Here is a 56,027-nt window from a genome sequence, read left to right as displayed (position 1 = left end):
AGGCGGAGTTCCACGCGCAGCGGGCGCAGGGCGATATCGAGCCCCTGTAACCTGTCCGTTCCGGTGACAATCGCGGGGTTTTCCGGTATTCTGAAACAGCTTTGCTCAGAGTTGTTTTTGTGACCCGGAGTACTTTTGATGTTCCGCTTTTTCCTCGGCGCAGTCATTTTTTGCGCATCCCCCGCCATTGCAGACGTCTGGACCTTTGAAACTCCATCCGAAAACATTCAGTGTTCGGTGGGCGAAAGCGCCGAGTCCTCGGACATTCGGTGTACGATCATAGAAAGGCACGGCCCACCGGCGTTGCCGCGCCCCGCGAACTGTCAATCTGACTGGGGGCATGACTTTCAGATGTTCGACACCGGTCCCGTGCAAATGCTGTGCCAGCCACTGAATCGGAACCGGGACGGATTTGACCGTGCGGAATACGGTGTCACCGGCCGGTTCGGAGGATTTACCTGCAGTTCATCCACCAAAGGTCTGGAATGCCGCAACCTGGATGGCCACGGCTTTTTTCTGTCTCGGGCCGTGCAGCAGGTGTTCTGATCCCGAAACCGCGAAGTGAATAAGGATGTCTTGTTCATTTCGGTGGATATGTTGTCGTGATGCCTTGCAGTCGGGGGAACCTCGGGCCATTCTGACCGGCACAGGTTAGGCGACGAGGTTGAAACCGGGCGATCCGCGCCCCACCTTTATCGTCGAATGAAGGAGATGGCCAAGGGCTGCCTGCGACAGGGGTCAGCGCCATCTTGCCAATGATAAGGATAGAGCATGCAAGAGCCTCTTAATTCCTCATACCCCGTCCTGCCGCTGCGCGACATCGTTGTGTTTCCGCACATGATCGTGCCGCTGTTCGTGGGCCGTGAAAAATCGGTGCGCGCGCTGGAAGAGGTGATGCAGGACGACAAGCAGATTCTGCTGTCCAGCCAGATCGACCCGGCGGTCGACGATCCGGATACGGACGGCATCTATCGCACCGGCGTGCTGGCCAATGTGCTGCAACTGCTGAAGCTGCCCGACGGGACCGTGAAGGTTCTGGTCGAAGGTCAGGCGCGCGTACGGATCACCGAATTCGTCGACAACGCCGAGTTCTTCGAGGCCCGCGCCGAGTATCTCAATGAAATCCCCGGCGACGTGACCACGACACAGGCGCTGGTGCGCACGGTTGCGGATGAATTCGAGCGTTACGCCAAGGTGCGCAAGAACATCCCCGAAGAGGCGTTGACCGCGGTCAGCGACACCACCGATCCGGCCAAGCTGGCCGATCTGGTCGCGGGGCATCTGGGCATCGAGGTCGAACAGAAGCAGGACCTGCTGGAGACGCTCAGCGTCAGCGAGCGGCTGGAAAAGGTCTATGGCCTGATGCAGGGCGAGATGTCGGTTCTTCAGGTCGAGAAGAAGATCAAGACCCGCGTCAAGTCGCAGATGGAGAAGACCCAGCGCGAATACTACCTGAATGAGCAGATGAAGGCCATTCAGAAGGAGTTGGGCGACGGCGAGGACGGCGCGAACGAGATCGCCGAACTGGAAGCCAAGATCGCCGAGACCAAGCTGTCGAAGGAAGCCCGCGAAAAGGCCGAGGCCGAGCTGAAGAAGCTGCGCAACATGAGCCCGATGTCAGCCGAAGCGACGGTGGTGCGGAACTATCTCGACTGGTTGCTGTCGCTGCCGTGGGGCACCAAGTCGCGGGTCAAGAAAGACCTCGGCCGCGCGCAGGAGATCCTGGACGCCGATCACTATGGCCTGGAAAAGGTCAAGGAGCGGATCGTCGAGTATCTGGCCGTGCAGCAGCGCTCGAAAAAGCTGAAAGGCCCGATCATGTGCCTTGTCGGCCCGCCGGGCGTGGGCAAGACCTCGCTGGGCAAATCGGTCGCCAAGGCCACGGGGCGCGAGTTCATCCGCATCTCGCTGGGCGGCGTGCGCGATGAATCCGAGATCAGGGGCCACCGCCGGACCTATATCGGCTCGATGCCCGGCAAGATCATCCAGGCGCTGAAAAAGGCGAAAACCACGAACCCGCTCATCCTGCTCGATGAAATCGACAAGATGGGGCAGGACTTCCGTGGTGATCCGGCCTCGGCCATGCTCGAGGTGCTGGACCCGGAACAGAACAGCACGTTCATGGACCACTACCTTGAGGTGGAATACGACCTGTCGAACGTGATGTTCCTGACCACGTCGAACAGCTACAACATGCCCGGGCCGCTGCTGGACCGGATGGAGATCATTCCGCTGGCCGGCTATACCGAGGACGAAAAGCGCGAGATCGCCAAGCGGCACCTGATCCCCAAGCAGGTCAAGAACCACGGCCTGAAGGCCAAGGAGTTCGAACTGACCGACGAGGCGCTGACCGCGATCATCCGGTTCTATACCCGCGAGGCGGGCGTGCGGAACCTGGAGCGCGAAATCGCCAAGGTGGCGCGCAAGGCGCTGACCCGGATCATCAAGAAGGAATCCGAGTCGGTGACCGTGACCGCCGAGAACCTGCACGAATTCCTGGGCGTGCCCAAGTACCGCTATGGTCTGGCCGAACAGGACGATCAGGTGGGCGTGGTGACCGGTCTGGCCTGGACCTCGGTCGGCGGCGATCTGCTGCATATCGAGGCGCTGAAGCTGCCGGGCAAGGGCCGCATGAAGACCACGGGCAAGCTGGGCGATGTAATGAAGGAATCCATCGACGCCGCTTCGTCCTATGTCCGTTCGATCGCGCCCGAGATCGGTGTGAAGCCGCCGCAGTTCGACAAGATCGACATCCATGTGCACGTGCCTGACGGCGCGACGCCCAAGGATGGCCCCAGCGCCGGCTTGGCGATGGTGACCTCGATCGTGTCGGTCCTGACCGGTATCCCGGTCCGCAAGGACATCGCCATGACGGGCGAGGTTTCCCTGCGCGGCAACGCCATGCTGATCGGCGGGTTGAAGGAGAAACTGCTCGCGGCTCTGCGGGGTGGCATCAAGACGGTGCTGATTCCGGAAGAGAACGAGAAGGACCTGGCCGACATCCCGGACAACGTGAAGGAAGGGTTGGAGATCATCCCGGTCAAGCACGTGTCCGAGGTTCTGGAGCGCGCGCTGGTGCGCAAACCCGAGCCGATCGAATGGGACGAGGCCGCCGAGGAGGCCGCTGCAGCCGCAGCCAAGGCCGCCGAGGGCGGCAATCCGGTCGCCACGGCGCACTGACCGAACAGCACAAGCAATCGTGAAAGGGCGGGTTTCATCCCGCCCTTTTTTCATGCCGCTCACCAGCGGCAGTGCCGACCCATTGTGGTGCATGCCGGCCGGAAGCGCTCGGGCAGATGGTCGCACAAAAAGAGAGAGAATGGTGGGTGATAAGAGATTCGAACTCCTGACATCTTCGATGTGAACGAAGCGCTCTACCACTGAGCTAATCACCCGTCAGCCGGGCTATTACAGTGGTTCTGCGCGGTCTGCAAGGGGTGTCCCGGCAAAAATGAAGGGGCGGGTGAATTTTCGATTCTGTCGTGGCTCGGGCCGGGATCTGGAGCGCTTGCAAGGTCCAAGTCTGTGCGCCGATTTCGGTCAGCTTTCAGGCGCCGGGGTGCCGGAACTGTCGGCCGGGCTGCCGCCAGAACCCGAGTCGCGCCTGGGTTGCCGACGCCCCGGAGCCGTCTCGGAAGGCGTTGCGTCTGTCTCAAGGTCGGGCGTGCAGCGCCTGGTGGCAGCAAAGGTCGCCGTTGGCGTCACCCCGAGCCTGCAGGCGCGGAAGGAGACCGTGGCACAAGGGGTAAAACGGCCATTCGGCGGGGGTGGTTCGAGCCGCGTCACAAAAAATCTCGCGATCTTCGAAAAAACTTCAAAACCCCGCTTGACGATGCCGAGGCAGGGCCATAATACACCCCAACGTTCAGCAATGAACGGGCAGCGGGCGGTTGTAGCTCAGTTGGTTAGAGTACCGGCCTGTCACGCCGGGGGTCGCGGGTTCGAGCCCCGTCAACCGCGCCATCGCTGCCAGCCTTTGATCCGGGCAAAGGGATCGACATAGACCCTAATGCGCGGTTGTAGCTCAGTTGGTTAGAGTACCGGCCTGTCACGCCGGGGGTCGCGGGTTCGAGCCCCGTCAACCGCGCCATTTCCTCAAGTGCAGCCACAGGTCTTTGTTCAAAAGCGCAAGCGGTTGTGCGGTTTGTCCTTATGGTATTGCTGCGGATGTCGGAGAAAAGTCGCGCGTTCACACTTTGTTCTAATTTTTCAGTTGGAGACTCGGCGTCGCTCGCCTATCTCTAGGGCACTTGTGTGTTGGGGGCCTGAATGGCTGAGCTGAAGAATATCGAGGTGCGCGGCGCGCGCGAGCACAACCTGAAAAACATCGACGTGGACATTCCGCGCGATCAGCTGGTTGTCATCACGGGGCTGTCGGGGTCGGGCAAGTCTTCCTTGGCGTTCGACACGATCTATGCCGAAGGCCAGCGCCGCTATGTCGAAAGCCTGTCGGCCTATGCGCGCCAGTTCCTGGACATGATGGAAAAGCCCGATGTTGATCACATCAGCGGGCTGTCCCCGGCGATCTCGATCGAGCAGAAGACCACGTCGAAGAACCCGCGCTCGACCGTGGGAACGGTGACCGAGATCTATGATTATCTGCGCCTGTTATTTGCACGGGCTGGAACGCCCTACAGCCCCGCCACCGGGTTGCCGATCGAGGCCCAGCAGGTGCAGGACATGGTCGACCGGATCATGGCGATGGAGGAGGGCACCCGCGGCTATCTTCTGGCGCCCATCGTTCGCGACCGAAAGGGTGAGTACAAGAAAGAGTTTCTGGAACTGCGCAAGCAGGGGTTCCAGCGCGTCAAGGTCGATGGCCAGTTCCATGAACTGGACGAGCCGCCGACTCTGGACAAGAAGTTCCGCCATGACATCGACGTGGTCGTTGACCGGATCGTCGTGCGCGAGGGGATGGAGACCCGTCTGGCCGACAGCTTGCGCACCGCGCTGGACCTGGCCGACGGCATCGCGATTCTGGAGACCGCCCCGCGCGAGGGCGAGCCCGAGCGCATCACGTTCTCCGAGAACTTTGCCTGTCCGGTCAGCGGGTTCACCATCCCCGAGATCGAACCGCGCCTGTTTTCGTTCAACGCGCCCTTCGGGGCCTGCCCGGATTGCGACGGGCTGGGCGTCGAGCTGTTTTTCGATGAACGGCTTGTGGTGCCCGATCAGACGCTGAAACTGTATGACGGCGCACTGGCCCCGTGGCGCAAGGGCAAGTCGCCCTATTTCCTGCAGACGATCGAGGCGATCGCGCGCCACTATGAGTTCGACAAGAATACGCCGTGGAAAGACCTTCCGGCGCATGTGCAGCAAGTGTTTCTGTACGGCTCGGGCGATGATGAAATCCAGTTCCGCTATGACGAGGGCGGGCGGGTCTATCAGGTGACCCGCAGCTTTGAGGGCGTGATCCCGAACATGGAGCGCCGCTATCGCGAAACCGACAGCGCGTGGATCCGCGAGGAATTCGAGCGCTATCAAAACAACCGTCCCTGCAACACCTGCGAGGGCTATCGCCTGCGCCCCGAGGCGCTGGCCGTCAAGATCGCAGGGCTGCATGTTGGCCAGGTGGTCGAAATGTCGATCAAAGAGGCTCTGGCCTGGGTCGAGGACGCGCCGAACCATCTGAGTGCCCAGAAAAACGAGATTGCCCGCGCGATTCTGAAAGAGATCCGCGAGCGGCTGGGATTCTTGAATAACGTTGGTTTGGAATATCTTACGCTGTCTCGTTCAAGTGGCACCCTGTCCGGCGGCGAAAGCCAGCGCATCCGGCTGGCCAGCCAGATCGGCTCGGGCCTGACCGGGGTGCTTTACGTGCTGGACGAACCCTCGATCGGGTTGCATCAGCGCGACAATGACCGCCTTTTGGGCACGCTGAAGAACCTGCGCGATCAGGGCAATACCGTGATCGTCGTCGAGCATGACGAGGAAGCCATCCGCGAAGCGGACTATGTGTTCGACATCGGGCCTGGTGCCGGTGTGCATGGCGGGCAGGTGGTCAGCCACGGCACGCCCGAGCAGATCGCGGCGGATGCGGCCTCGATCACCGGGCAGTATCTGTCGGGGGTGCGGGAAATTCCGGTGCCCGCCGAGCGGCGCAAGGGGAACAAGAAAAAGGTAACGGTCGTAAAGGCTTCGGGCAACAACCTCAAAGACGTGACGGCCGAGTTTCCGCTGGGCAAGTTCGTCTGCGTGACCGGGGTGTCGGGCGGCGGCAAGTCAACCCTGACGATCGAGACGCTGTTCAAAACCGCGTCGATGCGTCTGAACGGCGCGCGTCAGACGCCTGCGCCCTGCGAAACGATCAAGGGGCTCGAACATCTGGACAAGGTGATCGACATCGACCAGCGGCCCATCGGGCGCACGCCGCGGTCGAACCCGGCCACCTATACCGGCGCCTTCACCCCGATCCGCGACTGGTTCGCCGGTCTGCCCGAGGCCAAGGCGCGGGGCTACAAGCCCGGGCGGTTCAGCTTCAACGTTAAGGGCGGGCGCTGCGAGGCCTGCCAGGGCGACGGGGTCATCAAGATCGAGATGCACTTCCTGCCCGACGTCTATGTCACTTGCGAGACCTGCAAGGGCGCGCGCTACAACCGCGAGACGCTCGAGATCAAGTTCAAGGGCAAGTCCATCGCCGACGTGCTGGACATGACGGTCGAAGACGCGCAGGAGTTCTTCAAGGCCGTGCCCTCGATCCGCGACAAGATGGATGCGCTGGCCCGGGTCGGGCTGGGCTATATCAAGGTCGGCCAGCAGGCCACGACCCTGTCAGGCGGCGAGGCGCAGCGGGTCAAGCTGTCGAAAGAATTGGCAAAACGTTCGACCGGCCGGACCCTGTACATCCTGGACGAGCCCACAACCGGCCTGCATTTTGAAGACGTGCGCAAGCTGTTGGAAGTTCTGCATGAACTGGTCGATCAGGGCAATACTGTCGTCGTGATCGAACACAATCTGGACGTTGTGAAAACCGCCGACTGGATCATCGACATCGGCCCGGAGGGTGGCGATGGCGGCGGCGAGATCGTGGCCGTGGGAACCCCGGAAGAGGTCGCCGAATGCGAGCGCAGCCACACCGGGCGATACCTCAAACCGATGTTGAACCCCGAACGCGTGGCGGCCGAATAGGCTGGCTGCGCGTCAGTACAGAATATCCGCCACCGCGCCGATCAGGTTCAGCACTTTGCGCGTATCGGAGTCGATGCTGTAGACGTAGTCGCCCGCGCGAACGTAGTTGCCGCCGCGTTTCAGACCATAGCGATACGGATCGTCGATCCAGACATAGTCGCGGTTGATCCGGTCACCGACCTTGTACCAGTTCTTGACCTGGCCGGGCGGGACGCAGGGCACGGCCTTCTTGGCCTACCCGGGCGGGCAATTGGCAACGGATTTTGCGCCCTTCTGCGGGGCCACGCGCTCGACCGAGAACGTGCTCTTGGTCTTTCCCTTGCCTTTGCCGATGTCAGCCAGCGTCGCGACCGGGGTCAGTGACAGGCCGGCAAGCAGTGCAATATGCAACAGTGTCTTCATGGGCGGTTCCCCTCGGTTCGTCGCGCCGTCATGCCGCGTTTCCCGATATTTTGGAATGCCCGCCAGACGTGCAAGCCCTGGGCGGCGAAATGCCGCCCAAGCTCAGCTGCGGCCGCGCTTTTCGAAACGGGGCAGCATGGCCGAGAAATCCATGCCCTTGCCGTCTTCGGCTTCGACGAACTGTTCGTACAGCGCAGTGGCGATCTGGCCCATCGGCGTGTCGGCGTCGGCGCTTTCGGCGGCCTGCTGGCTGAGCCGCAGGTCCTTGAGCATCAGCTCGGCGGCGAAACCGGGCTTGTAGCCGTTGTCGGCGGGCGACTGCGGTCCGACACCGGGGGCGGGGCAATAGGCGTTCATGCTCCAGCTGTAGCCCGACGAGGTGCTGACCACGTCGAACATCTTCTGCCTGTCCAGGCCCAGCTTGTCGGCCAGGGCAAAGGCCTCGCAGGTGGCGATCATGGTGACGCCCAGGATCATGTTGTTGCAGATCTTGGCGGCCTGACCGGCGCCCGCCGCACCGCAATGCACCGCCTTCTGGCCCATGATGTCAAACAGCGGGGCCGCCTCGGCAAAGGCCGCGTCCGAGCCGCCGGCCATGAAGGTCAGCGTGCCGGCGGCCGCGCCACCTATTCCGCCCGAAACGGGCGCGTCCACGGCCAGAAGCCCGGCCTGCTCGGCCTGATCGGCCATGGCGCGGGCGCTGTCCACATCGACGGTCGAGCAGTCGATGAATACCGCGCCTTTCTCCATGTGCGGAATGATCTGATCGGCCACCGCGCGCAGGATGTCGCCATTGGGCAGCATGGTGATGACCGCCTCGGCCCCACCGACCGCATCAGTGGCCGTTTCGGCCTTGGTCACGCCCTCGACCGACACGCCCGCGGTGTCAAACCCGGTCACGTCGTGACCGGCCTTGGCCAGATTGGCCGCCATCGGCGCGCCCATGTTGCCCAGGCCAATGAATCCGATCTTCATGTTTCACTCCTCCTCGAATGTCAGCGTGTCCGCACCTAGCGGCATCAGCATCCTTGATACCGCGGTGGCCGGCACGTTCATGTCCGCAAACTGCCATTTCGGGTTGCGGTCCTTGTCGATGATCTGCGCCCGGATACCTTCCAGAAAATCGCCGTGCTCCATCGACCGGAAGGTAAAGCGGTATTCCAGCTCCAGCGCCTTGCGCATGGTTAGGGCGGGGCCGCGCAGGCGGTGCAGCATCTCGATCGTGCAGGCCATGGACAGCGGCGAATTGCGGCCCATCGCCTCGAGCGCGCCGCGGGTGAATTCGGTGTCTCCATTGCGCAGGTCGGTCAGCACGTCGCCCAGGGTTTCACCACCGAAGAAACGGTCGATGTCGTCCTGCGGCAAGGTGCGGTCCGGGGCAGGGGCGGCATGTTCGGCCAGCAGGTCGGCCTGGCCCGAGGCCTCGAGCATCTCGATCATGTCGGGCCATTGGTCCTGCGGGATGAAGTGGTCGGCGAACCCGGCATAGATCGCGTCGCCCGGACCCATGCGCGCGCCGGTGACGCCCAGATATTCGCCCAGCCGCCCCGGCGCCAGCGCCAGCAGCAGCGACCCACCCACATCCGGCACCAGCCCGATCGAGCATTCGGGCATTGCGATCTTCGAGCTTTCGCCGACGATCCGGTGTGTGCCGTGGCAGCCGATGCCTACGCCGCCGCCCATGGTAAAGCCCTGCAGGAAGCTGACCACGGGCTTGGGATACTCGAAGATCATCGCGTTCAGGCGGTATTCATCGCGCCAGAACTTCTGCCCATAGGCATAGTCGCCCTTGGTGCCCGTTGTGTACAACTCGGCGATGTCTCCGCCCGCGCAAAAGGCCTTTTCGCCCTCGGCGTCCAGGATGACCAGATCGACCTCGTCATCCTCGCGCCAATTGCGCAGCGCGGTGTCGATGGCGATGCACATCTCGTAGCTCAGCGCATTCAGGGCCTTGGGCCGGGTCAGGGTGATCCGGCCGGCGCGGCCCGTGGTGCGGATGTCGATATCGGACATGGAATCCTCAGCGATGGGCGAGCAGTTGGCGGGCGACGATCACGCGCATGATCTCGTTCGTGCCTTCCAGAATTTGATGCACCCGCAGATCGCGCACAAGCTTTTCGATGCCGTAATCGGCCAGATAGCCGTAACCGCCATGCAGCTGCAGGCACTGATCGACCACTTTCGATCCGGTCTCGGTCACGAATTTCTTGGCCATCGCGCAGAATTTGGTGGCGTCGGGCGCGCCCTGATCCAGCTTCCAAGCCGCCTGACGCAGGAAGGTGCGGGCGGCCTGCAACTCGATCTCCATGTCGGCCAGCCGGAACTGCAGGGCCTGGAACTGGTCGATGGTCTGGCCGAAAGCCTTGCGCTCGGACATGTACTGCAGCGTCATGTCCAGCCCCGCCTGTGCCGCGCCCAGCGAGCACGAGGCGATGTTCAGGCGCCCGCCGTCCAAGCCCATCATCGCGTATTTGAACCCGTCGCCCTCGGTCCCGACAAGGTTTTCTGCCGGGATCTTGCAGTCGTCGAACTGGACCTGCGCGGTGGGCTGGCTTTTCCAGCCCATCTTCTGTTCCAGCGCCCCGAAGCTGAGGCCCGGCGTGCCGTCCTCGACATAGACGGTCGAGATCCCCTTGGGTCCGTCGCCGCCGGTGCGGACCATGCAGACATAGGCATCGGAATAGCCGCCGCCCGAAATGAAGGCCTTGGTGCCGTTCAGCGTGTAGCCGTCGTTGGTGCGCTCGGCCCGCGTCTTGAGCGCCGCTGCGTCCGACCCCGAACCCGGTTCGGTCAGACAATAGCTGAGTACCGTGTTCAGGCTCAGAACGTCGGGCATGATGCGCGATTTCAGTTCGTCGCTGGCGAAGCTGTCCAGCATCTTGGCGCACATGTTGTGGATCGACAGAAAAGCCGCGACCGAGGGGCAGGCCATCGACAGCGCCTCGAACACCAGCGTGGCGTCCAGACGGGTCAGGCCCGAGCCGCCGCTTTCTTCGGACACGTAGAGCCCGCCAAAGCCCAGTTCGCCGACTTTGGGCCACAGATCCTTGGGGATGGTGCCCTCGGCCTCCCACTGGCGGGCAAAAGGTGCGATCTGTTCTTGCCCGAACGCGTAGGCCATATCGAAAATGGCCGTCTGTTCCTCGGTCAGCGCGAAATCCATGGCCGGTCTCCCCCTTTGTGGCGACGTGAATTGAACGACTGTTTATTTATTGCGCAATCCTTACAGAAATTTTTCACGCGGGGCAAACCCCGTGACGCGTCCGGGCGCCGATTTGGGCCAAACGCCGAGGGCTGGTATGATGGGGTCTTTCATTCAGGAATTGATCGGAGCGTATTATGCCGAACTACAAGATGGCCGTCGTCGTCATTCACGGCATGGGCAGCCAGTACCGCAAGCCGCATCCACCGTCCTCGGTGCCGACCTTTTCGAAGGACCTGCACCGTCGGGTGGCGCGGCGGGTCGGCGCGGACATGAACAAGGTGGCCTGGCACGAGGTGGTCTGGGCCCAGATCCTGCAGGAGCGACAGAAAGAGTATCTGCGCAAGATCAAGCGCAGCACCGGCTATGATCAACTGCGCGAGTTCGTGGTGTGCAACCTGTCGGACGCGGCCTCGTACCGGCAGACGCCGGATGCCAGCGACAAAACCTATGACGAGATCCACAAGAAGGTGGAACTGGTGATGCGGGTTCTGCGCCACCAGATCAGCGACCGGGCGCCGGTTCTGATCCTGGCGCATTCGCTGGGCGGTCACATCATGTCGAACTACATTTATGACGCGCAGCGGTACCTGCGCAGTGGCGGGCCGCCCAAACATGCGACCCCGATCGAAAACATGGAAACCGTGGCCGGGTTGATCACTTTCGGCTGCAGCATTCCGATCTTTCTGTTCGCCTATCCCGAGGCGGGCATTTTCCCGATCCAGCCGCCCAATCGGGCCCTGCCTGCCGCGCTGCGTTTCCGTACCTGGTGGCACAATTATTTCGACAAGCACGATGTTCTCGGGTTTCCGCTGGGCAAGATCGCGCCCAGCTATGCCCAGCTGGTGCAGTCCGAGGCCATACGCGACCTGCCGATCAACGCGGGCAAGATCTTCACCTCGTGGAACCCGCTGTCGCACAACGGCTATTGGAAAGATCGCGATCTGTACGAGCCGGTCGCCGCCCGCATCCAGAAGGTTCTGGCGGCGGTCTGACGGTCAGAGATCGGCGTGGAATTCCTCGATCAGGTGACGCACGACCGCCTGGCCAGGATCATCGCCCCTGGCCTGCGCTTCGGCGTGTACGCGCCGTTGACGCGTGGCGGACGTGCCCGTTTCGGCAATCTGGCGCAACTGCGCCAACTCGGCCATCGTTCCGAGGGCCTCGGCGTCTTCGGCCAGCATGCCCATCAGCTCGCCCATCAGCTCGGGCATCGGCTTGATCGACCGGTCGCCGAAATCGATCAGACCTTCGCCCACGCCGTAGCGCTGCGCACGCCATCGGTTCTCGCCGATCAGGAACCGGTCATAGACCCGCCAGCGCAGGTTGCGGTCCTTCAGTCGGCACAGCATCCGGGTCAGCGCCTGCACCAGCGCCGCAAGTGACAGGGCGTGTTCCAACCGCGGCTGCACGTCCATGATCCGCGTTTCCAGAGTCGGATAGCTGTGCGAAGGGCGCAGGTCCCACCAGATTTTCGAGGTGTCCTCGATCACCCCCAGCTCGACCAGCACCCCGGTGGTGCGTTCATATTCGGCCCAACTGCCGAACACGGGCGGCAGGCCGGTGCGGGGCAGGTTGTCGAACACCGTCAACCGGTACGAGGACAGCCCGGTGTCGCGCCCGCTCCAATAGGGGGACGAGGCGGACAGGGCCAGCAAGTGCGGCAGGAAATAGCTGAGCTGCGGCATCAGGTCGGCCCGCTGCGCCTTGTCCTCGACGCCCACATGCACATGCATGCCGCAAATCAGCATCCGTCGTGCCACGCCGCCCAGGGCGTGTTGCAGGTTGTCATAGCGTTCCTTGCGCGTGTGGTGCTGATCCTTCCAATCCGCGAACGGGTGGCAGGATACGGCGATCGGCGCCATGTTGTGTTCGGCGGCGCGCCGGGCCACGCAGGACCGCAGGCGTTTCAGATCCTCGCGCGCCGATTTGATCGTGGCATGGGGGCGGGTGCCGACCTCGATCTGGCATTGCAGGAATTCCGGGCTGACCTGGCCTTCGAAATCGGCCTGACAGGCCTCCATCAGCGCGGCGGGTGCCTCGGTCAGTTGCAGGCTGTCGCGGTCGACCAGCAGGTATTCCTCTTCGATGCCGACGGTGAAATCCTGCTGCATGCGGGGCCTCCCTGTTCCCATTCGGGATCAGTGAATACGAAATTTCCCAATTTGCCAAGGGTTTGAGGCGATCCGCCTTGCACTGACACCGCGTGCGGCGGTAAGCAACCTGCAGCCAATTGCCAAGCCGGAGTCGCCACCGTGAAACCCAGAAAATTTCCCAAGTTGAACTCCATTCTGGACCGTTTTGGCGTCAAGCTGATCGACAAGGCGCCGGAACGCGATGAGCGCGCGCGGCTTGAGGCTTTTGAGCAAGCCGGCGGGCTGGAGCGTCCGGCTTATGCCCTGTCGCCGGGGATGCAGGATTTCGACATAAGCACCTTGGTTGCCGAATACGCCGCGCACAAGGATGCGCTGGCGGCCCTGAAGGACCCGGCCCGCAACCAGACCGGATACCGCATCGGCAACGGATACTATGACAGCCCGGACGCCGAGGCGCTGTACCTTATGATCCGGCGGTTTCGCCCCAAGCGGGTGATCGAGGTCGGTTGTGGCAACTCGACCCGCGTGACCCGGCAGGCGATCATCGATGGTGGGCTGGCCACGACACTCACGGCCATCGACCCCTATCCCCGCGCCGACATCGCCCATGTTGTCGACCGGTTCGAGCAGAAGCGGCTGGAGGAGGTGGACCCGGCGCTGTTCGCCGAGTTGAATGCGGGCGATGTGTTGTTCATCGACTCCAGCCATGTCGTGCGGATGAGCAACGACGTGGCGCACCTGTTCTGCCGGATCATTCCGGCCCTCAAACCGGGGGTGGTGATCCATGTGCACGATGTTTTTCTGCCCTACGAATATCCCAAGCGGTTCTTCTATGACTGCCCCGGATGGGGCGAGCAGTACATGCTGCACGCGCTGCTGCAATCGGGTGCGTTTTCAATGCTTTGGCCCGGGTATTACCTTCAACGCGCCCGCCCCGACGCGGTCGAGGCGCTTCCGTTTCTGAAAGGCGGCAGGGCGCAGAGTATCTGGGTGCAACGGGCCGGGGCCTGAATTTTTTCGTGATCCGGTTTCGCGACCGCGCCGTACCCCTTTCCACAACACGCTGGAGAGGAGAGATCAGCCATGTTCCGTCGCACTTTCATGGGCGCAGCCGCCGCCATCGCCCTGGCCATGCCGATCAATGCCAAGGCCGCAGACATCGTGGATACCGCCGTGTCTGCGGGATCGTTCACCACGCTGGTCGCCGCCGTTCAGGCCGCAGGTCTGGTTGACACATTGAAAGGCAAGGGCCCGTTCACCGTCTTCGCGCCGACGGACGAGGCGTTCGCAGCGCTGCCCGAGGGAACGGTCGAAAGCTTGCTGCAACCCGAGAACAAGGATCAGTTGGTTGCGATCCTGACCTATCACGTCGTCCCCGCCAAGGTGATGTCCGGGGACATCGCCGGCAAGCGCGCGCAGGTGCTGACCGTTCAGGGCGACCGCCTGAGCGTGAACGCAAAGAACGGAGTCAAGGTTGACGGCGCAAATGTTGTGCAGGCCGACATCGAGGCCAGCAACGGCGTGATCCACGTGGTCGACAAGGTTCTGCTGCCGGAATAACGCTACCACTCACCAACGCAGACAAGCCCCGGTGCCTGCGCGGCCCGGGGCTTTTTCAGTTCACAAAAGCCGAACCTGCGTACCGATCTGGACCAGCGGATACAGTTCCTCGACATGCTGGTTGTACAAGCCGATGCAGCCCGACGAGCTTTGTCGCCCGATCTTGCGCGTATCATGCGTGCCGTGAACCAGATAGGCGGGCCATGACAGATACATGGCACGGGTGCCCAGCGGGTTGCCCGGGTCGCCGCCCTCGATGCGCTGCGGCAGGGTCGGGTCGCGCTCGCGCATGGACGGCGTCGGGGTCCAGCTGGGATTTTCCGCCTTGCGCACCACCTCGGCATAGCCGCGCTTGGTCAGTTCCTCGCTCATGGGGACCGAGCTGGGATACAGCTTGTAGGTCCCGTCCGGCCCCCAATAGTGCACGGCGCGGCTGGTGATGTCGGCCAGCAGGCAGCCGACGCCGATTTCGTCGAAATGGTCCTGCCAGTTCTGCTGCGAAAAGGACGAGATGTTCCGGCGCACGGGCGGCTGCACGCTGATCGCGTCCTCGGACTGCGGAAACGCATCCTGACTTTGGGCGCGCAACACCGATGGGGCGGTCAGGGCAGACACGACGCCCAAAAGGGCTGAGCGGCGGGTGATCTTGCTGGTCAACGGAGCCTCCTGACGAATGACTGCTTTTTTGTTTTGCCCGGAGTTTATGACTTTGGAAGGTGCCCGGCCAGAGGGGAAGGCTGAATTTTTCGTGACTGTCGCGGGTGCCGGCGAACCATTGCCCAAGGGAGGCTCCCAAACAAAAAAGGCCGCCCGATTGTGGCGGCCTTTTGGTGTTTTCTGAAAGGGTTAGTCCATTGCCTTGAAGTTGAACTCGCCACCTTCCTTGATGCCTGACGGCCAGCGCGACGTCACGGTTTTGGTGCGCGTGTAGAACTTGAAACTGTCAGGGCCGTGCTGGTTCAGGTCGCCGAACATGGATTTCTTCCAGCCGCCGAAGGTGTGATAGGCCAGCGGGACCGGGATCGGGACGTTGATGCCGACCATGCCGATATTGACCCGGTGGGCGAAATCACGGGCGGTGTCGCCGTCGCGGGTGAAGATCGCGGTGCCGTTGCCGTATTCATGGTCCATCGCCAGCTTCAGCGCCTCTTCGTAGGATCCGGCGCGGACGGTGGACAGAACGGGGCCGAAGATCTCCTGTTTGTAGATGTCCATGTCGGGGGTGACATGGTCGAACAGGTGCGGGCCGACGAAAAAGCCGTTCTCATAGCCCTGCAGCTTGAAGTCGCGGTTGTCGACCACCAGCTTCGCACCCTGTTCCACGCCCGAGTTGATCAGGCCCAGGATGCGTTCTTTGGCAGCGGCTGTCACGACCGGCCCCATGTCGACGTCGTCGCCCGCGGTATAGGGGCCGACCTTCAGCTTTTCGATGCGCGGCACCAGCTTTTCAATCAGCGCGTCGGCGGTTTCCTCGCCCACGGGAACGGCCACCGAAACGGCCATGCAGCGTTCGCCGGCAGCGCCGAAACCGGCGCCCACCAGCGCGTCGGCGGCCTGATCCAGGTCGGCGTCGGGCATGACGATCATGTGGTTTTTGGCCCCGCCAAAGCACTGGGCGCGTTTGCCGTTCGCCGTGGCGCGGGCATAAATGTACTGCGCGATCGGGGTCGATCCGACGAAGGACACACCCTGGATGATCTCGCTGTCCAGCAGGGTATCCACGGCTTCCTTGTCGCCGTTGACCACCTGGAACACGCCTTTGGGCAGACCGGCCTCGACGAACAGTTCGGCCAGCATCAGCGGGACCGATGGGTCACGTTCCGAGGGTTTCAGCACCACCGCGTTGCCGCAGGCCAGCGCCGGGCCGACATGCCACAGGGGCATCATGGCCGGGAAGTTGAACGGCATGATCGCGGCGACAACGCCCAGCGGCTGGCGCATGGAATACATGTCGATGCCGGGGCCGGCGCTGTCTGTGAACTCACCCTTCAGCATCTGCGGGGCGCCGATGCAATATTCGATCACCTCTAGCCCGCGCTGCAGATCACCCTTGGCGTCGGGCAGGGTCTTGCCATGCTCGCGGCTCAGCACTTCGGCCAGCTTGTCCATGTCGCGGTTCATCAACTGAACCATCTTCATCATCACCCGGGCGCGCTTTTGCGGGTTGGTCGCACCCCAGGCGGGCTGGGCGGCGGCGGCGTGTTCGATGGCGGCCGTGGTTTCGGCGGCGCTGGCCATCGGGCATCTGTACTGAACTTCGCCGGTGGCGGGGTTGTAGACGTCGTCGAACCGGCCCGAGGTGCCGGGGGCGTATTCGCCGTTGATGAAATGGGTCAGGTCTTGCATTGCAAACTCCTCCGCAGAATTTGGGCGCAGCATAGGCTTGCATAAATCGCCTGAACAGGGGCAATGTCTCAAAAGAGTTTTGCAAAAATGCAAAGGTGAGGGATGACCCCCAATTGGGACGACATGCGCGTGTTTCTGGCCGTCGCGCGCGAGGAAAGCCTGTCGTCGGCGGGGCGGCGGCTGAAGATCGATCCGGCCACGGTGGGACGCAGGATCGCGCGGCTGGAGACGGCGCTCAAGGCGCCGCTGTTCACCAAATCGCCCCAAGGCTATCTGTTGACCTCGGCCGGAGAGCGCCTGTTCGAACACGCCCAATCCGCCGAAGAGGCGATGCGCGCGGCGGCCGGAGCGATGGACGGGTCCACCAAGGCGCTGAGCGGGCAGATCCGCATCGGCGCGCCCGATGGCAGCGCGAACTATCTGCTGCCGCAGGTCTGTGCCCGCATCAGCGACGCGAACCCGGACCTTGACATTCAGATTCTTGCCCTGCCGCGCATCATCAACCTGTCGCGGCGCGAGGCCGACATGGCGCTGACCGTCAGCGCGCCCACCGCCGGCAAGTTGCTGGTGCAGAAGGTCAGCGACTATCGCCTGCATATGGTCGCGACCGAAGGCTACCTGGCACGCCATGCCCCGATCCGCACGCTCGCGGATCTGCGGGGGCATCGCATGATCGGCTACATCCCCGACATGATCTTCGATCGCGAGCTGGACTACCTCAACGACATCGGCATTGACCGTGTCGCGCTTGCATCGAATTCGGTCTCGGTCCAGTTGCGGCAGGCATCGCTGGGCACCGGGGTCTGCGTGGCCCATGACTTTACGCTGCCGTTCCATCCCGGGCTGCGGAAAATCCTGACGGATCAAGTCAGTCTGACCCGCAGCTTCTACCTGGTGCGCCATCAGGGCGATCAGCGCAATGAACGTCTCAATCGTTTTGCCGAGGCGCTGAGTCGCGGCATCCGCGACGAGGTTGCGCGGCTGGAAGCTCAAGCCCAAGCTTGACAGGGGTGCCTATTCCGGCAACGCTTTGGAATACAGGAAGATTATTATCGGAGGTATTGCCCATGCTTGTTCAGGCCATTCTGAGTTCGAAGGCAACGGACGAGGTCGTGACGGTGGCGCCTTCGACGACCGTTTCCGACGCCGCCAGGATCCTGGCCGAAAAGCGCATCGGTACCGTCGTGGTGTCGGAGGACGGGGGCAAGACCGCCATGGGCATTCTGTCGGAACGCGACATCGTGCGCGAACTGGCCGCCAGCGGCAGCGGGTGCCTGACCGAGCCGGTCAGCGCCTACATGACCAAAAAGCTGGTTACCGCCAGCAAGCAGGACAAGGTGCAGGACGTTCTGGCCCGCATGACCGAAGGCCGGTTTCGCCACATGCCGATCGTCGAGGATGGCCAGCTGGTCGGAATCGTGACGCTGGGTGACGCGGTCAAGGCGCAATTGTCGGAACTGGCGATGGAAAAGGATGCCTTGCAGGGCATGATCATGGGCCATTAGCCCCGCGCCACTGAAGCGGCCTCTTGCAGCTGCGGAAAACTTGTGTTTGCTTGCGCAGAAATTTTCTTGCTCAGGAGGCCCAGATGCGGGTTGGATTGTATCCCGGAACCTTTGATCCGATCACCTTGGGTCACATCGACATCATCCGGCGTGCGGCGATGCTGGTCGACAAGCTGGTGATCGGCGTTGCAATCAACCGCGACAAGGGGCCCTTGTTTTCCTTGGAAGAACGGGTGGCCATGATCGAGGCCGAATGCGCCCATCTGACCGCGCAGACCGGCACCGAGATCGTCGCGCATCCGTTCGAGAACCTGCTGATCGACTGCGCCCGGGACGTAGGCGCCCAGATCATCGTGCGTGGCCTGCGCGCGGTGGCGGATTTCGAGTATGAATTCCAGATGGTGGGGATGAACCGGGCGATGGACGATTCCATCGAAACCGTGTTCCTGATGGCCGAGGCCCGCCACCAGGCGATCGCATCGAAACTGGTCAAGGAAATCGCCCGGTTGGGAGGGGACGTGTCGAAATTCGTCACGCCCCGGGTCAATACTGCGCTGAAAGAGCGGTTAGGCTAGGGCGCCCATCGCGGCGGCCGTATCCAGCATCCGGTTCGAGAAGCCCCACTCGTTGTCATACCAGGCCAGAACGCGGACCAGCGTGCCGTCGGTCACCTTGGTTTCGGCCAGCGACACGGTCGAGCTATGGGAATCGTGGTTGAAGTCGATCGAGATCAACGGGCGGGTTTCCGCGGCCAGAACCGTCGGGATCTTTGCCGCGGCCTCGGTGAACAGGGCGTTGACCTCGTCTTCGGTGGTGGGGCGCGATACCTCGACCACCAGATCGACGACCGAGACGTTCGGAGTGGGAACCCGGATCGCCTGACCGGTCAGTTTGCCCTGCAGTTGCGGCAGAACCAGCCCCACGGCCGAAGCCGCGCCGGTGGTGGTCGGGATCATCGACAGGGCAGCCGCGCGCGACAGGTACGGGTCCTTGCCGGCGGTGTCATGCACCGGCTGGCTGGCGGTATAGGCGTGCACCGTGGTCATGTTGCCGTGCACGATACCCAGGCCCGCGTCCAGCGCGGCCGCGACCGGCGACAGGCAGTTGGTGGTGCAGGATGCGTTGGAAACCACGGTGTCGGCGGCGGTCAGTTCGTGGTCGTTCACGCCGAACACCACGGTCTTCACTTCGCCATCGCCGCGCGCCGGCGCCGAGATCAGAACCTTTTTCGCGCCGTTCCTGAAATGGCGCGACGCGGCTTCGCGCGTGCGGAATACGCCGGTGCATTCCAGAACCACGTCCACGTCCGACCAATCCAGCGCCTCGGGGTCGCGCTCGCTGGTCAGGCGGATCGGGCCGGCGCCCACGTCCAGCCCGGCCTCGGTCAGGGTGACCGGCTTGGCGTAGCGGCCATGCACGCTGTCGAACTCGAACAGATGCGCGTTCATTTCCGGCTTGGCCAGGTCGTTGATCGCCACGATCTGCACATCCGTGCGACCGCTCTCCATCAGGGCGCGCAGAACGCCGCGCCCGATCCGTCCAAATCCGTTGATTGCAAGTTTGAGTGTCATGTCGCGCTCCGTCTGAATGGCCGTTGGCCGCGATTGAAATCAGTTAGCGCTAACAAGGGCAGTCAGACGAAAATGTCAAGAAAAACCTCGGTCAGCGCCAGAAGGCGACCCAATCGAGAAGGTCGTAGAATTTCTTTCCTAGGAACAGGAGATGCTCGGTTCCGACAAGGGCATAGTCCAGCATCACGCCACCCAGAATGAGCACTCCAAGCCAGATCGCGATTTGGTTTGTCATTGCCGCTCCGAACGCAAACGCCCGCCCAGATAACCTGAGCGGGCGTTTCTGCGCAAGCGAACTTGGTGATGTCAGTTAAGGCGCCCCATGGCGACGGCCACATCGGCCATGCGCACCGAGAAGCCCCATTCGTTGTCGTACCAGGCAAGCACGCGGACCATCCGGCCATCGACGACACGGGTCTGGTCGGGCGCGAAGATCGAGCTTTCCTCGGTGTGGTTGAAATCGGTCGACACCAGCGGCGCCGGTTCATAGCCCAGAACGCGCTGCATCGGCCCCTTGGCGGCCTCGGCGACGATGGCGTTGACCTCGTCGACGGTAACCTCGCGCGCGGCGCGGAAGGTCAGATCCACGGCCGACACGTTCGGCGTGGGCACGCGAATGGCCGAGCCGTCCAGACGCCCCTTGAGGTTCGGCAGAACCTCGCCCAGGGCCTTGGCGGCGCCGGTGCTGGTGGGAATCATCGACATGGCGGCGGCGCGGGCGCGGTACAGGTCATTGTGGCGGCGGTCCAGCGTGGGCTGGTCGCCGGTATAGGCGTGGATCGTGGTCATGATGCCGTTTTCGATGCCGATGCCTTCGTCCAGAACCTTGGCAAGCGGGGCAAGGCAGTTCGTGGTGCACGAGCCATTCGACACCATCTTGTCATTGGCGGTCAGGCTGTTGTGGTTGACGCCGAACACGATCGTCTTGTCCACGTTCTTGCCCGGGGCCGACAGCAGAACCTTCTGCGCGCCTCGTTCAAGGTGCGTTTTGGCCTTCAGCCCGTCGTTGAACTTGCCGGTGCATTCCAGAACGACGTCGCAGCCTTCCCAGTCCAGTTCGTTCATGTCGTAGGTCGAGAACATCTGCATCGGCCCGCGGCCCAGGTCCATCGTGTTGCCGCTGATCGAGATCTCGCGCGGAAAGCGGCCGTGGATGCTGTCGTATTTCAGCAGATGCGCCGAGGTTTCAAGCGGTCCGGTGGCGTTGACCTTGATCACTTCGATGTCGTTGCGGCCTGACGCGGCGATGTGCGACAGGGTACAGCGGCCGATGCGGCCAAAACCATTGATGCCGACCTTGATGTTCATGTGACGTCTCCAAATCCGCTTGCGTTTCGGGCGATATAGCGGTCATGGGGCAATCAAAAAAGAGAGAAAATGCCATAGTTGCAATGTGTTAGCGCAAACTTGGCGTGGTTGCGCTAACGCTTGCGCTAGCTGTCGGATCGGTTAGGGTCCGAAGGGCGACGGATGAACGGAAAGGATGCGGCATGAGCGGTTTGCTGGCCCTGTTGGACGATGTGGCAGGAATCGCCAAAGTGGCGGCGGCCTCGGTCGACGATGTTGCGGCGGCCGCCGGCAAGGCGGGGGCCAAGACCGCCGGCGTGATCATCGATGACGCGGCCGTTACGCCGAAATACGTCCAAGGGTTTGCTCCGGCGCGCGAGTTGCCGATCATCTGGCGCATCGCGCGCGGGTCGATGTTCAACAAGGTCATACTGCTGTTGCCGGTTGCGTTGTTGCTGGCGAACTTCGCGCCGTGGCTGATAACGCCCTTGCTGATGGTCGGTGGCTCATACCTGTGCTTCGAAGGGGCCGAGAAGATTTTTCACGTATTGTTCCCACATGGAAGTCACGTGATCGAAGAGGACATGAGCGTGCGCGATCCGGGTCATCTGGAAGAGCAGAAGATCAAGGGCGCGATCAAGACCGATTTCATCCTGTCGGCCGAAATCATGACCATCGCGCTTTCTGCCATCGAGGCGCCGAATGTCTGGATGCAGGCGGCGACGCTGGCGGTTGTGGGGGTTGGTGTGACTGTGGCCGTCTATGGCTCGGTCGCGTTGATCGTAAAAATGGATGATGTCGGGCTTTATCTTGCCAAGAACGCGCCGACACCGATTGGCCGCGGTGTGGGCCGCGGGCTGGTCAAGGCGATGCCAAAGGTCATGAAGACACTGTCGGTCGTGGGCACGGCGGCGATGCTGTGGGTTGGCGGCTCGATCATGATCCATGGGCTCGAGGTGCTGGGCTTTGGCTGGCTGGGGCACCATATCCACGATTGGGCTTATGCGGCCGGTCATGCCGTGTCCGATCAATGGGCCGGCGCGGTGGAGTGGATCAGCAAGGCAGCGATGGACGGCGTGTTCGGGCTGGCCTGGGGGTTCGTTCTGATCCCGTTGGCGACCAAGGTGATCGCGCCGCTGCGGCCCAAAAAGGCAGAGCAGACAGCGGACCATTGAGGTCCAAAAGAAAAGGGCGGCTCGATGGCCGCCCCTTGATTGCTCGGATCGGCTGGATCAGCCCAGCAATTCCTTGACCTTGGCAACCGTCGCCTCGGCGGTGATGCCGAAATGCTTGTACAGTTCACCGGCCGGAGCGGACGCGCCAAAGCCCGACATGCCGATGAAGCCGGCCTTGGCCTCGCGGCCACGCTCGCCCAGCAGCCAGCGGTCCCAGCCGCCGGCACGGACGGCGGCCTCGATGCCGACGCGGACGGGGCCGGCGGGCAGGACCTTCTTGCGATAGGCTTCGTCCCGCTCGGCGAACAGCTCCATGCAGGGCATCGAAACGACGCGGGTGCCGATCCCTTCGGCCTCGAGCATCGCTTTGGCTTCCATGGCCAGCGACACCTCGGACCCGGTCGCGATCAGGATCGCCTGTCGCTTGCCCTCGGCCTCGGCCAGAACATAGGCGCCCTGGGCGGTCAGGTTCTTGGCCTTGTGCTGGGTGCGCACGGTCGGCACGCCCTGGCGGGTCAGCGACAGAACCGAGGGGCTGTCCTTGAAGGTCAGCGCCAGTTCCCAGGCCTCGGCGGTCTCGACGGTGTCGGCAGGGCGGAACACATAGGTGTTCGGCGTCGCGCGCGAGATCGCCAGGTGTTCCACCGGCTGGTGCGTCGGGCCGTCTTCGCCCAGACCGATCGAGTCATGGGTCATCACGAAAACGCTGGGGATTTTCATCAGCGCGGCCAGGCGCATCGACGGGCGCGCATAGTCGGTGAAGGCCATGAAGGTGCCGCCATAGGGACGGATGCCACCATGCAGCGCCATGCCGTTCATCGCCGCGGCCATGCCGTGTTCACGGATGCCGTAGTGGATATAGCGGCCCTTGCGGTTTTCAGGCAGGAACACGCCCATATCGGCCGATTTGGTGTTGTTCGATCCGGTCAGGTCCGCCGAACCGCCGACCGTCTCGGTCATGATCGGGTTCACGACGTTCAGCACCTTTTCCGACGAGGCGCGGGTGGCCAGCTTGGGCTGGTCTTCCGAGATCTGCTTTTTCAGCGCGCGGATTGCGCCGGCCAGCTTTTTCGGCACCTCGAACGCGTAGGCGCGGTTGAACTCGGCCTGCTTGCGTTCAGACAGTTGCGCGAAACGCTCTTCCCAAGCCGCGCGGTCCGCAGCGCCGCGAGCACCGATCGCTTCCCAGGCCGCCTTGACCTCGGCAGGGATTTCGAACGGGCCGTAGGGCCAGCCATAGGCCTCTTTCGCGGCTTTCAGCTGTTCGGCATCGGTCAGCGCGCCATGGCCTTTCGAGGTGTCCTGCGCGGCATGGCCCAGGGCGATATGGGTTTTGCAGGCAATCATCGACGGCTTTTTCGACGCTTTGGCCTGCACAATCGCGGCATCGATGGCTTTGGGGTCGTGGCCGTCGATCTCGATCACGTGCCAGCCCGAGGCGGTGAACCGGCGCACCTGGTCGGTCCGGTCGGCGATGTCCACGGTGCCGTCGATGGTGATGTTGTTGTTGTCCCAGAACACGATCAACTTGCTCAGCTCGTGCCGGCCGGCCAGAGTGATCGCCTCCTGGCTGACGCCCTCCATCAGACAGCCGTCACCGGCGATCACATAGGTATAGTGATCGACGACCTTTTTGCCGTAATGCGCGCGCTGGATCTCTTCGGCCATGGCAAAGCCCACGGCGTTGGCGATCCCTTGCCCAAGCGGGCCGGTGGTGGTTTCAACGCCGTCCAGCAGGAAGTTTTCCGGGTGGCCGGCCGTCTTGGCGCCCAGTTGGCGGAAATTCTTGATCTCGTCCAGCGTGACTTGTTCGTAGCCCGTCAGGTACAGCAGCGAATAGATCAGCATCGAGCCGTGCCCGGCCGACAGGATGAACCGGTCGCGGTCGGGCCATTTGGGGGCGGATGCGTCGAATTTCAGATGCTTTTCAAACAGAACGGTCGCGACATCGGCCATGCCCATGGGCATTCCCGAATGGCCGGAATTGGCGGCCGCGACGGCATCGAGGGTCAGGGTGCGGATGGCCGCAGCCTTGGCCCAGTGTTCAGGGTTGGCATTGCGCAGCGCTGTCAGGTCCACGGATGTTTTCCTTTGGGTTACGGGCAGATTGCGCGCTGAATACCATCCGCCCCTCAAAGTGCAAGCGGAACCGGCCGTGGCGCCTGGCGTGCGGTTGAACTGTGCTGTCCAAGTGGTTGAAAGCAAACACTGGGTATTTTGGCGCACATTCCGCTAGACTATGAAAGAGATTGGGCGGGCTTGATTCGGCCAGCCGAAGAACAGAGCGAACCTTGGCAAAAGGGCAACAGGGGCAATGAGTCAGATCGAAGACCTTCACAGACGCATCACCGCCGCGATGGACCGGATCGGTGCCGGGATCGAGGCGATGCAGGCCGGAGGGAGCGGCGACGACGGCAAATTGCGGGTCGCGCTGGACGAAGAGCGTCTGGCCAACGCGCAATTGGAGGAACGCCTGAAATCCGTCAAGGAGCGCTATGAGCAGGAAATCGACACCCTGCGCGGGCAATTGGGCGAGGCCAAGTCCCAGCTTGCCGCGGTCGAAGCCGCGCGGGCCGAACTGGCCGAGGCCAAGGCGGCGCTGGAAAACCAGGATGAACTGGCGGCGTTGAAATCCGAGATCGAGAGCCTGCGCGCCCGACCGGATGACAGCGAGGAACTGGCCCAACTGCGCGCCGAGCTCGAGCGCCTGAAGCCATCCGAAGAACAGGTCGAGGTGATGCGGAGCGAGATCGCGCGCCTCAAGGCGGAACTGGCCGATGGCGAACGTGTGGCCGAACTGAACGCCGAGCTCGAGATGCTGCGCGCCGAGCGGGTGAGCCACGGCGCGGCGATGTCGCGCCTCGATGACGATCTTCAGCGTCTGCGCAAGGCCAACGCCCAGTTGCAGGAAACCGTGGAAGAGCTGCGCAAGGCCGTCGCGGACGGGTTGCCCGATGCCGAGTTGCTGAACCGCGCGACCGAGGCCGAGCTTGAGGCAATCCGTGCTGCGCGGGCCTCCGACGCGGCCGAGGCCCACGCGGTTCTGGCCCGGCTCGAGCCGCTGCTGACCCATGCCAACCTGGCCGAAGGAGAGGTGGAGTAATGCCGGAAGTGACCATTCATATCGGCGGGCGCGGTTTCGAAGTGTCGTGCCAGGACGGGGAAGAGCCGTTCCTGCATGCCGCTGCCAAGCTGCTGGACGACGAAGCGCAGGTTCTGACCGATCAGATCGGGCGCATGCCGGAATCTCGCATGCTGTTGATGGCGGGGCTGATGCTGGCCGACAAGGCCGCGGCGACCGATGACAGGATCAGGGCTCTGGAGGCGCAACTGGCCGAGGCGCAGGCGGAACTGGACAATCTGCGCAACGCGCCGCCACCCGAGCCCGAGCGGGTCGAAGTGGCCGTGGTGCCGCCCTCGGTGACGGACACGCTGGCTGAACTGGCCGCGCGCGCCGAGGCATTGGCGGAAATGGTAGGGGAGAAATCAGGGCAATGAAATCGATCCGATTGACGTATCTGGTCGGTCTGACGGCGCTGTGTGCATCCGCGGCGCAGGCTCAGATCGACATCCTGCCCGTCACCTTCACCTGTACCGGCGGGGTCCGGCTTCCCGTCACGTATTTCAACCCGGCCGAAGGCGACGGGGCTGCGGCCATGGTGGTGGACGGTCAGTTGATTGCCCTGCGGCAGGTTCCCAGCGGATCGGGTATCCGCTACGAGTCGGTCGGCGGGCAGGGGACCTATGTTCTGCGGTCCAAGGGCTGGGATGCGGTGGTCAGTTTCGCCGCGGCCGGGGGTGGCGGCGAAACCGATGTTCTGACGGGCTGCACAAGCCGCTGAGCCGCAGGCTCAGGCGTTGGCTTCGCGGATCTTGTCGGCGGCTTCCTTGTTGTAGGCCACGCCGTTTTCATCGAACAGGGTGTCCAACTCGCCCGACAGGGTCATCTCGGTGACGATGTCACAGCCGCCGACGAATTCGCCTTTGACATACAGTTGCGGAACGGTCGGCCAGTCTGAATAGTCCTTTATGCCCTGGCGAATGTTCTCGTCGGCCAGAACGTTCACATCGACGTAATCCACGCCCATGTAGTTCAGAACGCCTGCCACGCGCGAGGAGAACCCGCATTGCGGCATCTCCTTGGTGCCCTTCATGTACAGCACCACGTCGTTGTTCTTGACGGTTTCGTCGATCTGGGTCTTCACGTCGGTCATTTCGCGTTTCCTCGGCTGGGCCCGCCGTGGCGGCGGGCGGTCATTTCCGCCGGTGGGCGATCCATCGGCTTTTCGATTGTCGGTTCTGGTTCAGGACCCGGTCCGGGTCATTGACTTTGGTCACCCCGTCCGCCTCCCACGGGCGTTTTCTGAGGGTGTCGGCATCGGGTCGCATATCGACCAGCCGACGGGATTTGTGGCGCTTGGTCCAGGCTTCGATCAGGGCGGCGACCACGATCAGGATCACGATCGCCTTGCCGGCCCAGATCAACAGCTCCCAGGCCACGGCAGGGGCTACTCGGGCGCGCGGGTGGTCAAGGCCAGCGCGTGCAGCTCTCCGTCCGGGCCATCCATCTTGCCCTTGAGCGCCGCATAGACGGCGCGCTGCTGCTGGACCCGGTTCTTGCCGCGAAAGCTCTCGTCCACGACCATCGCGGACATGTGCACGCCGTCACTTCCCCCGACCTTGATGTCGGCGTTCGGAAAGGCCTCGCGCAGCAGGGTTTCGATTTCATGAGCGCTCATCGGCATGTAGGTTCTCCTGAAGGTCTTTTCCAAGATGTAGAGCGATGCCAAAGCCCGTGCAAGGGGGCGCGGGCAAAGGCGAAACACGCACGCTGCGCCGGTTCGGCAGGCGCAGGGTGCAGGGCATGAAGGGTGTTGCCGAGACTCAGGCGACGGCCTCGGCAAAGCTGGTGCGATAGATCGTCGACAATTCGGCCAGAGGGGCCTCGGACGCGCCGATGCGCACGGTGTCCCCGGCAAAGCGGCCGACGCTGGTGATCGGTACACCGGCCTGGCCCGCGGCGATCATCAGGGCCTCGGCCTGATCGAAATTGCAGGCCACGAGGTACCGGCCCTGATCCTCTCCGAACAAGAATTCGGTCGAGGCGTCATCAAGATGCACGCCCACGCCCGAGGCTTCGGCCAGTTCGAAGGCCGCAAGCGCCAGCCCGCCATCGCTGAGGTCGGTGCAGGCCTTGATCAGGTCACGGTTGGCGCGGATGAAATCGCCGTTGCGTTTCTCGGCGTCCAGATCCACATGCGGGGCGTCGCCGTCTTCGCGGTTGAAGACCTCGGCCAGCAGGGCGGATTGGCCCAGATGCCCGTCGGTTTCACCGATCACCAGTGCCACATGCCCTTCGCGAACTTCGGTGCCGATGATTTCGTCGGCGTGCTGCAAAAGGCCGACCGCACCGATGGTCGGTGTGGGCAGGATCGCCTGGCCATCGGTTTCGTTGTACAGCGACACGTTGCCCGAAACGATCGGCATGTCCAGCGCGGCCACGGCGGCGCCGATGCCTCGAATCGCACCGACGAACTGGCCCATGATCTCGGGCTTTTCGGGGTTGCCGAAATTCAGGTTGTCGGTGGTGGCCAGCGGCTTGGCCCCCACGGCGGTCAGATTGCGATAGGCTTCGGCCACGGCCTGCTTGCCGCCTTCCTCGGGGTTGGCGCGCACGTATCGCGGGGTCACGTCCGAAGTGAAGGCCAGCAGCTTGTCGGTGCCATGGACGCGCACCATGCCTGCACCCAGGCCCGGCGTGCGCGCCGTATCGGCCATGACCATGGTGTCGTATTGCTCATAGACCCACTGCTTGCTGGCGTAGTTGGGCGACGAGATCAGCGCCCGCAGCCCGTCGATCGGGTCGATCTGCGGCACCTCGCCCAGATCTTCGGCCGTCGGGGTGGGAACCCAGGGGCGGTCGTATTCCGGTGCCGTCGAGGCCAGTTTCGACAGCGGCAGGTCGGCCTTGATTTCGCCGTTGTGCATGATCAGGAACCGGTCTTCGGCGATGGTTTCGCCGACGATGGCGAAATCTAGATCCCATTTCTCGAACACGGCGCGGGCTTCGGCCTCAAGCTCGGGCTTCAGCACCATCAGCATGCGTTCCTGGGACTCGGACAGCATCATCTCGTAGGCCGTCATGTTCTCTTCGCGCTGTGGCACGTTTTCCAGGTCAAGGCGCACTCCCAGCCCGCCCTTGTCGCCCATCTCGACGGCCGAGCAGGTCAGGCCCGCTGCGCCCATGTCCTGAATCGAGATCACGGCACCGGTCTGCATCAGTTCCAGCGTCGCCTCCATCAGGCGTTTTTCGGTGAAGGGGTCACCGACCTGCACGGTTGGGCGCTTTTCCTCGATCGTATCGTCGAATTCGGCCGAGGCCATGGTGGCGCCGCCCACGCCGTCGCGGCCGGTCTTGGCGCCCAGATAGACAACGGGCATGCCCACGCCCGACGCGGCCGAATAGAAGATCTTGTCGGCGTCAGCCAGCCCGGCGGCGAAGGCGTTCACGAGGCAGTTGCCGTTGTAGGCCGGGTGGAAGCGCACCTCTCCGCCCACGGTCGGCACGCCGAAACAGTTGCCGTAGCCACCGATGCCTTCGACCACGCCGTTGACCAACTGGCGGGTCTTGGGGTGGTCGGGTTCGCCGAAGGACAGCGCGTTCATTGCCGCGATGGGCCGCGCGCCCATGGTGAACACGTCGCGCAGGATGCCGCCCACGCCGGTTGCCGCGCCTTGATAGGGTTCGATGTACGAAGGGTGGTTGTGGCTTTCCATCTTGAAGACCACGGCCTGCCCGTCGCCGATATCGACCACACCGGCGTTTTCACCCGGGCCGCAGATCACCTGAGGTCCCGAGGTGGGCAGGGTGCGCAGCCATTTCTTCGAGGATTTGTAGGAACAGTGCTCGTTCCACATGGCCGAGAAGATGCCGAGTTCGGTAAAGGTCGGCTCGCGCCCGATAATCTCGAGGATCATGTCGTATTCTTCGGGTTTCAACCCGTGTGCGGCAATCAGATCCGGTGTGATGGCGGGCTCTTGCATCGTGTGTCCTGTTTCCAAGGTGGCCGGGATTGCGGGCCTTTTAGGGCAACCGGACGATTTGGGAAAGGGTCAAGAGCGCGCAGCGGACGGGAGCCGGCCTTTTGCTGGCTGAATGCAGCGGTCTGCGACCGGGAAAATGCCCGTCGCATCACCGGTTTGACGGGGACAGCAGCGTGTGTGCCGCTGTCCCGCCGCGCTTATTGAGGCGGCTCTTCTTTCTTGTTCACGGCGTCGGCCGCTGCCGCGCCGATCGCCGCTTTCTGCTGTTCGGTCAGGTTTTCGGCCTCTTCCAAACCCGGGATGGCGACGCGCACCTCGCGGCGGGCAAAGTCGATCCCGTTCTCCTTGAAGGCGGCCTTGACCCGGTTGAAGATTTCCTTGCGCAGGGTGAACTGCTTGCCCGGCTTGGCCATGAATTTGCCGCGGATGATCATGCCGACATCGTCGAAATCGAACACGCCCTGCGACTTGAACGGCTGCAGGAAGCCATCCTTGTGGACCGGGTCCTCCATCATCTCGGCGCCGATCTTCTTGAAGATCTTCTTGACCTTGTTCGGATCGGTGTCGAAGGGCACGGTGAATTTCAGCTTCATGATGACCCAGTCGCGGCTGTAGTTGGTCAGCTTCTGGATCTCGCCATAAGGAATGGTGTGCACCGGGCCGCGATGGTGGCGCAGCTGCATCGAGCGGATCGAGATCTTTTCCACCGTGCCTGTGGTGCCGCCCACATCGACGTATTCGCCGACGCGGAACGCGTCGTCGATCAGGAAGAAGATGCCGCCCACGATGTCCGAGACCAGTTTCTGCGCACCAAAGCCGATGGCCAGACCCAGGATACCGGCACCGGCCAGAAGCGGCGTGATGTCCAGGCCCAGCGCGCCCAGCGCCAGCAGGGCGAAGATCACCGAGATCGCGACCTGAGCGGTCACGCGCAGCAAAGGCAGAACCGTGGCCAGGCGCGAGCCGCCGGCACCGCCGCCTTCGCCGGCTTCCTCGTCGGGGCTCTGCTCCGAAGCTGTCTGCTCTTTGGCCAGCCGGCGGTTGATCCAGAGCGAGACGACCTCGTTCAGGATGTAGCCCACCGCGATGATGATGAAGAACTGAACCAGCTTGCTGCCCGCTTCAGAGTCTCCGCCCGCGATTTCCTGCAAGTCCAGATCCCATGCGTTGGCGATCATCAGCACGACCAGAACACCAGCCAGAACCCGCCCGATGCGGATATAGCTGCGCTTGGTTGCCTTGTAGGCGCGTTCGGCGACCGGCCCGTCGCCGATCATCGGCGGCAACAGATGGCGGGTCAGTCCGCGGATCAGGGTATCGAGCGCCGGCGCGATCAGCAGCCAGAACATGGTGACGTAGTGCGCCCCCCCCGCCAGCAGGGCGAAAACCCGAGGATCGCGTTGCGCGGCCAGGAATTCGACCAGCAGCCAGGTGCCGATGGAGACAGCAATGGCGAAAAAGGGATAGTAGCGCGCCACCTCTTCATCGAACTGCGTGCGGTCGGGATCCGAGCCGCGCATCATGTCGGTCAGCCCCGCGCGGGCCGTCCAGGCCATCACGGCGATGTAGATGTGGATCGAGCTGTTCAGCCAGAACCCCAGCCGCGACTCGCCTGGCTGAACGCCGTTCATCATGTTGAAATCCAGGATGAACATGGTGAAGCCGATCAGCAGAAACAGACCGATCAGGTTGCGATGCAGGTACTTGGCCCATTTGTCGTCGATGCTGACCAGCCGCAGCCGGGGCTGCTGTGGGGCAAGGATGAACCGCGAGATCGCCGCCCCCAGCCGCGGGAACCAGATCAGGTAGAACACGAAAGGCGCCGCCTGTTCGATCTGCGCATCGTCCAGCAGCCGCCGACCGACGATTACCAGGGTGTAGTAAAAGACCAGCAGGCCCAGAAACTCGCCGCAGAAGCGTTTGAACAGGTATAGCACCGCGCCCTTGAGGTCCGAGGACGCGTCTTCGGGGATCAGCCGAATCCAGCGGCGGGTCCACAGGCCGAACAGTTTTTCGGCCGCGTACCCGATCGCAAGCGCCAGAAAGGTGAACCCGAACAGGGTCATCAGGCCGTTTGCACCGAACTTGTTGCCGAAATTGGAAAAGGCCTCGACCTGGGCCGATATCAGAACCGGGACCTTGCGGATCACGTCCATCCATGATGCGGCCATCTGGCTGGCTGAATCCGAAATGGTCTGAATCAGGCCGCGCTTTGCGCCTTGCTGTTCGGCCTGCTGCCTTGCGACCGCGTCCAACCGTTCCAGGAGGATGGCGCGCACCTGATCGTCGGACATGCGCGCGACCAAATCGTCGACTTGTTCGGGCGTCAGATCTTCGGGAATCGACACCGGGGCGGCGGAACTGCCGGCCTCTTGGGCCGCTGCGGGCAGGGTCAGCATGAGGGCCGAAACCACCGCCATCAGAATACGCATGAAATGTGTTGCCATCGTTCCCTCGATCACAAAATGATTGTTTTTTTGCGATCATAGGCAGCGCAGAGCGCATTTTACAAACAAAACGCGACCGGATGCGGCGGTGAGGCAAAAAAAAGGCCGAGCACTAAGCTCGGCCGTAGTCCAACAGGGAGGTATGAAGATGATGAGCGTTTCAGCATCATCGCCTTCGAGTGGTCATTTAGGGATCAGTTTGTGAACGATCAAGAATTTTTAACGAAAGAATTCTCATGCCCGCTATGCAGCAGGCGCATGGCTATAGTTTTCCAAGTTGCTTCAGCTGTTTGCGGTGGGCGATGATCTCGTCCTGGACAAAGTCCCGGAAGGCCGCGACGCGTTTGGAATGGCGCAGTTCCTCGGGATAGGCGAGGTAGACCGGAACATCGGCGGTTTCGATATCCGACAGAACGGGCACCAGGTCGGGAAAATCCTCGGTGACATAGTCGGGAAGGACGCCCAGGCCAAGATTGTTCAGAACCGCCTGAAGAACGCCGAAATAGTTGTTCACCGTCAGCAGCGAACTGGGCTCATAGGCCATCAGATGGTTGACCATCCGGGCGCCCACGCCCACCTGCGGCGCCGCCGGGGTCTGGCAGATCAGCCGGTGTTTCGAGATGTCTTCCAGATTCTGCGGCGCGCCGCCGTGGCTGTCCAGATAGGTTTTGGTGGCATAAAGGATCATGCGCACCGTCATCAGGCGTTTGCGCACCAGATCGGCCTGGCTGGGTTCCTTCATGCGGATCGCGACATCGGCCTCGCGCATGGGCAGGTCAAGCACGCGCTCTTCCAGCATCAGGTCGATGTTGAGGTCGGGGTATTTTTCGTACAGTTTCGGCAGGCGCGGAGCCAGCCACAGGGTGCCGAAACCGAAGGTGGTGGTGACGCGCAGGACTCCGAACACCTCTTCCTCGCTGTCGCGGATGCGGGCGGCGGCCGTTTCCAGCCGCTTGGACATGGCGGTGGTGGCGTCGAACAGAAGCTCGCCCTGTTCGGTCAGAATCAGGCCGCGCGCATGGCGATGGAACAGGGTGGCGCCCAGCGCCTCTTCCAGCGCGCGGATCTGCCGGCTGACGGCGGATTGGGACAGATTCAGCTTGTCTCCGGCATGCGTCAGGCTGCCGGCATCCGCCACAGCGTGAAAGATTCTGAGCTTGTCCCAATTCATCGTCGCAACTTTCGTTATCCTTCCGCAGCCCTATATGAAAGAGGTAACAAATTCCACATTCAAACGCGGAAATCGTTACGCTGCAGGGGGAAAATTGTATACAGGTCAGAAATTATGACCTAAAATGACGTCAAATACAGCACACTATTCCGACGTGGGGAGGCGTCTGATGAGTCAGCCAAAGATTTCGCTCAACGACCGTTTCGATCTGACCAAAAGCCCGGTTCTTCTGAACGGCACGCAGGCGCTGGTGCGCCTGATGCTGATGCAAAAGGAACGCGACCGGGCGGCGGGTCTGAACACTGCCGGTTTGGTCACTGGATACCGGGGTTCGCCGCTGGGGGCGGTCGACCTGCAGATGTCGCGTGCGCAGAAGCAGCTGGCCGAAAACGACGTAGTGTTCCAGTACGGCCTGAACGAGGACCTGGCCGCCACGGCGCTGTGGGGTAGCCAGCAGGCGGGTCTGCGCGGGGACGGCAAATATGACGGCGTGTTCGGCCTGTGGTACGGCAAGGGGCCGGGTGTGGACCGCTCGGGCGACGTGATGCGCCACGCCAACATGGCCGGCAGCGCCAAGCATGGCGGCGTTCTGATGGCGATGGGCGATGATCACACGGGCGAAAGCTCGACCGTGCTGCACCAGTCGGAATGGTCGATGGTCGACATGTACATGCCCGTCGTCAGTCCGGCCGGGGTGCAGGAAATCCTCGACTATGGAATCTACGGCTTTGCGCTCAGCCGGTTTGCCGGGGTCTGGGTCGGGCTCAAGACGATGAAGGACACGATCGAGGTGACCTCGGTCGTGGATGGCCGGCCCGACCGGATGCAGCTGGTGACGCCGGAATTCGACATGCCCGAGGGTGGGCTGAACATCCGGCTGGGCGACACGCCGCACCTGCAGGAGGCGCGGATCATCGACTACAAGCGGTTCGCGGCCGAGGTGTTTTCACACGCCAACCGGATGGACCGGCGGGTCTGGGGCAAGCCGGGCGCCAAGATCGGCATCGCCGCGGCGGGCAAGAACTGGCTGGATCTGGTCCACGCCATGTCGCTGCTGAACATCGACGAGGCCGAGGCCGAACGGCTGGGGATCACCACCTACAAGATCGGTCAGACCTTCCCGCTGGACATGAAGGGGTTCCATGACTGGGCCGAGGGGCTGGACCTGATCATCATCGTCGAAGAAAAGCGCAAGCTGATCGAAGTGCAGGTCAAAGAGGCGATCTTTGACGACCGTCGCGGACGTCGCGTGTACGGCTGGTACAAGGGCGGGGCAGGCACGCTGCACCGCGAAGAGCTGTTCCCGACCCGTGGCGCGCTTGATCCGATCATGATCGCCGAGAAGCTGGGCGAGATCTTCATCGAGGAAGGTCGCGAAACCGACGGAATCCGCGCCGGACTGGCCAGCCTGCAAGAGGCGCGCCGCAACGACAACGCGCAGGAGATCGCGACGCGGCTGCCGTATTTCTGCTCGGGCTGTCCGCACAATACGTCCACCAAGGTGCCCGAAGGCAGCCGGGCCTATGCAGGGATCGGCTGTCACTACATGGTGCAGTGGATGGATCGGAACACGACCGGCTTTACCCAGATGGGCGGCGAAGGCGCCAACTGGATCGGTGAGGCGCCGTTCTCGACCACGAAACACGTGTTCCAGAACCTGGGCGACGGTACCTACAACCACTCGGGTGTTCAGGCGATCCGGGCGGCGCTGGCGGCCGGAACCAACATCACCTTCAAGATCCTGTTCAACGACGCGGTCGCCATGACTGGCGGGCAGGAGAACGAGGGCCATCTGACCGCCGAGCGCATCGTGCGCGAGGTCAAGGCCATGGGTGTCCAGCATGTGGCCGTCGTCTATGACGAGAAGGAAGACGTGAACTTCAAGGCGCTGCCCGGCGACGTGGAAACCCACGAACGGGCCGAGCTGATGGCGGTTCAGAACAAGTTCCGCGAGATCGAAGGCGTGTCGGTCATCGTCTACGTCCAGACCTGCGCCGCCGAGAAACGCCGCCGCCGCAAGCGCGGCACCTTCCCGGACCCGGACAAGCGCGTGTTCATCAACTCGGACATCTGCGAGGGCTGCGGCGATTGCGGGGTGCAGTCGAACTGTGTCTCGATCGTGCCGAAGGAAACCGAGCTGGGCCGCAAGCGGGCGATCGACCAGTCCAGCTGCAACAAGGATTTCTCGTGCCTCAACGGGTTCTGCCCGTCCTTCGTCACGCTGGAAGGCGCCAGGATCCGCAAGGAAGCCACCACCGAGATCGACATCCCCCATCTGCCGCAGCCTGTTCTGCCGCAGATCGAGGGCACGCACAACGTGGTCATCACCGGCGTCGGCGGCACCGGCGTCGTGACCATCGGGGCGGTTCTGGCGCAGGCCGCGCAGATCGACGGCAAGGGCGCGGGCATGATGGAAATGGCCGGGCTGGCGCAGAAGGGGGGCGCGGTGCATATCCACTGTCGCCTGGCCAACAAGCCTGAAGACATCAGCGCCATCCGCGTGGCCACCGGCGAGGCGCATGCGCTGATCGGCGGCGATCTGGTCGTGTCGGCCGGGGCCAAGACGCTGGGCCTGACGCGCACCGGTCAGACCGGCGCGGTGGTCAACAGCCACGAGATCATCACCGGCGATTTCACCCGCAACACCGAGTTCCACATTCCGGTCGACCGGCTGGAACTGGCGCTGGAGGCGCGGTTGAAGGATGGGCTAGCCCTGTTCGACGCGACCGAGCTGGCACGCGCGGTGATGGGCGATTCGATCTATTCCAACATGATGGTGTTCGGGGCGGCCTGGCAGCGCGGTCTGCTGCCTGTCAGCCACGAGGCGATCATGACCGCAATCGAGCTGAACGGCGCTGCGGTCGAGCGCAACAAGCGCGCCTTCGAGGTCGGCCGCTGGGCGGTTTTGCACCCCGAGGACGTGGCGCGCATCGTGACCCCCACGGTGACCGAATTGCCAAAGACGCCCGAGCAGGCCATCACCTTCCGGGCCGATCATCTGGTGGCCTATCAGGGCAAACGGTTGTCCAAGCGCTATCTCAAGCTGGTCGAGTCGATCGAAGACCCAAAGGTCCGGGATGCCGTCGCGCGTGGGTATCACAAGCTGTTGTCCTACAAGGACGAATACGAGGTGGCCCGCCTGCTGCTGGACAGCCGCGACAAGGCCGCCGCCGAATTCGACGGCGACTTCAAGATGACCTTCCACCTCGCTCCGCCGATCCTCGGGGGCAAAGGGCCGGACGGGCGTCCACGCAAACGGCAATTCGGCGAATGGCTGCTGGGGCCGATGAAGGTTCTGGCCAAGCTGAAGGGGCTGCGCGGCACGCCGCTGGACATCTTCGGTTATACCGCCGAGCGGCGGATGGAGCGGGCCTTGATCCGTCAATACGAGAAGGACATGAAAGAGGTCCTGCCCAAGCTGGATGACAACACCGGCGATGCGATCGTCGCGCTGGCGCGGTTGCCGCTGGACATCCGCGGCTTCGGTCCGGTATTGGCCGCCAACGAAGCCAAGGCCGCCAAGCGGCGCGAGGAACTTCTGGCCGTGATCCGGCGGGGAGGGACCGAGACGCGGGCCGCGGCCGAGTAACGTCATATCGGTGTCACGGAGGCGCGATAGAGTTCCGGTCCGCGCCGTCCCGTGACGGCCACGTCGGAGACCCGTGATGAAATCACGCCGCCAAATCGCTCGGGACATTTCCTACGCCCATTCCGCCGAAACGCGGGCTGGGCGCATGGTCATCAAGCTGATCGAGAACACGACCGGCCGGCTGCGCCTGATCCGGCGTGCCGAAGGCTACGAGCGCGAGGTCGCCAATGGCCGCGATTTCTGGTCCGTCATGGTCGAACGTTACGGTCTGAGCCTGAACGTGGTGGGCGGGGCGCTGTCGAACATCCCCAGGGACGGCCCGCTGATCCTGATCGCCAACCACCCCTACGGGATTCTGGATGGGTTGATGATGGGGCATGTGCTGTCCCAGACCCGCGGAGATTTCCGGATTCTGGCCAATCATGTGTTCCACAAGGCCGAGGATCTGAACCGCATCATCTTGCCGATCTCCTTCGATCACACCAAAGAGGCGATGCGGCTGAACCTTCAGACCCGAAAAACCGCCCTGGATTATCTGGGGCAGGGTGGCGCAATCGGGATTTTTCCCGGCGGTACGGTCAGCACGGCGGCCCGGCCGTTCACGCACCCGATGGACCCGGGCTGGCGCGGTTTCACCGCGCGGATGGTGGCCAAGTCAAACGCCACCGTGGTGCCTTTGTTCTTTGATGGGCACACCTCGCGCCTGTTCCAGATCGCCAGCCATCTGCATGTGACGCTGCGCATGGGGCTGCTGATCAAAGAGTTCAAAAAGCGCGTCGATACCCCGGTTGATGTGGTCGTGGGGCAGCCCATCGGCCGCGACGTTCTGGACCCATTGGCCGGCGATACGCGCAAGATGATGGATTTCTTGCGCAAAGCCACGTATGAGCTGTCTCCGAAGCCGCTGAAGTCGTATGACTATGGCTATGAATTCGAGGAACGGCATCGCGCCTGAAGGGGCAAATGGCAGTAGGCATCTTTGATTCCGGATTGGGCGGGCTGACCGTCCTGAACGCCGCGCAGACACGTCTGCCGGATGTGGATTTCCTGTATTACGCGGACAGCGCGCACGCGCCTTATGGCGTGCGTGACGCCGAGGATATCTACAACCTGACCCGAAACGCGGTACAGGACCTGTGGTCGCGCGGCTGTGATCTGGTGATTCTGGCCTGCAACACGGCCAGCGCCGCGGCGCTGCGGCGGATGCAGGAAGAGGGCGTGCCCCAGGGCAAGCGCGTTCTGGGGGTGTTCGTCCCGCTGATCGAAGCACTGACCGAGCGCCGGTGGGGCGACAACAGCCCTCCGCGCGAAGTGGCGGTCAAGCATGTGGCCCTGTTTGCCACACCGGCGACCGTGGCCAGCCGCGCGTTCCAGCGTGAACTGGCGTTCCGCGCCATCGGCGTCGATGTCGAGGCGCAGGCCTGCGGTGGCGTGGTCGATGCCATCGAGGATGGCGACATGATCCTGGCCGAGGCCCTTGTGCGCAGCCATGTGGACGCGCTGAAGCGCAAGATGCCCCATCCGCAGGCTGCGATTTTGGGCTGCACGCACTATCCGCTGATGGCCGAAGCCTTTCAGGCGGCGTTGGGACCGGATGTGCAGGTGTTCAGCCAGGGCGACCTGGTGGCCGAAAGCCTTGCGGATTATCTCCAGCGGCACCCCGACATGCTGGGCACCGGTGAGGCCGGGTTCCTGACCACGGGCGATTCCAAGAAGGTCAGTGACCGGGCAACGCAGTTTCTGCGACGACAAATCACCTTTCAGGCCGCCTGACTTCGGTCAAGGACCGGGCCGGCGCGCGGATTTATCCGGGAACCGTTCATGAGATGGTTGCCAGTCGTGACACATCAAGAAACGAGGTCTGACATGACCCACAAAATCGCAATCCTGGGCGCTTCGGGTTATACCGGTGCCGAACTGGTGCGGCTGATCGCCGGGCACCGGAACATGGAAATTACCGCCCTGGCGGCCGAGCGCAAGGCCGGCCAGACCATGGCCGCGGTATTTCCGCATCTGCGCCATCTGGATTTGCCGCGTCTGTGCAAGATCTCGGAAATAGACTTTGACCAGATCGACCTGTGCTTTTGCGCGCTGCCGCACAAGACCAGCCAGGAAGTGATCCGCGAATTGCCCTCCGACCTGAAAATCGTTGATTTGTCAGCGGATTTCCGGCTGAGCGATCCGGCGGAATACGAGAAATGGTATGGCAACCCGCATGTCGCTTTGGCCCGGCAGGCCGAGGCCGTCTATGGCCTGACGGAGTTCTACCGCGACGAGATCCGCGCCGCCCGGCTGGTGGCGGGCACCGGGTGCAACGCGGCGACGGGGCAATATGTGCTACGGCCGCTGATCTCGGCCGGGGTGATCGACCTGGACGACATCATTCTTGATCTGAAATGCGCCGTTTCGGGGGCAGGACGGGCGCTGAAAGAGAATCTGCTGCACGCCGAGCTGAGCGAAGGCACCAACGCCTATGCCGTCGGCGGCACCCACCGGCATCTGGGCGAGTTCGATCAGGAGTTCTCGAAACTGGCGGGTCGCGCGGTTCACATCCAGTTCACGCCGCATCTGATCCCCGCGAACCGGGGCATTCTGGCGACCTCGTATGTCAAGGGCGACCCGCAGAGCGTGTATGAAACGCTGTGCGCGACTTACGCGGACGAGCCCTTCATCCACATGCTGCCTTTTGGCGAGACGCCCTCGACCCATCATGTGCGGGGGTCGAATTTCTGCCATATCGGGGTGGTCGGCGACCGGATCGAACGCCGTGCCATCGTGATCGCCGCGCTGGACAACCTGACGAAAGGTAGCAGCGGGCAGGCCTTGCAGAACGCAAACCTGATGTTAGGTGAACCTGAAACGACGGGGCTGACGATGGCCCCTCTGTTCCCATGAGGCTGACATGAAAACGCTGAAGAAACGCCGCCGCATTCAGGTCATATTGCTGGCTTTCGTGGCCTTGGCTCTGGCGACGGGGCTGATCGGCTATGCGATGCGGGACGGGATCAACTATTTCCGCTCGCCCAGCCAGGTGATCGCCGAACCGCCGGCGCCGAACGAGGTGTTCCGCATCGGCGGACTGGTCGAAGAAGGCTCGATCGTGCGCGGGCAGGGCGAGACGGTGCGCTTTGTCGTGACCGATGGCGGTGAAAGCGTTCCGGTGTCGTTCACCGGCGTGTTGCCTGACCTGTTCTCCGAGGGCCAGGGCATGGTCGGCACCGGCAGCTATGTCGACGGCGTGTTCCAGGCCACCGAGATCCTGGCAAAACACGACGAGACCTACATGCCCAAAGAGGTCATGGACGCTCTGAAAGAGCAGGGCGTCTACAAGGAGGCCGGCGAGAGCTGATCCTGGCTCTGCCGCAGGGTGGTTGATTTGGGCGGGCGTTGCGCGGATGGGCCGGGCAGCGCCCGCTGTCGTTTCAAGGCCTTAAATCTTTTGGCCGAGCTTTGGCTGCACGAGAACACAGAGGTGCAGCATGCAGTCGGTTCGGCAGATCGCATGGGAGATCGTGGCCCGCGAAGGTGGCTTCGTCGATGACCCGGATGACCCGGGCGGGGCGACGAAATACGGCGTCACCATCCACACGATGCGCCGCCTCGGGGTCGACCTGACGGATGATGGCGTGGTTGACCGGCGCGACGTGATGGCGCTGAGCCGGGAACAGGCGGTCGAGATATTCATCGCGCATTATTTCCGCAAACCCCGGCTTGGGCTTGCCCCCGAGGCGCTGCAGCCGTCGCTGTTCGACATGTATGTCAACGCAGGGTCTCAGGCCGTGCGCATCCTGCAGCGCCTGCTGGTGCAGATGGGTTTTGCGGTGATCGTTGACGGGGTGATGGGTCCGCAGACTGCTGCGGCTTGCGCCCAGGCCGCCATGCCCGATCCGATGGCGCTGCGCGATGCTTATGGGGTGGCGCGGCGGAACTATTATTTCCGTTTGGCCGACCGGCGACCGGCCTCGCGCAAATATGTGCGCAGCCGGACTGGCGGCAAGGGCGGATGGATCCGTCGGGCCGAGGCGTTTCTGTCTCCGTCCTACCATCTGAGTGAGGCGGAGTTTCACGAAAGGGTCGCAGCATGGGGTTGATTGCGGGAATTTTCGATCTGCTGTTCGGGGGCGGACGCAACGTGGTGCGCGAAACAGCCGAGGTTTTCCGCGAGAATGCCGAGGCTGGCGCCGTGCGCGACGTCGAGATGCGCGGGCAGGCCATGAGCCAGTTCGGCGCCGAATTCGCGGTGCCGCGCAAAGGCGGATTCGATCGGTTCATGGACGGGCTGAACCGGCTTCCGCGTCCGGCGCTGGCCCTGGGCACGCTGGGGCTGTTCGTTGCGGCGATGGTCGATCCGCTGTGGTTTGCGGCGCGGATGCAGGGCATCGCGCTGGTGCCCGAACCGCTGTGGTGGCTGTTGGGCGTGATCGTGTCCTTCTATTTCGGGGCGCGGCATCAGGCCAAGGTGCAGGATCTGCAACGCGATATCTCGGTCACGATGATGCGCGCGCCGCAGGTGATGGCCAACCTTCAGACGCTGCGCCAGATGCGGGCGGACAGCCCCGGCGCGGCCGACCCGGGGACGGATGCGGAACTGACGGCCCAACTGACCGCCCCGGATCCCAACCCGGCGCTGGAGGACTGGCGGCGCCTGCGGGCCTGAGGCGCGACACTATGTGCGCGCAAGGGCGGCGAAAGTGATTGGCGCTTGGCGCGGGGCGAGGGTATACCGGGCCCATGATTACCGAGCTTGGACATTTCGCCCTTATCCTGGCCTTTCTGGTGGCCATCGCGCAAAGCGTCGTGCCGTTGATCGGCGCGGCAAAACGCTGGCCTTCGTGGATGTTTTTCGCCGAACCGGCCGCCGTGTCGCAGTTTCTGCTGACCGGCTTCGCCTTCGGAGCGCTGGTCTGGGCCTTCGCGACGTCGGACTTTTCGCTGCGGATCGTGGTCGAGAACAGCCATTCGGCCAAACCGATGCTGTACAAACTCAGCGGCACCTGGGGCAATCACGAGGGCTCGATGCTGTTGTGGGTGCTGATCGTCGCGATCTTTGGCGCCATGGCGGCCTTTTTCGGCGCCGGCCTGCCGCCCACGCTGAAGGCGCGGGTGCTGGCGGTGCAGGGGGCCATCGGCGTGGCGTTCTATGCCTTCATCCTGTTCACCTCGAACCCGTTCGACCGGCTGCCGGTGGCCCCGTTTGACGGGCGCGACCTGAACCCTCTGCTGCAGGATCCCGGGTTGGCGTTTCACCCGCCATTTCTGTACCTGGGCTATGTGGGGCTGAGCATGGCGTTCAGCTTTGCGGTCGCGGCCCTGATCGAGGGGCGCATCGACGCCGCATGGGGCCGCTGGGTGCGGCCGTGGACGCTGGCGGCGTGGATCTTTCTGACCATCGGCATCGCGCTGGGGTCCTGGTGGGCCTATTACGAGCTGGGCTGGGGCGGTTTCTGGTTCTGGGACCCGGTCGAGAATGCCTCGTTCATGCCCTGGCTGCTGGCCGCCGCGCTGCTGCATTCGGCCATCGTGGTCGAAAAGCGCGAGGCGCTGAAAAGCTGGACCATCCTGCTGGCCATCATCGCCTTCGGCTTCTCGTTGATCGGAACCTTCATCGTGCGCTCGGGCCTTCTGACCTCGGTCCATGCCTTCGCCAACGATCCCGAGCGCGGGGTGTTCATCCTGTTCATCCTGGTGGACTTCATCGGCGGCGCGCTGACCCTGTTCGCCGCGCGGGCGCAGGCGATGGAGGCCAAGGGGGTGTTCGGCATGGTCAGCCGCGAAAGCGCGCTGGTGCTGAACAACATCCTGCTGGCCGTCAGCAGCTTTGTCGTGTTCGTCGGCACCATGTGGCCGATGCTGGCCGAGATGATGTTCGACCGGAAATTGTCGGTGGGCGCGCCGTTCTTCAACGCCGCGTTCACGCCGTTCATGGTGGTTTTGGGGATCGTGCTGCCCCTGGGCGCAATGCTGCCGTGGAAGCGGGGCAAGCTGGGCCGCGTTGCGTGGCAGTTGCGCTATGCCTTCGTTTTGGCCGTGTCGCTGGCGATCCTGGTCTGGGCGATGCAGACGGGGCGCAGCGCGCTGGGGCCCGTGGGGCTGTTCCTGGGCGCCTGGATCACCTTTGGCGCCATCGTCGATCTGTGGAGCCGAACGGGCCGCAAGGGCAGCGTGGCGCGCCTGATGCGTCTGCCGGGGGCTGATTGGGGCAAGGCGGTGGCCCATACCGGGCTGGGCGTCACGATGTTCGCCATCGCCGGCCTGACCGCCTGGGAGGTCGAAGACATCCGCGTCGCCCGCGTGGGCGAAACATTCGAGGTTGCGGGGTTCGACTTTACCCTGCATGGGGTGCGCGAGGTCGAGGGGCCGAACTATTTTTCGACCATGGCGGATGTCCTGGTGGAAAAAGATGGCCGAACCGTCGCGACCCTGAATCCCGAAAAGCGTACCTACCCGGTGGCAGCGATGCCCACCACCGAGGCGGCGATCGACTATCGTTTTCTGCGTGACGTTTATGTTGTGATCGGCGACCAGCAGGATGACGGCGGCTGGGTCATGAGGACCTATATCAAGCCTCTGGCGAACTGGATCTGGGGGGGGTGTATCCTGATGGCCTTGGGCGGGTTGCTCAGCCTGTCCGACCGGCGCTTCCGCGTGGCGGCGGGGGCGCGCAAGAACACGCCCGCAGGAGTCGCAGCAGAATGAAACGTCTGATCCTTGTTTTGATGTTGCTGGCGTCTCCGTTGATGGCGGTACAGCCGGACGAAGTGCTGGACGACCCGGTTCTGGAACAGCGTGCGCGTGAGATCAGCGCCGGGCTGCGGTGTCTGGTCTGCCGCAACGAAAGCATCGACGAAAGCAATGCCGAACTGGCGCGCGACCTGCGCCTGCTGGTTCGGGAGCGGTTGGTGGCCGGCGATACGGACGAAGAGGCGGTTGCCTTCATCGTGGACCGCTATGGCGAATATGTTCTTCTCAGGCCCAAGACCACGGGGGCGAACCTGCTGCTGTGGCTGGCCGGACCGATCATGTTGCTGATCGCGGCGATCATGGGCTGGAGTTTTCTGCGCGGCCGCGCCCGCAGCGCCGAAACCGCCGAAACCGACGCTCTGAGCGAGGAAGAACAGGAGCGGCTGCGCCGTATTCTGGAAGACTGACGCGTGGTTTGACTTTCCCTTGCCGGGCAATTGCGTCAGGGTTCGGGAAAATCTGTGCCAGGTGAGGACTTCATGGAATACGAAACGGTGCTTTTGAACATCACGGACGGTCTGGCGGTGCTGACGCTGAACCGGCCCGACAAGATGAACGCGCTGACCACCCAGATGCGGGCCGAGATCACCCACGCGATGAAGCAGGCCGCCCATGACGCGCGGGCCGTGGTCGTGACCGGGGCAGGGCCGGCCTTCTGCTCGGGGCAGGATCTGGGTGATGCGTCCAGCACCGGCAAGATCGACCTGGAAGGCACGCTGCGCGACGAATACGAGCCGATGCTGAAGGCGATCTGGGATTGCCCTGTGCCGACCATCGCCGCCGTCAACGGTCCGGCCGCCGGGGCGGGCGCCAGCCTGGCGCTGTGTGCCGATGTGACGATCGCGACCGAAAGCGCCTATTTTCTGCAGGCATTCGCCAAGATCGGACTGTTGCCCGATGCCGGCGGCACCTGGTTCATGCCGCGCCAGATGGGGATGGCCAAGGCGATGGGGGCGGCCCTGTTCGCCGACAAGATCAGCGCCCGACAGGCCGATGACTGGGGCCTGATCTACGAAGCCGTGCCCGACGACGCGTTCGAGGCCCATTGGCGCAAGCGCGCCGCGTATCTGGCCAACGGTCCGACCGCAGGATTCGGGGCGATCAAGAAGGCGATCCGCGGCACGTGGGAAAACTCGCTGGAACAGCAGCTGCAGGTCGAGGCCCATCTGCAGGGTGAATGCGGACGCACCCGTGACTTCGCCGAAGGCGTGGTGGCTTTTCTGGAAAAACGCGCCCCCAGGTTCGAGGGGCGCTGACCCTCAGGCCCGGCGGCGCCGGCGCGCGCGCCGTTCGGGCTGATTGCCTTCGCCAGAGGTGCCATCATTCGCCGACGAGAACGGCCCCAGTGCCTCGGTGATCTGGTCCAGCGTCGGACGCGCGCCGCGCGGCGTGGTGTCCAGCGCCTTGCGCATTTCGCGCAGGTGTTCGGGCATGGTGCCGCAGCAGCCGCCGATGATGGTGGCCCCGGCATCGCGCGCCATGGCGGCGTAACGGCCCATCAGCTCGGGCGTGCCGTCATAGTGGATATGGCCATCGACGTATTTCGGAATGCCCGCATTGCCCTTGGAGATCAGGGGGCGTTCGGTCCCCTGAGCGACAAAGCCCAGTACCGTGCGCAGGATGTCGGATGCGCCGGTGCCGCAGTTGGCGCCAAAGGCGATCGGCGGGTTGGGCAAAGTTTCGACCAGCTGCGCCAGATCGGCCGAGGTGACGCCCATCATGGTGCGCCCGGCGGTGTCAAAACTCATGGTGCCGCACCAGGGCATGTCGGCCAGGGCAAAGGCCTCGGCCGCGGCGCGGAATTCCTCGGGGGCGCTGATGGTCTCCAGCCACAGCACGTCGACGCCTCCGGCTTTCAGCGCTTCGGCCTGTTCGTGGAACATCTCGACCGCCTCGGCATGGGTCAGGCTGCCCACGGGTTCCAGGATTTCCCCGGTCGGGCCGACCGACCCGGCAACCACCAGCGGACGCCCTGCGGCATCCGCCACCTCGCGCGCCAGTTCGGCGCCCACGCGGTTCAACTCGGCCACGCGGGTATGCGCATCATGCAGTTTCAAACGTGCGGCGGTGCCGCCGAATGTGTTGGTCAGGAACAGGTCGCTGCCCGCATCCACAGACCCCCGATACAGGGCGCGGATCTTGTCGGGCTGGTCGGTGTTCCACAGCTCGGGCGCGTCGCCCGATTGCAGCCCCATGTTGAACAGGTTCGTTCCGGTGGCGCCATCGGCAAGAATGGCGTCCTTCGTTTCCAGCAGTCTGGTCAGCGCGTTGGTCATTGGAGATGTCCGGAGTTGTGGCCCCGAGGGCCAATAAATTCAGACGCCCCGTGTCGCATGACCGGGACGTCGAATCAAATTCATAATACTCATGAAGATCATGAGGTGGGTGGATGCCTCAGTCGGCTTCGCTCATCACCTGGGCTTTGGCCTCGGGCAGCAGTTCCGCCATCTTGGCGCGGATTTCCTCGGGGCTGGACAGATCGCCCAGATCCGCGGCGACCTTGCGCACCACGTCCTCGTGGCCGGCTTCTTCGAAATCGGCGATCACCACGGATTTGGCGTACTCGGCGGCCTCGTCACCGCTTTTGCCCAGTTTTTCCGCAGCCCACAGGCCCAGCAGCTTGTTGCAACGGGCTTGCGCCTTGAACTGCATTTCTTCGTCATGGGCGAATTTTGCTTCAAAGGCGTTTTCGCGTTCGTCGAACGTGGTCATGGGTGTTGGGCCTCTTCAAGTAAAAACATGTTTCCTGATGATATGACCATAGGCGCGGCCGGGTGCAAGGTATTTGCGCTGCGTCAAAGCCTCTCGGGCGCATGAACTTGCGGGAAAGGGGGGCTTGCACTATGAGAGCGCCAGAGCGCAGGGACTCATTCCCTCGCCCCACGCTGGAAAGGTCGCACATGGCGCGTCGCAAGAAGATTTACGAAGGCAAGGCCAAGATCCTGTATGAAGGCCCCGAACCGGGCACGATCGTGCAGTACTTCAAGGATGACGCCACCGCGTTCAACGCGGAAAAGAAAGACGTGATCGACGGCAAGGGTGTTCTGAACAACCGCCTGAGCGAATTCTTCATGACCGGTCTGAACCAGATCGGCGTGCCGACCCACTTCATCCGACGCCTGAACATGCGCGAACAGCTGGTCCGCAGCTGCGAGATCATCCCGCTGGAGGTGATCGTCCGCAACTATGCCGCCGGATCGCTGTCGAAACGGCTGGGCATCGCCGAGGGCACGCAGCTGCCGCGTCCGATCGTGGAGTATTGCTACAAGGACGACTCGCTGGGTGATCCGCTGGTGACCGAGGAGCACATCGCCGCCTTCGGCTGGGCCAGTCAGCAGGATATGGACGACATCCTCAGCCTGGCCTTGCGCGTGAATGATTTCATGAGCGGCGTGATGCTGGCCGTGGGTATCCGTCTGATCGATTTCAAGATCGAGATCGGCCGTGTCTACGAGGGCGATTTCCAGCGCCTGATCGTCGCGGATGAGATCAGCCCCGACAGCTGCCGTCTGTGGGACATCGAGACAGGGCAAAAGCTGGACAAGGACGTGTTCCGCCGCGATCTGGGCAGCCTGACCGACGCCTATTCCGAAGTGGCGCGGCGGCTGGGCGTGCTGCCCAAAAGCAACGTGACGAAACCCACGCTGATCAACTGACGCCGAGGCCCAGCCCCGGGCCGAAGCACCAAGGATTTGGAAATGGCGAGACCCCACGGTTTCGCAAGTGAACCAGAGGACGACCTGAGATGAAGGCACGAGTGCACGTTATGCTGAAGAACGGGGTTCTGGACCCGCAGGGCGAGGCCGTGCGCCATGCCCTGGGCGCCCTGGGGTTCGACAAGGTCGAAGGCGTGCGTCAGGGCAAGGTGATCGACCTGGAACTGGCCGAGGGCGCGACCGAGGCCGACGTGGCCGAGATGTGCGAGAAGCTGTTGGCCAACACGGTCATCGAACGTTACGAGATCGAACTGGTCTGAGTTTTCCGGCCGTTTCCCCAAGGAGGGTTTGCCATGCGCGCTGCCGTCGTCGTGTTTCCCGGATCCAACTGCGACCGGGATCTTGCCGTTGCCTTCGAGCAGGCCGGGTTCCAGGTCGACATGGTCTGGCACAAGGATGCCCAACTGCCGCAGGGCGTGGACATCGTGGGCGTTCCGGGCGGGTTTTCCTATGGCGACTACCTGCGTTGCGGCGCGATCGCCGCGCAGTCGCCGATCTGCAAGGCCGTGGTCGAACATACCGAACGCGGCGGCTATGCCATCGGCACCTGCAACGGGTTCCAGATCCTGACCGAGACCGGCATTCTGCCGGGCGCTCTGCTGCGGAATGCCGGGTTGAAATACATCTGCCGCACGGTGGAATTGAAGGTCGAGACCGCCGACAGCGCCTTTACCCGGGGCTATGACTCCGGCGACGTGATCCGCATTCCGATCGCACATCACGACGGCAACTATTTCGCCGATGACGATACCATCAGCCGCCTGCGAGACGAGGACCGAATCGCGTTTACCTATGTCGACAATCCGAACGGTTCGAGCGGGAATATTGCCGGCATCCTGTCGCACAACCGGCGCGTGCTGGGGATGATGCCCCATCCCGAACGGGCGGCGGATCCTGCGCATGGCGGCACCGACGGGGTGGCGCTCTTCCGCGCATTGGCGGGGGTGCTGACACCTGCGTGACTTGAGGTCAGGGGCGTGGGCGCGTAGCTTCGCCCCATGATACCAAACGCGCAAAAGGGCTGGAAATCGATCTTCGGCAGCGTCGCCCCGCTGGGGTGGCGGTTGCGGTTGGCGGTGTTCGTCCTGTTGCTGGCCGCGGTGGCGACCGTGTGGGTCACCAACAGCCTGCTGACCGACCGGTTCACCGAATCCACCCACAATCGGGCCGAGCTGCGCCTGGCTTTGTATTCCGGGAATTTGCTGAGCGAACTGCGCCGCAACGCCATCGTGCCGCAGTTGCTGGCGCGGGACCCGACGTTGATCTCGGCCTTGCAGTCGGGCGATTTCTCGTTGTCGACGCAACGCCTGCTGTCCTTTGTCGAGGAAATCGGCGCGGCGTCGCTGATGCTGCTGGACCGCGACGGCCGGGCGGTCGCCGCGACCGACCGCAACCGGTTGGGCGAAGGGCACCGCAGCGCGGCCTATTTCGTCGAGGCGATCCGGTCCAATGCAACGATCTTCTCGGTCATCCCGCGCGAGGCCGGCGGCTATCGTTTCGTCTATTCGCGGCGGCTTGAATCCGGGGCCGAGATTCTGGGCGTGATCGTCGTCGAGGTGGACCTGCAGAAATTCGAAAGCGCCTGGGCCGGAATTTCGGATGCCGTGATGGTGACCGACAGCACCGGAACGATCATCCTGTCGACCGAACCGCAGTGGCGTGGGTTGAACGAGCAGGAGGCGCTGTTGCGGCAGCACCCGCAGGGGGCCATCGAGCGCGCCATACGGGCCACCGCGGACTGGACGGCTCTGCCGCCCGATGCCTATCTGCAGGGCGAGGCGGTCATGCGGATGGAGACGCGGATTCCGTTTCGGGGTTGGAAGATGACCTCGTTCACGACCTATTCCTCGATCCGTGAAAAGGTGAACAGCGTTCTGGCGCTCGAGATCATGGGTTTCGCGATTCTGCTGGCGCTGGCCTTTTATGCGCTCAGCCGCAGGGCCACGTTCCGCATGGCGCTGTTTCAGCGCGAGTCGGCGGAGCTTCGCGCATTGAATGCCCGTCTGCAGCGTGAAATCGCCGAGCGCGAAAGGGTCGAAAAGACGCTGGAAGTGGCGGAACAGACGCTGGCGCAAAGCTCGAAACTGGCCGCTCTGGGCGAGATGTCGGCGGCCGTGAGCCACGAGCTGAATCAGCCGTTGGCGGCGATGAAGACCTATCTGGCGGGCGCGCGGCTGCTGCTGCGCCGCAACCGCCCCGAAGAGGCGCTGGCCAGCTTTGGCCGTATCGATGGCCTGATCGAGCGGATGGGCGCGATCACGCGGCAGCTCAAGTCCTATGCGCGCAAGGGGGCGGATGCGTTTTCGCCCGTGAATCTTGGCGAGGCGCTGGCCTCGTCCCTGTCGATGATGGAACCGCAACTGCGTCAGCGCCATGTCAAGATCAGCCAGATCCTGCCCGAGGACCCGGTGATCGTGATGGGCGATCGGATGCGGCTGGAGCAGGTCATGGTGAACCTCTTGCGCAATGCGCTGGACGCCACCAAATCAGTGGCGGAGCCCGAAGTGGAGATCATACTGGCCGCGGGCGAAACCGCCGTGCTGGCGGTGCGTGACAACGGCCATGGGATCGAGAATATCGAGAACCTGTTCGAGCCCTTCTACACCACGAAGCGCGCCGGTGACGGGGTCGGCTTGGGGCTTGCCATCTCGTCGGGTATCGTGAACGACCATGGCGGACGGCTGACCGCGCGCAACGGCCAGAACGGCGGCGCGGTATTCGAGATGCAACTGCCCATTCTGGGGCAAGACGGCCTGGAGGCCGCAGAATGACGAGGATCTAGCTATGGCACAGGCCATGAAGATTGCCATCGTGGATGATGAACAGGACATGCGCCAGTCGATCAGCCAGTGGTTGGCGCTGTCCGGTTACGACACCGAGACTTTCGCCAGCGCGGAAGATGCGTTGAAGGTTCTGGGGCCCGATTATCCGGGGATCGTGATCTCGGACATCAAGATGCCCGGCATGGATGGCATTCAGCTTTTGAAAAAGCTGATGGGCGCCGACAGCACCTTGCCGGTGATCATGATTACCGGTCACGGCGACGTGCCGATGGCGGTCGAGGCGATGCGGGTGGGGGCGTTCGATTTTCTAGAAAAGCCGTTCAACCCCGATCGGATGTCGGAGCTGGCCAAACGCGCCAGCAACGCGCGGCGGCTGACGCTGGACAACCGGGCGCTGCGGCGCGAGCTGTCGGGCGGCACCCAGATCATGAACAAGCTGATCGGCGCCAGCCCGGTGATGGAGCGGTTGCGCGAGGATATTCTGGACCTGGGTCAGGCTGACGGGCACGTGCTGATCGACGGCGAAACTGGCACCGGCAAGACCCTGGTGGCGCACGCGCTGCATGCAGTGGGAAGCCGGGCGGGCAAGAAATTCGTTCTGGTTTCCTGCGCCGCGCTGGAAGAAGAGGCGCTGGCCAAGAGACTGTTCGGTCCGATGATGCCCGAGGACACGCAGCTGCCCGCCATCGAGGAAGCCCGCGGCGGCACTTTGGTGCTGGAGGACATCGAGGCGCTGAGCGACACGCTGCAGGCGCGGCTGCTGAGCGTGATGAACGAGCAGGGAACGCCGGCCGAGACCCGGATCGTTGCGATCTCGAACCTGCAGGAAGCGGGCAAGACCAGCGAGGATGTGCTGCGGCCCGATCTGTTCTATCGTCTGGCGGCGCTGCGCATCACCATGCCGCCGCTGCGGCAGCGGGGCGAGGATATCCTGACCCTGTTCACGCGGTTGAGCGAGCAGTTTGCCGAGGAATATGGCTGCGAGGCGCCGCAAGTCAGCGCCCAGGAGGCCGCGCAGCTGTTGCAGGCCCCATGGCCGGGCAACGTGCGCCAGTTGATCAACATCGCCGAACGCGCGGTTCTGCAATCGCGGCGCGGTTCGGGCACCATCGCGTCGCTGTTGATGTCGGATCACGAGGAAATGCAGCCGGTGATGACCACCGAGGGCAAGCCGCTGAAGGAATACGTTGAGGCGTTCGAACGGATGCTGATCGACAACACCATGCGGCGGCACAAGGGGTCGATCGCTTCGGTGATGGAGGAATTGTGCCTGCCGCGCCGGACGCTGAACGAGAAGATGGCCAAATACGGGCTGCAACGGGCCGACTATTTGTGAGGGAGGGGGCCAGCCCCCTCTTGGCCCTTCAGGCCAATTCACCCCCGGGATATTTGGGGCCAGATGAAGGTCGGGCGACAATAGAACGGCGGTCCGTGCAGTTTGCCCATTGTGTTTTCCACAGGACTGCTTTTATTGTGGCAGGACGGACCCGGCCCGAAATGGGGCCGATGTGTGCCGGATCATTGAGTTTCGCTGCTTGGCCGCGGATGGTGACCCATCTCTCCGGGCGAAGCATGCAGATTGTGCCCAGCAATGGGCAGTAGAGCACCTGAGCCCCTACTTCGGGCAAAAGGAATAATGGGCAGGCAGCGGCATGGTCGCGTCTGTCGGAGAAGAACCGCGATGACGCGCGCGCAACGATTGAGTGTACGAGCAGGGGGGCGAGATGCCGATCCCTGCCGCGCGCCGTCCGAAATCGCCCAGACAAGACACCACCCCAGATGCGCCTGTCCGCCCGGACAGGTCAGGACAGCGCGTTTGGTGCGGTGCATCAAGGACACATGGCAAAGAAAATGCTTATCGATGCCACCCACGCGGAAGAGACCCGCGTCGTGGTGGTGGACGGAAACAAGGTCGAGGAATTCGATTTTGAGTCCGAGAACAAACGCCAGCTTGCCGGCAATATCTATCTAGCTAAAGTCACGCGCGTCGAGCCTTCGCTGCAGGCGGCTTTCGTCGATTATGGGGGAAACCGCCACGGCTTTCTGGCGTTTTCCGAGATCCATCCGGACTACTACCAGATCCCTGTCGCCGACCGCGAAGCGCTGATGGAAGAGGAGCGGGCCTATGTCGAGGCGCTGAAAGCGCGTGACGAGGCCGAGGAAAACGCTCCGAAGAAGCGCCGTTCGCGGTCGCGGACCAAGGCGGCGTCGGCCAAGTCGGATGACGCAGTGGAAACGCTTGAAGTTTCGTCCGAACCGACCGGCATGGAAACCATTGACCTCGACGCGAATGGGAACGGTGCGGACCTGCCGGTGCCCGAGGGCACCTCGCCGATGGAGACGGTGGCCGAAACACCGGTCGAGGAGCCGGACGAGCAGGCAACGGATGAACCCGTCGCGATCGGTGAGACGGAATCCGAGACTGACGCGCCTGAGGCTCAAGTGGAGCCTGACGATGGTGAGAACGGGGGGGATGACGAAGCGCCCGCAAAGCCTGACGCAGCCGCCAAGGACGAGTCGATCGAGTCGGTTGCCGATGACGACGACAGCGAGGATATACGGCCGCCGCGCAAGCCGCGTCCGCGTCGCTACAAGATCCAGGAAGTCATCAAGGTGCGCCAGATCCTGCTGGTGCAGGTCGTCAAGGAAGAGCGCGGCAACAAGGGCGCGGCGCTGACGACCTATCTGTCGCTGGCGGGCCGCTATTGCGTTCTGATGCCCAACACTGCCCGTGGCGGCGGCATCAGTCGCAAGATCACCAACGCTGCGGATCGCAAGAAGCTGAAGGAGATCGCGTCGGAGATCGACGTGCCCAGCGGCGCGGGCCTGATCATCCGGACCGCGGGCGCCAAACGCACCAAATCCGAGATCAAGCGCGACTATGAGTACCTGCAGCGGTTGTGGGAACAGATCCGCGAGTTGACGCTCAAGTCGATCGCGCCGGCGAAGATCTATGAGGAAGGCGACCTGATCAAGCGGTCGATCCGGGATCTGTACAACCGCGAGATCGACGAGGTTCTGGTTGAAGGCGAGGCCGGGTACCGCATCGCCAAGGACTTCATGAAGATGATCATGCCGTCGCACGCCAAGAACGTGAAACGGTACGAGGACCAGCTGCCGCTGTTCGCCCGCTATCAGGTGGAGAGTTACCTGAGCTCGATGTTCAACCCGACGGTTCAATTGAAGTCGGGCGGCTACATCGTGATCGGCGTGACCGAGGCGCTTGTGGCGATCGACGTGAACTCGGGCCGGGCCACCAAAGAAGGCTCGATCGAGGAAACCGCGCTCAAGACCAACCTCGAGGCCGCTGAGGAAGTGGCGCGGCAACTGCGCCTGCGCGACCTGGCCGGTCTGATCGTCATCGATTTCATCGACATGGACGAGCGCAAGAACAACCTGGCGGTTGAAAAGCGCCTGAAGGACAAGCTGAAGACAGATCGTGCGCGCATCCAGGTGGGGCGGATTTCGGGCTTTGGTCTGCTCGAGATGAGCCGCCAGCGCCTGCGCCCCGGCATGCTGGAGGCGACGACGCAGCCTTGCCCGTCCTGCCACGGCACCGGGCTGATCCGGTCGGACGACAACATGGCGCTGGCCATCCTGCGCCAGATCGAGGAAGAAGGCACCCGCCGCCGCTCGCGCGAGGTTCTGGTGCGCTGCCCGGTCAGCATCGCCAACTACCTGATGAACCAGAAACGCGAGCACATCGCCCAGATCGAGGCCCGCTATGGCCTTTCGGTCCGGGTCGAGGGCGACGTTCATCTGGTTAGCCCCGATTTCTCGATGGAGAAGTTCAAGACCGCGACACGGGCCGTGCCCGAGGTTTCGGCGCCGGTGGTTTCGGCCTCGGCGTCGTTGATGGATCTGGTCGACTCCGAGGAGGAGGCCGTGGACGATTCCGACGCCCAGGAGACGTCCGAGGAGGAGGCAAAGCCCAAGCGCAAGCGTCGTCGTCGGCGTCGCAAGAAGAACGGTGGAAATGCCGAGCAGTCCGAGGGTATTCAGGCCGAGGACAAATCCGATGCCGTGAACGAAGATTCGGCGGTGGAAGAGTCGGAAGACGCGATGACCGCCTCTGAGGACGAAACAGAAGACGAGACAGACTCGGCCGCGCAGGCCGCCGAGGAGGCGAAGGCCACGGAGGAAAAATCCGCCAAGCCGAAACGGCGCCGGGCGCCGCGGAAGAAGAAGACCGCCGAGGCCGAGGTGGCAGCCGCAGAGCCGACCGATGAGAGTGATGCGGAAGAGAATGCTCCGGCAGCGCGAGAGGCTCTGTCCGAACCGGCTGTAGCCGATGAGGGGGCGTCAAACGAGACGCCGACTGCTGAGGTTCAGGACGAGACCGATACCGCAGTAGCGGAGGCACCGAGTGAGCCCGTCGCTTCGGAGGAAAGCCGCGCCGAGGCTGTCGAACCCGTCGCCGTGTCGCCTGCCGAAACGGATGCATCACCTGCAGAGCATGGCGTTGACACGACCGAAACGCCCGCCGAACCCGCAGAGGAGGCACACAACGGCGCGGTCCTTGAAGTGGCTGCGGAACAACCCGCGCCCACCCCGGCCAAGCCCAAAAAACGCGGGTGGTGGTCGCTGGGAAGCTGAACGAAATGGCGGGCCACTCGGCCCGCCATTTTTTTCACGGCATCACGCGGATTTTCGGATCAGATAGACTTGGTGATCGGACATGTCCTGTTGCGCCACAAGCTCGTGACCGGATTCCGCGCAGAAATGCGGAACATCGACGACGGCGGCCGGGTCGTCGGCCAGAAGGCGCAGAACAGACCCCGCCGGCATGGATTTCAGCCTTTTGCGGGCTTTCAGAACGGGCAGGGGGCACAGCAGGCCCAGCGCATCCAGGGTTTCGGTTTCTTGTGTCATGGGCCTCAGATATTTGGCGCAGTGCGCGCTGTCCAGCATGCAACCACGAGGATGTGACCGAATGGCCCCGTGACGCGGCCATTCGGATACCCTATCTGCAGTGTCATGTTCGGAATCGATATCATCGACGCGGGGCTGCTGCCCGCCATGTTCATCGCGCTGGTCGGCGGGTTGATCAGCTTTCTGTCGCCTTGCGTGTTGCCAATCGTGCCGCCCTATCTGGCCTATATGAGCGGCGTCACCATCCACGAGATGCAGGATCAGGTGCAGGCCCGGCGCAAGGCGACTCTGTCGGCGCTGTTCTTCGTTCTGGGGCTGTCGACGGTGTTTCTGCTGCTGGGCTTCACGGCCTCGGCCTTTGGCGCATTCGTGCTGCAGAACCAGGAACTGTTCGCCAAGGCCTCGGGTCTGGTGGTGATCGTCTTCGGCCTGCATTTCCTGAACGTGTTCCGCATTCCGATCCTGGACCGTGAGGCGCGGGTCGAGACTGGGGACGCAGGCGGATCGGTTTTCGGGGCATACATCCTGGGGTTGGCCTTTGCATTCGGCTGGACCCCGTGCATCGGCCCTCAGCTGGGCGCGATCCTGTCGCTGGCCGCGTCCGAGGCCTCGGTGGCGCGGGGCACGCTGTTGCTGGGCGTCTATGCTGCGGGTCTGGGTATCCCGTTCCTGCTGGCTGCGATGTTCCTGAACCGGTCGATGGCGGTGATGAACAGGCTGAAACCGCATATGGGCACGATCGAAAAGGTCATGGGCGGCTTGTTGCTGGTCGTCGGCATCATGCTGGTGACGGGCCTGTTCAGCCAGTTCAGTTGGTGGCTGCTTGAGACATTCCCGGCACTGGCCACTCTGGGCTGACGCGGCGCCTGGCCGCGATGATCGGGCCTTACCTTGGCCACAACGCTGCGCTAACCTGCCCGCAACAAGGGCAAAGGCATGAGCAGTCAGGTTCCGCAATCTGGGGTACAACGACGCCGGGTGTTCTATATCCCCGGCTATGATCCCATCCATCCCCGCCGCTATCGCGAACTCTACCGGAAAGAGGGGCGCGCGCAGGCAGCGATTTCCGGGTATCGGTTGGAGGTTTCGGCCAAGACGGGCGATGGCCCCTATGGCTGGCACGTCCGGTCGGAGCAGGACGGGGCCGAAGTACATACGGATGTCGAGGTTCTGGTCTGGTCCGACATCGTGCGCGACAGCATGGACAGCTCGATCCCGGCGACCTATTGGCAGTTGCTGCGCACGGCGTGGATCTACATCTCGACCGGCACTTTGTGGCGGCTGATGCGCCTGCGCAAGGGGCCGGTGATCGCGGCCCTTTATCCGGTGGCGATGCTGCTGGGGCAGCTGGCGGCGGCGGTGGCGCTGGGTTGGGGCCTCGTCGCGCTGCTG

General features: G+C 63.2%; 53 protein-coding genes and 3 tRNA genes (2 of these 56 only partly in view). 34 read left to right on the top strand and 22 right to left on the bottom strand.

Annotated features, from left to right (window positions below; translation table 11 throughout):
• The 3 genes from tgt to lon form a co-directional block, all read left to right on the top strand.
• Positions 1-50 carry the 3' portion of a tRNA guanosine(34) transglycosylase Tgt gene (gene tgt / locus F3H26_RS06380; RefSeq protein WP_149775215.1) on the top strand. The gene continues 1,081 nt to the left of window position 1, outside the view, so 50 of the gene's 1,131 nt are visible here — the last part of the coding sequence; the start codon falls outside the window, past its left edge; its stop codon occupies positions 48-50.
• A gap of 88 nt (positions 51-138) precedes the next feature.
• The gene (locus tag F3H26_RS06375; RefSeq protein ID WP_149775214.1) at positions 139-546 is read left to right on the top strand and encodes a DUF6636 domain-containing protein; all 408 of its coding nucleotides are present in this window, start codon (positions 139-141) and stop codon (positions 544-546) included.
• A 225-nt stretch (positions 547-771) separates the two neighbouring features.
• Positions 772-3,180: an endopeptidase La gene (gene lon, locus F3H26_RS06370; protein WP_149775213.1), complete on the top strand. Its 2,409-nt coding sequence runs from the start codon at positions 772-774 to the stop codon at positions 3,178-3,180.
• A gap of 140 nt (positions 3,181-3,320) precedes the next feature.
• Here the strand turns inward: lon and F3H26_RS06365 are convergent.
• Positions 3,321-3,395: transfer RNA gene (locus F3H26_RS06365), tRNA-Val, on the bottom strand.
• Between the two features lie 491 nt (positions 3,396-3,886).
• On the opposite strand from F3H26_RS06365, the gene F3H26_RS06360 reads away from it, so the two are divergent.
• From F3H26_RS06360 to uvrA, 3 genes are all read left to right on the top strand, one after another.
• Positions 3,887-3,963, top strand: a tRNA-Asp gene (locus F3H26_RS06360).
• Between the two features lie 50 nt (positions 3,964-4,013).
• Positions 4,014-4,090, top strand: a tRNA-Asp gene (locus F3H26_RS06355).
• Positions 4,091-4,269: 179 nt separating this feature from the next.
• Complete coding sequence (gene uvrA / locus F3H26_RS06350; protein ID WP_149775212.1) at positions 4,270-7,128, top strand: excinuclease ABC subunit UvrA; 2,859 nt, start codon at positions 4,270-4,272, stop codon at positions 7,126-7,128.
• 12 nt (positions 7,129-7,140) lie between these two features.
• Here uvrA and F3H26_RS19590 read toward each other — a convergent pair whose 3' ends face one another.
• From F3H26_RS19590 to F3H26_RS06330, 5 genes are all read right to left on the bottom strand, one after another.
• On the bottom strand, positions 7,141-7,350 hold the full coding sequence (locus F3H26_RS19590) for a hypothetical protein (protein WP_223162451.1): 210 nt from the start codon (positions 7,348-7,350) through the stop codon (positions 7,141-7,143).
• A gap of 12 nt (positions 7,351-7,362) precedes the next feature.
• The gene (locus F3H26_RS19585) at positions 7,363-7,530 is read right to left on the bottom strand and encodes a hypothetical protein (protein ID WP_223162450.1); all 168 of its coding nucleotides are present in this window, start codon (positions 7,528-7,530) and stop codon (positions 7,363-7,365) included.
• 102 nt (positions 7,531-7,632) lie between these two features.
• Positions 7,633-8,505, bottom strand: a complete 873-nt coding sequence (mmsB, locus tag F3H26_RS06340; RefSeq protein ID WP_149775211.1) for a 3-hydroxyisobutyrate dehydrogenase — start codon at positions 8,503-8,505, stop codon at positions 7,633-7,635.
• Positions 8,506-8,508: 3 nt separating this feature from the next.
• Positions 8,509-9,543 (bottom strand): enoyl-CoA hydratase/isomerase family protein, encoded by a 1,035-nt coding sequence (locus tag F3H26_RS06335; protein ID WP_149775210.1) that lies wholly within the window; start codon positions 9,541-9,543, stop codon positions 8,509-8,511.
• Between the two features lie 7 nt (positions 9,544-9,550).
• Positions 9,551-10,693 carry an acyl-CoA dehydrogenase family protein gene (locus F3H26_RS06330; RefSeq protein ID WP_005983439.1) on the bottom strand — a complete coding sequence of 381 codons (1,143 nt, stop codon included), beginning with the start codon at positions 10,691-10,693 and terminating at the stop codon, positions 9,551-9,553.
• 176 nt (positions 10,694-10,869) lie between these two features.
• Between F3H26_RS06330 and F3H26_RS06325 the strand changes: the two genes are divergently transcribed.
• Positions 10,870-11,727, top strand: a complete 858-nt coding sequence (locus tag F3H26_RS06325) for a hypothetical protein (RefSeq protein WP_149775209.1) — start codon at positions 10,870-10,872, stop codon at positions 11,725-11,727.
• A 3-nt stretch (positions 11,728-11,730) separates the two neighbouring features.
• Here the strand turns inward: F3H26_RS06325 and F3H26_RS06320 are convergent, their stop codons facing one another.
• On the bottom strand, positions 11,731-12,846 hold the full coding sequence (locus F3H26_RS06320; RefSeq protein WP_149775208.1) for a carboxylate-amine ligase: 1,116 nt from the start codon (positions 12,844-12,846) through the stop codon (positions 11,731-11,733).
• 141 nt (positions 12,847-12,987) lie between these two features.
• Between F3H26_RS06320 and F3H26_RS06315 the strand changes: the two genes are divergently transcribed.
• Together F3H26_RS06315 and F3H26_RS06310 are read left to right on the top strand one after the other, a co-directional pair.
• Complete coding sequence (locus tag F3H26_RS06315; protein ID WP_149775207.1) at positions 12,988-13,839, top strand: class I SAM-dependent methyltransferase; 852 nt, start codon at positions 12,988-12,990, stop codon at positions 13,837-13,839.
• Positions 13,840-13,911: 72 nt separating this feature from the next.
• Positions 13,912-14,388, top strand: coding sequence for a fasciclin domain-containing protein (locus F3H26_RS06310; RefSeq protein ID WP_149775206.1), 477 nt, complete (start codon positions 13,912-13,914; stop codon positions 14,386-14,388).
• Positions 14,389-14,448: 60 nt separating this feature from the next.
• Here the strand turns inward: F3H26_RS06310 and F3H26_RS06305 are convergent, their stop codons facing one another.
• On the bottom strand, positions 14,449-15,045 hold the full coding sequence (locus F3H26_RS06305) for a L,D-transpeptidase (RefSeq protein WP_149775205.1): 597 nt from the start codon (positions 15,043-15,045) through the stop codon (positions 14,449-14,451).
• A gap of 189 nt (positions 15,046-15,234) precedes the next feature.
• On the bottom strand, positions 15,235-16,734 hold the full coding sequence (locus F3H26_RS06300) for a CoA-acylating methylmalonate-semialdehyde dehydrogenase (RefSeq protein WP_149775204.1): 1,500 nt from the start codon (positions 16,732-16,734) through the stop codon (positions 15,235-15,237).
• A 102-nt stretch (positions 16,735-16,836) separates the two neighbouring features.
• Between F3H26_RS06300 and F3H26_RS06295 the strand changes: the two genes are divergently transcribed.
• The 3 genes from F3H26_RS06295 to coaD all read left to right on the top strand — a co-directional run bounded on the left by F3H26_RS06295 (position 16,837) and on the right by coaD (position 18,814).
• A complete protein-coding gene (locus F3H26_RS06295) occupies positions 16,837-17,739 on the top strand; it encodes a LysR family transcriptional regulator (protein ID WP_149775203.1) in 903 nt (300 codons plus the stop codon).
• A 62-nt stretch (positions 17,740-17,801) separates the two neighbouring features.
• On the top strand, positions 17,802-18,239 hold the full coding sequence (locus F3H26_RS06290) for a CBS domain-containing protein (RefSeq protein ID WP_149775202.1): 438 nt from the start codon (positions 17,802-17,804) through the stop codon (positions 18,237-18,239).
• 83 nt (positions 18,240-18,322) lie between these two features.
• Positions 18,323-18,814, top strand: coding sequence for a pantetheine-phosphate adenylyltransferase (coaD, locus tag F3H26_RS06285; RefSeq protein ID WP_149775201.1), 492 nt, complete (start codon positions 18,323-18,325; stop codon positions 18,812-18,814).
• Here coaD and gap (F3H26_RS06280) read toward each other — a convergent pair.
• The 3 genes from gap (F3H26_RS06280) to gap (F3H26_RS06275) form a co-directional block, all read right to left on the bottom strand.
• A complete protein-coding gene (gene gap / locus F3H26_RS06280; protein WP_149775200.1) occupies positions 18,806-19,810 on the bottom strand; it encodes a type I glyceraldehyde-3-phosphate dehydrogenase in 1,005 nt (334 codons plus the stop codon). The two genes, coaD and gap (F3H26_RS06280), sit on opposite strands and share 9 nt — an antisense overlap.
• A 91-nt stretch (positions 19,811-19,901) precedes the next feature.
• Positions 19,902-20,045, bottom strand: coding sequence for a hypothetical protein (locus F3H26_RS19415; RefSeq protein ID WP_188127712.1), 144 nt, complete (start codon positions 20,043-20,045; stop codon positions 19,902-19,904).
• 71 nt (positions 20,046-20,116) lie between these two features.
• Positions 20,117-21,118, bottom strand: a complete 1,002-nt coding sequence (gap, locus tag F3H26_RS06275) for a type I glyceraldehyde-3-phosphate dehydrogenase (protein ID WP_149775199.1) — start codon at positions 21,116-21,118, stop codon at positions 20,117-20,119.
• A 182-nt stretch (positions 21,119-21,300) separates the two neighbouring features.
• Between gap (F3H26_RS06275) and F3H26_RS06270 the strand changes: the two genes are divergently transcribed.
• A complete protein-coding gene (locus F3H26_RS06270; RefSeq protein ID WP_149775198.1) occupies positions 21,301-22,272 on the top strand; it encodes a DUF808 domain-containing protein in 972 nt (323 codons plus the stop codon).
• A 57-nt stretch (positions 22,273-22,329) separates the two neighbouring features.
• On the opposite strand, the gene tkt is transcribed toward F3H26_RS06270, so the two are convergent.
• The gene (gene tkt, locus F3H26_RS06265) at positions 22,330-24,351 is read right to left on the bottom strand and encodes a transketolase (RefSeq protein ID WP_149775197.1); all 2,022 of its coding nucleotides are present in this window, start codon (positions 24,349-24,351) and stop codon (positions 22,330-22,332) included.
• Positions 24,352-24,586: 235 nt separating this feature from the next.
• On the opposite strand from tkt, the gene F3H26_RS06260 reads away from it, so the two are divergent.
• From F3H26_RS06260 to F3H26_RS06250, 3 genes are read left to right on the top strand one after another with little or no spacing between them, the layout of a single operon-like run.
• Positions 24,587-25,375, top strand: a complete 789-nt coding sequence (locus tag F3H26_RS06260) for a hypothetical protein (RefSeq protein WP_149775196.1) — start codon at positions 24,587-24,589, stop codon at positions 25,373-25,375.
• Complete coding sequence (locus tag F3H26_RS06255; protein WP_149775195.1) at positions 25,375-25,770, top strand: cell division protein ZapA; 396 nt, start codon at positions 25,375-25,377, stop codon at positions 25,768-25,770. The genes F3H26_RS06260 and F3H26_RS06255 overlap by 1 nt, the downstream gene beginning before the upstream one ends.
• The gene (locus F3H26_RS06250) at positions 25,767-26,114 is read left to right on the top strand and encodes an MliC family protein (protein WP_149775194.1); all 348 of its coding nucleotides are present in this window, start codon (positions 25,767-25,769) and stop codon (positions 26,112-26,114) included. Before F3H26_RS06255 ends, F3H26_RS06250 begins: the two co-directional genes overlap by 4 nt.
• Before the next feature lie 9 nt (positions 26,115-26,123).
• Here F3H26_RS06250 and grxD read toward each other — a convergent pair whose 3' ends face one another.
• The 6 genes from grxD to F3H26_RS06220 all read right to left on the bottom strand — a co-directional run bounded on the left by grxD (position 26,124) and on the right by F3H26_RS06220 (position 32,934).
• Positions 26,124-26,486 (bottom strand): Grx4 family monothiol glutaredoxin, encoded by a 363-nt coding sequence (gene grxD, locus F3H26_RS06245; protein ID WP_149775193.1) that lies wholly within the window; start codon positions 26,484-26,486, stop codon positions 26,124-26,126.
• A 40-nt stretch (positions 26,487-26,526) separates the two neighbouring features.
• A complete protein-coding gene (locus F3H26_RS06240; RefSeq protein ID WP_149775192.1) occupies positions 26,527-26,772 on the bottom strand; it encodes a hypothetical protein in 246 nt (81 codons plus the stop codon).
• Positions 26,773-26,780: 8 nt separating this feature from the next.
• Positions 26,781-27,017: a BolA/IbaG family iron-sulfur metabolism protein gene (locus F3H26_RS06235; RefSeq protein ID WP_149775191.1), complete on the bottom strand. Its 237-nt coding sequence runs from the start codon at positions 27,015-27,017 to the stop codon at positions 26,781-26,783.
• Positions 27,018-27,156: 139 nt separating this feature from the next.
• Positions 27,157-29,316, bottom strand: coding sequence for a phosphoribosylformylglycinamidine synthase subunit PurL (gene purL / locus F3H26_RS06230; RefSeq protein ID WP_149775190.1), 2,160 nt, complete (start codon positions 29,314-29,316; stop codon positions 27,157-27,159).
• Positions 29,317-29,513: 197 nt separating this feature from the next.
• Complete coding sequence (locus F3H26_RS06225) at positions 29,514-31,748, bottom strand: mechanosensitive ion channel family protein (protein ID WP_223162449.1); 2,235 nt, start codon at positions 31,746-31,748, stop codon at positions 29,514-29,516.
• Positions 31,749-32,025: 277 nt separating this feature from the next.
• The gene (locus F3H26_RS06220) at positions 32,026-32,934 is read right to left on the bottom strand and encodes a LysR family transcriptional regulator (protein ID WP_149775188.1); all 909 of its coding nucleotides are present in this window, start codon (positions 32,932-32,934) and stop codon (positions 32,026-32,028) included.
• Positions 32,935-33,103: 169 nt separating this feature from the next.
• On the opposite strand from F3H26_RS06220, the gene F3H26_RS06215 reads away from it, so the two are divergent.
• The 10 genes from F3H26_RS06215 to F3H26_RS06170 all read left to right on the top strand — a co-directional run bounded on the left by F3H26_RS06215 (position 33,104) and on the right by F3H26_RS06170 (position 44,520).
• Positions 33,104-36,523, top strand: coding sequence for an indolepyruvate ferredoxin oxidoreductase family protein (locus tag F3H26_RS06215; RefSeq protein ID WP_149775187.1), 3,420 nt, complete (start codon positions 33,104-33,106; stop codon positions 36,521-36,523).
• A gap of 76 nt (positions 36,524-36,599) precedes the next feature.
• The gene (locus F3H26_RS06210) at positions 36,600-37,478 is read left to right on the top strand and encodes a lysophospholipid acyltransferase family protein (RefSeq protein ID WP_149775186.1); all 879 of its coding nucleotides are present in this window, start codon (positions 36,600-36,602) and stop codon (positions 37,476-37,478) included.
• 8 nt (positions 37,479-37,486) lie between these two features.
• Entirely contained in the window at positions 37,487-38,296 is an 810-nt protein-coding gene (locus tag F3H26_RS06205; RefSeq protein ID WP_149775185.1) for a glutamate racemase, read from the top strand.
• 93 nt (positions 38,297-38,389) lie between these two features.
• The gene (gene argC / locus F3H26_RS06200) at positions 38,390-39,418 is read left to right on the top strand and encodes an N-acetyl-gamma-glutamyl-phosphate reductase (protein ID WP_149775184.1); all 1,029 of its coding nucleotides are present in this window, start codon (positions 38,390-38,392) and stop codon (positions 39,416-39,418) included.
• Between the two features lie 7 nt (positions 39,419-39,425).
• A complete protein-coding gene (gene ccmE, locus F3H26_RS06195; RefSeq protein WP_149775183.1) occupies positions 39,426-39,872 on the top strand; it encodes a cytochrome c maturation protein CcmE in 447 nt (148 codons plus the stop codon).
• Positions 39,873-40,002: 130 nt separating this feature from the next.
• Positions 40,003-40,614 (top strand): holin-associated N-acetylmuramidase, encoded by a 612-nt coding sequence (locus F3H26_RS06190; protein WP_149775182.1) that lies wholly within the window; start codon positions 40,003-40,005, stop codon positions 40,612-40,614.
• On the top strand, positions 40,605-41,180 hold the full coding sequence (locus tag F3H26_RS06185) for a holin family protein (protein ID WP_149775181.1): 576 nt from the start codon (positions 40,605-40,607) through the stop codon (positions 41,178-41,180). Before F3H26_RS06190 ends, F3H26_RS06185 begins: the two co-directional genes overlap by 10 nt.
• Before the next feature lie 74 nt (positions 41,181-41,254).
• Positions 41,255-43,219 (top strand): heme lyase CcmF/NrfE family subunit, encoded by a 1,965-nt coding sequence (locus tag F3H26_RS06180; protein ID WP_149775180.1) that lies wholly within the window; start codon positions 41,255-41,257, stop codon positions 43,217-43,219.
• A complete protein-coding gene (locus tag F3H26_RS06175) occupies positions 43,216-43,671 on the top strand; it encodes a cytochrome c-type biogenesis protein (protein WP_149775179.1) in 456 nt (151 codons plus the stop codon). The genes F3H26_RS06180 and F3H26_RS06175 overlap by 4 nt, the downstream gene beginning before the upstream one ends.
• Before the next feature lie 72 nt (positions 43,672-43,743).
• Positions 43,744-44,520 carry an enoyl-CoA hydratase-related protein gene (locus F3H26_RS06170; RefSeq protein WP_149775178.1) on the top strand — a complete coding sequence of 259 codons (777 nt, stop codon included), beginning with the start codon at positions 43,744-43,746 and terminating at the stop codon, positions 44,518-44,520.
• Between the two features lie 3 nt (positions 44,521-44,523).
• Here F3H26_RS06170 and bmt read toward each other — a convergent pair whose 3' ends face one another.
• Both bmt and F3H26_RS06160 read right to left on the bottom strand, forming a co-directional pair.
• The gene (bmt, locus tag F3H26_RS06165; RefSeq protein ID WP_149775177.1) at positions 44,524-45,540 is read right to left on the bottom strand and encodes a betaine--homocysteine S-methyltransferase; all 1,017 of its coding nucleotides are present in this window, start codon (positions 45,538-45,540) and stop codon (positions 44,524-44,526) included.
• 118 nt (positions 45,541-45,658) lie between these two features.
• Positions 45,659-45,976 (bottom strand): DUF1476 domain-containing protein, encoded by a 318-nt coding sequence (locus F3H26_RS06160; RefSeq protein ID WP_149775176.1) that lies wholly within the window; start codon positions 45,974-45,976, stop codon positions 45,659-45,661.
• Positions 45,977-46,164: 188 nt separating this feature from the next.
• Between F3H26_RS06160 and purC the strand changes: the two genes are divergently transcribed.
• The 6 genes from purC to F3H26_RS06130 all read left to right on the top strand — a co-directional run bounded on the left by purC (position 46,165) and on the right by F3H26_RS06130 (position 54,359).
• Positions 46,165-46,920 carry a phosphoribosylaminoimidazolesuccinocarboxamide synthase gene (gene purC / locus F3H26_RS06155; RefSeq protein ID WP_149775175.1) on the top strand — a complete coding sequence of 252 codons (756 nt, stop codon included), beginning with the start codon at positions 46,165-46,167 and terminating at the stop codon, positions 46,918-46,920.
• A gap of 89 nt (positions 46,921-47,009) precedes the next feature.
• Complete coding sequence (purS, locus tag F3H26_RS06150) at positions 47,010-47,240, top strand: phosphoribosylformylglycinamidine synthase subunit PurS (RefSeq protein WP_149775174.1); 231 nt, start codon at positions 47,010-47,012, stop codon at positions 47,238-47,240.
• Between the two features lie 33 nt (positions 47,241-47,273).
• The gene (gene purQ / locus F3H26_RS06145; protein WP_149775173.1) at positions 47,274-47,942 is read left to right on the top strand and encodes a phosphoribosylformylglycinamidine synthase subunit PurQ; all 669 of its coding nucleotides are present in this window, start codon (positions 47,274-47,276) and stop codon (positions 47,940-47,942) included.
• A 36-nt stretch (positions 47,943-47,978) separates the two neighbouring features.
• Entirely contained in the window at positions 47,979-49,751 is a 1,773-nt protein-coding gene (locus tag F3H26_RS06140) for a sensor histidine kinase (protein ID WP_149775172.1), read from the top strand.
• 13 nt (positions 49,752-49,764) lie between these two features.
• Positions 49,765-51,099 carry a sigma-54-dependent transcriptional regulator gene (locus F3H26_RS06135; RefSeq protein ID WP_093961984.1) on the top strand — a complete coding sequence of 445 codons (1,335 nt, stop codon included), beginning with the start codon at positions 49,765-49,767 and terminating at the stop codon, positions 51,097-51,099.
• A gap of 503 nt (positions 51,100-51,602) precedes the next feature.
• Entirely contained in the window at positions 51,603-54,359 is a 2,757-nt protein-coding gene (locus tag F3H26_RS06130) for an Rne/Rng family ribonuclease (protein ID WP_149775171.1), read from the top strand.
• Between the two features lie 42 nt (positions 54,360-54,401).
• On the opposite strand, the gene F3H26_RS06125 is transcribed toward F3H26_RS06130, so the two are convergent.
• A complete protein-coding gene (locus tag F3H26_RS06125) occupies positions 54,402-54,635 on the bottom strand; it encodes a sulfurtransferase TusA family protein (protein WP_149775170.1) in 234 nt (77 codons plus the stop codon).
• 105 nt (positions 54,636-54,740) lie between these two features.
• Between F3H26_RS06125 and F3H26_RS06120 the strand changes: the two genes are divergently transcribed.
• Together F3H26_RS06120 and F3H26_RS06115 are read left to right on the top strand one after the other, a co-directional pair.
• Entirely contained in the window at positions 54,741-55,493 is a 753-nt protein-coding gene (locus F3H26_RS06120) for a cytochrome c biogenesis CcdA family protein (protein ID WP_149775169.1), read from the top strand.
• 78 nt (positions 55,494-55,571) lie between these two features.
• A protein-coding gene (locus F3H26_RS06115) for a hypothetical protein (protein ID WP_149775168.1) crosses the window boundary here: on the top strand, positions 55,572-56,027 show its 5' end (the start). 759 nt of this gene lie beyond the right edge of the window; 456 of the gene's 1,215 nt are visible here — the first part of the coding sequence; its start codon is at positions 55,572-55,574; the stop codon falls past the right edge of the window.

This window comes from Ruegeria intermedia, from assembly GCF_900129345.1.
GTDB lineage: Bacteria > Pseudomonadota > Alphaproteobacteria > Rhodobacterales > Rhodobacteraceae > Ruegeria > Ruegeria intermedia.
The sequence above is the reverse complement of the archived record's forward strand: the minus strand, read 5'-3'. Positions and strand labels throughout refer to the sequence as shown.

Coding starts and splice junctions, on each gene's coding strand:
- F3H26_RS06120 (WP_149775169.1), top strand. CDS start 54,741: ATGTTCGGAATCGATATCATCGACGCGGGGCTGCTGCCCGCCATGTTC.
- gap (WP_149775200.1), bottom strand. CDS start 19,810: ATGACACTCAAACTTGCAATCAACGGATTTGGACGGATCGGGCGCGGC.
- argC (WP_149775184.1), top strand. CDS start 38,390: ATGACCCACAAAATCGCAATCCTGGGCGCTTCGGGTTATACCGGTGCC.
- mmsB (WP_149775211.1), bottom strand. CDS start 8,505: ATGAAGATCGGATTCATTGGCCTGGGCAACATGGGCGCGCCGATGGCG.
- F3H26_RS06205 (WP_149775185.1), top strand. CDS start 37,487: ATGGCAGTAGGCATCTTTGATTCCGGATTGGGCGGGCTGACCGTCCTG.
- grxD (WP_149775193.1), bottom strand. CDS start 26,486: ATGACCGACGTGAAGACCCAGATCGACGAAACCGTCAAGAACAACGAC.
- F3H26_RS06185 (WP_149775181.1), top strand. CDS start 40,605: ATGGGGTTGATTGCGGGAATTTTCGATCTGCTGTTCGGGGGCGGACGC.
- F3H26_RS06130 (WP_149775171.1), top strand. CDS start 51,603: ATGGCAAAGAAAATGCTTATCGATGCCACCCACGCGGAAGAGACCCGC.
- F3H26_RS06175 (WP_149775179.1), top strand. CDS start 43,216: ATGAAACGTCTGATCCTTGTTTTGATGTTGCTGGCGTCTCCGTTGATG.
- F3H26_RS19585 (WP_223162450.1), bottom strand. CDS start 7,530: ATGAAGACACTGTTGCATATTGCACTGCTTGCCGGCCTGTCACTGACC.
- F3H26_RS06225 (WP_223162449.1), bottom strand. CDS start 31,748: ATGCGTATTCTGATGGCGGTGGTTTCGGCCCTCATGCTGACCCTGCCC.
- F3H26_RS06125 (WP_149775170.1), bottom strand. CDS start 54,635: ATGACACAAGAAACCGAAACCCTGGATGCGCTGGGCCTGCTGTGCCCC.
- F3H26_RS19415 (WP_188127712.1), bottom strand. CDS start 20,045: ATGACAAACCAAATCGCGATCTGGCTTGGAGTGCTCATTCTGGGTGGC.
- F3H26_RS06335 (WP_149775210.1), bottom strand. CDS start 9,543: ATGTCCGATATCGACATCCGCACCACGGGCCGCGCCGGCCGGATCACC.
- F3H26_RS06170 (WP_149775178.1), top strand. CDS start 43,744: ATGGAATACGAAACGGTGCTTTTGAACATCACGGACGGTCTGGCGGTG.
- F3H26_RS06140 (WP_149775172.1), top strand. CDS start 47,979: ATGATACCAAACGCGCAAAAGGGCTGGAAATCGATCTTCGGCAGCGTC.
- F3H26_RS06235 (WP_149775191.1), bottom strand. CDS start 27,017: ATGCCGATGAGCGCTCATGAAATCGAAACCCTGCTGCGCGAGGCCTTT.
- purQ (WP_149775173.1), top strand. CDS start 47,274: ATGCGCGCTGCCGTCGTCGTGTTTCCCGGATCCAACTGCGACCGGGAT.
- F3H26_RS06180 (WP_149775180.1), top strand. CDS start 41,255: ATGATTACCGAGCTTGGACATTTCGCCCTTATCCTGGCCTTTCTGGTG.
- F3H26_RS06300 (WP_149775204.1), bottom strand. CDS start 16,734: ATGCAAGACCTGACCCATTTCATCAACGGCGAATACGCCCCCGGCACC.
- F3H26_RS06215 (WP_149775187.1), top strand. CDS start 33,104: ATGAGTCAGCCAAAGATTTCGCTCAACGACCGTTTCGATCTGACCAAA.
- F3H26_RS06295 (WP_149775203.1), top strand. CDS start 16,837: ATGACCCCCAATTGGGACGACATGCGCGTGTTTCTGGCCGTCGCGCGC.
- F3H26_RS06325 (WP_149775209.1), top strand. CDS start 10,870: ATGCCGAACTACAAGATGGCCGTCGTCGTCATTCACGGCATGGGCAGC.
- F3H26_RS06310 (WP_149775206.1), top strand. CDS start 13,912: ATGTTCCGTCGCACTTTCATGGGCGCAGCCGCCGCCATCGCCCTGGCC.
- F3H26_RS06375 (WP_149775214.1), top strand. CDS start 139: ATGTTCCGCTTTTTCCTCGGCGCAGTCATTTTTTGCGCATCCCCCGCC.
- F3H26_RS06220 (WP_149775188.1), bottom strand. CDS start 32,934: ATGAATTGGGACAAGCTCAGAATCTTTCACGCTGTGGCGGATGCCGGC.
- F3H26_RS06250 (WP_149775194.1), top strand. CDS start 25,767: ATGAAATCGATCCGATTGACGTATCTGGTCGGTCTGACGGCGCTGTGT.
- purC (WP_149775175.1), top strand. CDS start 46,165: ATGGCGCGTCGCAAGAAGATTTACGAAGGCAAGGCCAAGATCCTGTAT.
- F3H26_RS06255 (WP_149775195.1), top strand. CDS start 25,375: ATGCCGGAAGTGACCATTCATATCGGCGGGCGCGGTTTCGAAGTGTCG.
- lon (WP_149775213.1), top strand. CDS start 772: ATGCAAGAGCCTCTTAATTCCTCATACCCCGTCCTGCCGCTGCGCGAC.
- F3H26_RS06270 (WP_149775198.1), top strand. CDS start 21,301: ATGAGCGGTTTGCTGGCCCTGTTGGACGATGTGGCAGGAATCGCCAAA.
- gap (WP_149775199.1), bottom strand. CDS start 21,118: ATGAACATCAAGGTCGGCATCAATGGTTTTGGCCGCATCGGCCGCTGT.
- uvrA (WP_149775212.1), top strand. CDS start 4,270: ATGGCTGAGCTGAAGAATATCGAGGTGCGCGGCGCGCGCGAGCACAAC.
- F3H26_RS06160 (WP_149775176.1), bottom strand. CDS start 45,976: ATGACCACGTTCGACGAACGCGAAAACGCCTTTGAAGCAAAATTCGCC.
- F3H26_RS06190 (WP_149775182.1), top strand. CDS start 40,003: ATGCAGTCGGTTCGGCAGATCGCATGGGAGATCGTGGCCCGCGAAGGT.
- F3H26_RS06320 (WP_149775208.1), bottom strand. CDS start 12,846: ATGCAGCAGGATTTCACCGTCGGCATCGAAGAGGAATACCTGCTGGTC.
- F3H26_RS06135 (WP_093961984.1), top strand. CDS start 49,765: ATGGCACAGGCCATGAAGATTGCCATCGTGGATGATGAACAGGACATG.
- F3H26_RS06330 (WP_005983439.1), bottom strand. CDS start 10,693: ATGGATTTCGCGCTGACCGAGGAACAGACGGCCATTTTCGATATGGCC.
- F3H26_RS06210 (WP_149775186.1), top strand. CDS start 36,600: ATGAAATCACGCCGCCAAATCGCTCGGGACATTTCCTACGCCCATTCC.
- F3H26_RS06260 (WP_149775196.1), top strand. CDS start 24,587: ATGAGTCAGATCGAAGACCTTCACAGACGCATCACCGCCGCGATGGAC.
- purS (WP_149775174.1), top strand. CDS start 47,010: ATGAAGGCACGAGTGCACGTTATGCTGAAGAACGGGGTTCTGGACCCG.
- ccmE (WP_149775183.1), top strand. CDS start 39,426: ATGAAAACGCTGAAGAAACGCCGCCGCATTCAGGTCATATTGCTGGCT.
- bmt (WP_149775177.1), bottom strand. CDS start 45,540: ATGACCAACGCGCTGACCAGACTGCTGGAAACGAAGGACGCCATTCTT.
- coaD (WP_149775201.1), top strand. CDS start 18,323: ATGCGGGTTGGATTGTATCCCGGAACCTTTGATCCGATCACCTTGGGT.
- purL (WP_149775190.1), bottom strand. CDS start 29,316: ATGCAAGAGCCCGCCATCACACCGGATCTGATTGCCGCACACGGGTTG.
- F3H26_RS06290 (WP_149775202.1), top strand. CDS start 17,802: ATGCTTGTTCAGGCCATTCTGAGTTCGAAGGCAACGGACGAGGTCGTG.